Consider the following 57,671-nt stretch of genomic DNA (forward strand, 5'->3'; position numbering starts at 1 on the left):
GCCGGAGTTTTGTTCGGGATAGGTTTTATTGGAATGGGTTTTTCACTTTTGGGGTCTCTTCCCAGTTCTAAGTTAGAATTGGATGCTTGAGTAACTGGAAGCAGTTAAGATTTTTTGGATGTTTCTTTATAGTTATATCGCTTGAACGAAAGTAGTCGTTTCGCTCCGAGAAATATTCCCGGAGTGAAACCATTTTCCGAACCTCAATAGAAACCGAATCCTAATTCATTTGAATTGGATGCAGCTCCTCCGATTCCCCCGAGTAAGCCGGATCCAAAAATCACTGTCGATGGAGCCAAAGGATTGTTTGTAAAGGGGGTAGCTCCCCCAACGGAATGATAGATACGCACTTGATCGATGGCGCCGCCTACGAGTAGATCCGGAAGACCGTCTCCGTTCACGTCGCTTGTTCCAAAGGGGATTCCTGGACCGTTGATTGTGGAATTGATTCCGTAGGCCGAACCTGCAACCATATTGATATCAGCTAACGTTGTATCCCGAGTCGCAGCCGCGGCCGCTGGCATCATAAATACGTGAACGGTATTCGGCCCTGCATTCGACGAAGCCATGATGACATCGGATCTTCCGTCCAAATCCAAGTCTTTTACTGAGAGCGAGCCTCCTAAGAACTGTCCATTGATTGCATTCCCACCCAGAAATGCGCGGTGTGCCGCACCTACGGTCAATGGTGTTCCGATTCCACCGCCCCCGGCAGAAAAGAAGACAACCACTCGACCCTGCTGGTTGACGTTTGGATTTCCTACTTGGATAAAGAAAGGAGCTCCACCTGTCACGTCGGCAAAACCATCTCCGTTTACATCACTCGCCGCGACTGTGTATCCGAGTTGCGCCGCGCCTCCGGGAACTCCTACTGCTACAGGCGCGTTTCCGGTATTGTTCGTGATGGTGTGCACGGTCGCTGTTAAACCTGCTGCGCCGCCGTAATACGTATAAATTCTTCCCCAGTTGAGTCCCCCGCCGGCATAACCTGCATTGAAAATATAACCAGGGGCCCCGACGACGAGGTCATCCTCGTTGCCCCCGTTGATATTTCCTGTCGCAAGGGAGAATCCAAATTTTTCATTCGCAGCGCTTCCTGTTTTGAAAGAAGAAGCTCCGCCTCCGCCTGCAGTAACGGTCGCAGTCGCAATTCCTGTGGCTCCCGCAGAATGGAAGACGTAAGCTCTTCCCATGGATCCGTTATAACTCGGGGCTCCGACAATTAAGTCCGTAAACCCGTCTCCATTGATATCGCCTGTTGCCAAAGCGTCTCCAAAACGATCGGCTGTCGCGTTCGTCCCGGTAAGAGTGTTGTTAGCAAAAGCCGCAAAAGATGTGACTACCCCCGCAGTTCCAGAAGAATAGAATATATAAACTCGGCCATTGTTGGTTCCCGCGCTCTGAAATTGAGGAGAGCCGATTGCAACGTCGGCAAATCCGTCCCCATTAAAATCTCCCATCGTGGCGGTCTTACCAAATTGAGACGCTGCTGTTCCGATGATGATTCTACTCGCAAATTGCGCGTTGGTAATCGTAATTCCTGCAGCCCCAGAAGAATGAAAAATATACGCCAATCCTTGACCATATTCGGGAGCAACTAAATCCACATAACCATCTCCGTTGATGTCTTTGTTCGTTCCTTTTCTAAAGGTGACCGTAGGTGATACCGTTGTATTGTTCGCCGAGTCCGTGGCCCTAACCTGAACCGTATGTTGGGAATTTGGTTTCCAAGTGAGAGCGCCCGTCGGGATAGCGAATTTCCAGTTATTTGTTCCTGTGGCCAGTGCGTAGGCACCTCCATCCAGAGAAACTTCCACAGTTGCAATGGTTCCTGCATCGGTGACGGTTCCATTGATAAACCCGCTTTCCAAAATGCTTTTATTTTTTACGTTTTGAATCACGACACCCGGTGGAGTTACATCCAATGCTGCCCCTGTTTGGAAAGTCCAACTATAGGGCGCTCCGATTGGATTTCCTGCAAGATCTTTGGCGCCGACCGTGATCGTTGCAGTATGCCAGGTTCCGAATGCAAGGAATGCGCTTGGAGTAAACGAAGCCGTTGTTCCCGTGCAATTTACAGTTCCCGCCACCGGGCCTCCGTCATTGAGAGTAAACGTCGCCGTTGTTAAGGATGGGCAATCGATAGCCTCACTGAACGCAACGGAAACGACCGTGTTTGTCGCGACTCCGGTAGTTCCGTTTGCCGGCGCTGCAATAGAAATGGAAGGTGCGGTTGTATCCGGCGCTGCTCCCGTTGTGAAACTCCAAGTGAATGGAGCCGTAAGAGAATTTCCGGCAAGATCTTTAACCGCAACGGAAATTGTTGCTGTGTATGTTGTTCCAAACGCTAAAGTTGCGGTCGGGGTAAACGTCGCCGTCGTTCCCGAACACCCAACGGTTCCCGCGACAGGCGCTCCGTCGTTTAAGGTAACGCTTGCAGTAGTGATCGTCGCGCAATTCAACGATTCACTGAATGCAATACTAAGAATGCTATTTACCAAGACGTTGGTTGTCGCGACGGTCGGACTTACAAAAGAGACGGTCGGCGGAGTCGAGTCCGGGGCTGCACCTGTTGTAAAATTCCAGGAATACAAAGCGGTGATTGAATTCCCAGCGAGATCTTTTGCTGCAACAGTAATGTTTGCTGTATAGAGAGTGTTGTATCCTAAGGCTGCGGTCGGAGTGAACGTAGCAGAGGTTCCAGCGCAGGTTACCGTTCCGGGAACAGCAGCACCTCCGGTTAACGTAAAACTTGCTGTCGTAATCGTTGCGCAGTTCATTGCTTCGCTAAAAACCGCGCTTACGCTCGTATTGATTCCAACTCCGGTAAGGGTGTTCGCAGGAGTTACCAAGGAAACTGTCGGAGCCGTTGTATCCGGGGCCGCGTTCGTTGTAAAACTCCAAGAGTATGGAGCCGCAAGAGAATTTCCTGCAAGGTCTTTGACCGCCGTTGAAATGGTCGCAGTATAAGTGGTCCCATAGGCCAAGGCGGCGGCCGGGGTAAATGTTGCGGATGTGCCCGAACAACCAACGGTTCCTGCGATCCCGCTTCCATCACTTAAAGTAACGTTAGCCGTCGTGACCGTCGCACAATTCAAGGCCTCGCTAAATGAAATACTCAGAGATCCGTTGATTGAAAATCCGACAAAGGTATTTGCCGGACTTACAAAAGAAACCGTTGGAGCCGTTGTATCCGGAGCCGCGCCTGTTGTAAAACTCCAAGAATACAAAGCAGGGACAGAATTGCCCGCGAGATCTTTTGCCGTCGTGGTGACGTTTGCAGTATAGGTAGTATTGTATCCTAAGACTGCGGTCGGAGTGAACGTAGCAGAGGTTCCAGCGCAAGTTACCGTTCCTGGAACGGCTGCTCCTCCAGTTAACGTAAAACTTGCAGTAGTAATCGTTGCGCAGTTCATTGCTTCGCTGAAAACCGCGCTTACGCTCGTATTGATTCCAACTCCGGTAAGAGTATTTGCAGGACTGACTAAGGATATGCTTGGTGCAGTTACGTCTGGACCCGCTCCCGTTGTAAAACTCCAAATAAAAGCTGCTGCAAGAGAATTTCCTGCAAGGTCTTTGACTGCCGTTGAAATGGTCGCAGTGTAAGTCGTTGCATAAGCGAGTGGGACAATCGGTGTGAATGTAGCAGCAGATCCAGAGCATCCGACGGTTCCTGCAATTGCAGTTCCATCGCTTAGAGATACGCTCGCGGGAGTGATCGTAGCACAATCGACGGCTTCACTGAAAGCAATACTCAAAGATCCATTGACTGAAAATCCGATAGAACCGTTTACGGGGTTGATAAAAGAAACCGTAGGCGGTGTAACGTCCGGCGCAGAACTCGTGGTAAAATTCCAGGCATACAATGCTGGAATCGCGTTTCCCGCTAAATCTTTAGCACCCGTTGTAATTCTTGCTGTATAAGCAGTATTGGGCGCAAGAGTCGCAGCCGGTGTGAATGTGGCTGCGGTTCCACCGCAAGTTACGGTTCCTGGGATTGCCGCTCCATTATCCAACTGGAATGTAGTATTGTCGATAGTAGTGCAATTTACGTTTTCACTGAATGCAACACTTACCGAAGTGTTATTGGGAACGGCTGGATTACCATTGCTCGGAGTCGTCAAAGAAACCGCCGGAGCCACTGTATCCAATATGGCCGCAGTCGTGAAGCTCCAAATCAGATCTTCCTTGAGAGCAATTCCGCTCGTAGATTTAATTTCTTTCGCAATTGTAACGGTGTAGGTTGTGGAAGCGGACAAGGGAGAATTCGGAGTGAATACAACAGAAGTTTCATTCATCGTAAAACTTCCCGGAATGATAGTTCCTCCTTGTTTTAGAAAGAATGTGGAAGCTGTTACAGATAAAGAATCTAAGGGAGCGCTAAAAGTAATTTGGACAGACGTATTCAAAGAAATTCCAGTTACACCGGATCCCGGTGTGATTTGTGAAACTGAAAAAAGATCCGATTTATTGGTCAGATCGAAATAAGCGAGAAAAGGTAAATTATTCTTATTTCCGTATGCGCAACTTACACTTACGAATACGACCAGAAAGGAAAGAATTGTTTTCATCAATGTTTTCATACCAACTTCTCCAACAAAACCGGTTTTCCGTATCTGGTATTCCCGGCATTTCATCGGTTGAGAATATCATAAAATAGGATTCATCGTCCCTTTGAGTTATAACATGAATAAGTTTCGAAAGCCTATGCATCTCCCCCTCAAAAACTTTTCAAAATCAATAATAGGAACGGTTTATTATGAAATGATGATATTACTCCCATCGGTTTAGTTGCGTTTAAAAAGAATCTCCGAACAATCGGGTCGCGAGAAGAAAGAAATGTTATTCAGTTTATAATTTGAAAATATCGAAAGCGGAGAGTAAGGTGCGTGATGGCTCTCGGGTAAAATGAATTGTTTTGAGAAAAAATGATTAGGTTCTAAGGATCAAAATGAGGGACGAAATATTTGAATGGCCAATTTCGTTTTGTTAAGACAAAGAACGCGACTAACGTTATTTTGAAGAAGAATTTTCAATTCGAGGACAACTCAAATAAGAGCCTGTCCTAAAACGGTAGACTGTGGGAACTCCTTCGCTTCGATCCACGGAACAATCTCTCGAAAATCGAAGGATCGCAAAACGTAAGGCTTTTGTAGGAACTATTACAAAATTTCTTTCCAGTTCTGGGACAAGCTCTAAAAAATAAGTCTGAGAATAACAATAAAGCGTCTTTAGATTCTATAGAATTTTTTATACTTTTTTAAGGTAACGGCTTACGTTTGGAAATTTTCTCTGAGCGAAATTGAAGAATCTTCTAAATTGGATTTCAGGTTTTCTTCGGTTTTGATTCCAATGAGGAAGGTTTAAAATGAGATTCTTCTAATTATATTTTTTCCATTGCTCGAAATCAAAAAAGCTTAGAACACGCAAATGCCCTTTTGCGTGTTCTAACATATTCAAAATTCTTAATAAACGCTCGACCCAAACATGTTGGAACCGGCGCCACCGGTCAACCCGGAGCCGTCGATGATTCCGGAAGCGGACGCGGGTGCATTCGTGCTCAATCCGGTTCCGGAGGAATGAAAGATATACGCTCTTCCCTGAAAGGAGTTGTACCCCGGAGAACCGACCAGTAGATCCGGAAAACCGTCTCCGTTCACGTCTCCCGTTGCAAGTCCCCAGCCGTAGAGATCCCCCAAAGGTCCGGTCATCGTAAGCGTGGCCGTTCCTGCGTTGGTAAATCCGAGAAGAGGGGTCATGAAGATCGAAACAAGTCCTTGGGCTGGAGCGTTTGGAGTTGAGTTTGCGATTACGTCAGCTTTTCCGTCATTGTCCAAATCTCTCGCTGCCAAAGAAAAGCCGAAGTGATTGTCTATCGTGGTTCCTTGGATGATAAAAATCGCACCGCCTAAACCGGCGCTGGTAGAAATTCCAGCGCTCGTAGAAGAAGAAGTATAGACGACGACGTGTCCTCTTCCTCCGTTTAGAAACGGAGCGCCTCCGATAAGATCGGCATAACCGTCTCCACTCACGTCCGCTACGGCGATGGAGAATCCGAATTGATCCCCTACGGTTCCGGATCCATTTGTAAGAGTGCTCGATACGGCCCCGAGTCCGGTTCCACTTCCGTGGAAGATCGAAACTCTTCCTCTTTGGCCGTTGTAACCGTAAGAACCAATCGCGATGTCCGCGTAGATGTCTCCGTTGATATTTCCCGACGCCAAAGAATTTCCAAAAAGATCATTGGACGCAGAGCCTGTTAGAGTACAACTCGCGGTGGCTACGCTTGAATCCGTGATGCCGGCGGCTCCGGTAGAATGAAAGATATAGACCTTTCCCCGAGAAGTCGTAGCGTTGGGAGCTCCTACGATGAGATCCGCGTACCCGTTTCCATCCACGTCTCCCGCTTCTATAGCGCTTCCGAATCGCTCTCCGGCCGCGCCTCCGTCGATTCTTACCGAAGCAAAGGCGACAAAGGAAATACTCACTCCCGCGCTTCCCGAAGAATAAAACGCATAGACTCTTCCCGCGGAAGCGCTGGCTCCGGGAGCTCCTACGATCACGTCCGCGTATCCGTCTCCGTTGAGATCTTCTAAGGCCACGCTCCTTCCAAATTCTTCGGCTACCGTTCCTACAATATAACGATTTGCTAAATTTGCATTCGTAGTAGTAATCCCTCCGGTTCCGGAAGAATGAAAGATGTAAACGAGACCTTGTCCGTATTCTCCACTTACAAGATCTACGTATCCGTCACCGTTCACGTCCTTGTTGGTTCCTTTTCTTACTTGTGCGGAAGCGACGGAAGAAAAATTTCCGGACGTATCCTTGCTTCGAGCGGTAATTGTATGTTGGGAACCGATCGACCAAGTCGCAGCGCCCGAAGGAAGTTTGAAATTCCAAGTCGTAGTACCGGAGGCGGTGGTATAAGCCCCGCCGTCGATGGAGACTTCTACGAGAGAGACTCCGCCCGCGTCCGAAGCGGTTCCGATCACAAAACCGGTTTCAACAAGACTCTTATTTACAAAATTCTGAATTACAACTCCGGGATTCGTTGTGTCCGGAAGAGCTCCCGTAGTAAAACTCCAACTATAATTGGATGCGATCGAATTGTTCGCTAAATCTTTGGCTCCGATAAGAATCGTCGCAGTGTAGGAACTCCCCGGAAGAAGGCTTGCACTTGGAGTAAACACCGCATTGGTTCCGGAACAAGAGACGGTTCCCGGGACGCCGGCTCCGTTACTCAGAGTAAAGGTAGCCGTCGTAAGAGTTGTACAATCCATTCCTTCGCTAAACGCGGCCGTGATAGTCGTGCTCGTCGCAACTCCCGTGGAAGAATTGATCGGATTGACTATGGACACGGTCGGAGCCGTAACGTCCGGCGCGGAACCGGTAGTAAAGGACCAGACAAAAGAAGACACGATAGAATTTCCCGCGAGGTCTTTTACCGCGGTTGTGATCGTAGCCGTATAAGACGTGTTAAACGATAGAGCCGAAGTCGGAGTGAAGGTCGCGGTGGTGGAAGAACAGCCTACGGTCCCGGCCGCGGCGGATCCGTTGTTCAGAGTAAAACTCGCGCTCGTAACCGAACCGCAGTTTAAGGTTTCGCTGAATGCGACGCTGATCACTCCGTTCACGCTAAATCCTGTAGAAGAATTCAGTGGATTTGTAACGGAAACGGTCGGAGGTGTAGAATCCGGAGCCGATCCCGTCGTAAAACTCCAGTTATAATTGGAAACGATCGAATTTCCGGCGAGATCCTTTGCGGCAGTAGTAATCGTCGCCGTATAAGAAGTGTTATACGATAAAGTCGCGCTCGGAGTAAAAGTTGCGGAAGTCCCGAGACAACTTACGGAACCCGCCACGGCAGAACCTCCGTTGAGAACAAAGCTTGCGGTCGTAAGAGTTGTACAATCAACAAATTCGCTAAAAACCGCGCTCACACTCGTGTTCACACCGACTCCCGATAAAGAATTGGAAGGTGACACTAAAGAAACAGTCGGCGGAGTTATATCCGGAGCCGATCCGGTTGTAAAGCTCCAAGAGAAAGGCGCTGCGAGAGAGTTTCCCGCAAGGTCCTTTGCCGCGGTCGTGATCGTTGCCGTATAACTTGTGTTATACGATAAATTTGCAGTTGGATTAAAAGAGGCGGTCGTTCCAAGACAAGAAACCGTACCAGCAACCGCCGATCCGTCGCTTAGGACAAAGCTCGCCGTCGTCAAAGTTGTACAATTGAGAGTTTCACTAAACGCAACCGCGAGAGAACCGTTGACCGCAAAACCGACGGAGGCGTTCGAGGGACTCGCGAAAGAAACAGTCGGAGGTGTAGAATCCGGAGCCGATCCCGTCGTAAAATTCCAACTAAAAGCGGAAGTGATCGGATTGCCTGCGAGATCTTGGGCGCCGACCGAAATTGTAGCCGTATAACCCGTGTTAAACAAAAGACTGGAAGAGGGCGTAAACGTAGCTGTGGAGCCTGTGCAGGTAACCGTACCGGGAACGGCGGCGCCATTGTTTAATTGAAACGATGCGGAGTTTAAGGAGGCGCAGTTCATCGTCTCGCTAAACGCAACGCTGACGGACGAGTTTACCGGAACCGAAATTGCCGAACTCAAAGGAGTTGTGAGAGAAACGATCGGAGCTAACGTGTCCGCACTCGATGCGGTCGTAAAACTCCATAAAAAATCTTCCGCAAGAGAAGACCCATCCGCGGCTTTGAGATTTTTAGAAAGAATCACCGTATAACTTGTGTTAGAAGCGAGCGCCGAAGCGGGGGTAAGGACAACTCCCGCGTTTGTAGTGTTGAAACTTCCCGGAATCGGAGTGGCTCCTTGGAGTAAACGAAAGGCGGACGAGTTGATCGAGGAAGAATCCAGATTATGATTGAAGCCGACTTGAATCGAAGTATTCAGGGGAACGCCGTTTACGCTGGAGCCCGGACTGATTTGAGAAACTCCGAAGGGAACTGTGGGAGATCCTCCTTTGAAATCAAGATAAGAGAAAATAGGAGGGAGGCTGTTCGAACCCCGATCCAAGCAATTCAACAAACCGGAAAAAGATAAAACGAAAATGAAGGATAAGGATAAAATTTGTTTCATAAAAAAGCTCCCCATTGGTCTGCAACGACTCTTGAGACTGAATATAGTAGCACATTTATAACGAAGCTCCGTGATTGCATTATAACTCGATAAAATGAGAAAATACAAAGTGAAGATACGATCTATTTAAGAATGGGCTAAGGATGCATTTCGTATGGGAGAAACGCCGATTTGAAAATAAAAGATCGAAAACGTAATAAAAAGGGAGTTATAAAAAAAGAAGATATTTTTTTCCATTGCGTTGTTAAGCGAAATCAAAACTTTCTAAACCCGCTTTTGATGTATCGTTCGAGCGCTTCTAAAAAAGTTCTGCCGGAGTCGGGTCCGGCCTGAAATCCTTCCTCAAAAATCGAAACCGAGGTTTTTGAAACAGAAGAAGGAAAGAAAAATGGAACCCGGAATCTAAGAACAAAGCGGGAATAAGCCTATACAAACGAGGATCTTTCCGCCATTTGGTGAAAGGGAATCCCGTTCGCTCATGCCTCAAAAATATAGAATTTTTGTTTTCACGAGTCTTTTAGCGCTTTTAGGAAATACTTTTTCTCTTGCAGCGCAAGGACTTCAGAACACACCGAGCGTAAGAATTCCCCTGGATGAAGGTAAGAGACTCGATCCGGGACAACTAGCGGAAAAGAAGGAAGGGTTGTATGTAACCGCGCTTCCACTTTTTAGTTCCGATCCGGTTCGCGGACAAGGGGGAGGAATTAGGGCAAGTTTCTTTTTCAACGGGAAGAAGGAGGATCCGTATTTCGAATACGAACCCTATCGAAGTAAACTTACCGTTCAACTCTTTCAGACAAACCAAGGAGTGAAGAATCATTTTATTCAATTTGATTCTCCTTATATCTTCAACACTGCGTTTCGTTGGAAAAGTAGCCTTGGGTTGGATTACAATCCCAATTCTCAATACTTTGGAATTGGGGAATCCTCTCTACATTCACTTTCTTATCGTCCGAGAAATCAACCTGGGATGCCTCTGGTAAACAACGCAAACTTCGACGACTATGAAAATTCTCAAAGCTACATACGTCCGTCCAGAGCCGGTTCCGAGATCACTCCGACTGTGAGCGATCAGGGGTACAATCAGTATTTATTCAATTCGACGACTTTGTTTAATAGTATCGACTTTACGTTTTGGAAAGCGTTCAAATGGGTCGTAGCCAATGAGATTTCAAAGAATATCATTCGCCATTCCGACGGACAATGGAATCCGTCAAAGGATCCTTATCTCGCGGGAAGTATTTGGGAGACATCCGTTCCCAATGGAGAATCTAAACTTACCGAAGACTATCACGCCGGCAAGATCAAGGGATATAACGGCGGAGAGATTATTTATATGAGAGCGGGAATCGCATACGATACGAGAGACTTTGAACCCGATCCGGATCGAGGAATCTTAATCGAGATGAACGTGGCTAACGTGTCCAAAAGAACGGGTTCCGATTTTAACTATAACAAACTTTTCTTTCAAACAAAGTATTTCTATAAATTATTTCCAAGTGTATTCGAAGAATTGGTTTTCGCAACGAGAGGAGCGTTAGGCTACACATCCTCGGGAGCTCCATTTTCTGAAGTCCGATATATGTGGAGTTTGGACGGTCCAATGACCGGGATCGGAGGTCTTCAGACGATGCGGGGATACAGACAGGATCGATTTGTCGCGCCGATGGTCGGTTTTGGAAGCGCGGAGCTTCGATGGAGATTTGTCACCTTTCGGATCGGAGAACAACTCTTTACGATGAGCTTGGTTCCTTTTTTCGACGTGGGAAGGGTTTGGAATTCCGAAAAACATCTGAACCTGGTCGGTTATAAACATTCTTACGGAGGTGGTCTGAGAATTATTTGGAATCAAGCCACTGTGATCTTACTCGATTTTGCAAAGTCAAAAGAAGACACACAAATGTTTTTAGATTTTAGTCACGCATTTTAGAATATTCTAATATAGATTTTAAAGACCCGCTTTGTCAAGAGCTGATCTTTCTTTGTTAAAAAGATTATTTTTTCTTCTTCTTTTATAACAGTCCCGATTTTCACTTCCTTGTTGTCCAAAACCTTCTACGCTAACTGGAGACGATTGTTATCGATTACTTTTGAAGAGTCGACTTGGATTGGCTTCCGAAGTAAGCGACGAATAGACACGATGTATTTGAGAGTCGAGCGATAGAAAGGAAGAATGATACTTTTGCAATGCCACCGGAATTCTTTTTCAGCTTAAAAATTCCCGAAAGAATTTTTGAAATATTAAGAATTCTTAATTTTCCTTCCACTCCCCGCAAATTCACAAAATAGAGTTTTGCCGCCAGTGAATTACCTCTCACAAAGAAATCTGCTTTTTCTAAGATCCAGTGAGGAGTTTTGAATCTGAGAATGGCAGATTATAAACTTCTACAGCGTTGGGACGGCTCTTGGAGATAGAAACTTCTCTCCCTTCTTCGTGGATTTGAGATCAAAACGTGTCGAATCTTAAGGAAAAAAGAATACAAAATCTAAATTTTGCTTAAAATATAAGCTCTTACAAATTTATGTATTAAATTTTAAACAACAATTTTAAAAACTGCTTGCATAATGGGCTTAATTTAGGAAATTCTAATTGAGGGTACGACCATGCTTCTGACCAATTACCAGACAGAATCTTTCTATGATGAAATGTTTTCCCCGGAAGGCGGGATTCGCCAGAGTTATCATTTTCTAAAATCGAGAATCGAAACCATGGATGATCGGGAATTGGTCCGAAGAAAGACGAGCGCCGAAAAGGCTCTTCTTTCCCTCGGAATCACTTTTAATGTTTATGGGGACGAGGAGGAAGAGGAAAGGATTATGCCTTTCGATATCATTCCTCGAATCATCACCGCACACGAGTGGAGAAAGTTGGAAGAGGGTCTGAAACAAAGAACAAGAGCTCTCAACCTTTTTATCAACGATATCTACCACGATGAAAAGATCATCAAGGACGGGATCGTTCCTGCGGAATACGTCTATTCTTCTCCCGGTTATCTTAAAGAATGCAAAGGAATCAATCCTCCTCAAGGAACTTGGATTCATATTTCGGGAACCGACTTGGTCCGCAACGGAGATGGTACCGTTCACGTTCTCGAAGACAATCTCAGATGTCCTTCCGGAGTTTCTTATGTATTAGAAAATCGTGAAGTGATGAAAAAAACTTTTCCGGAACTTTTCGCAAGTCTTTCCGTACGTCCTACTTATGATTACCCGATTCGTCTTCGTGGGATGCTCGAATACATGAGCGGTAAATCCAATCCTTCGATCGCGGTTTTAACTCCCGGGATCTATAACTCCGCCTATTACGAACATTCTTTCTTAGCGCAAAAGATGGGAGTTCCTCTTGTGGAAGGAAGCGATCTTGTAGTCAAAGACGAAAAAGTTTACATGAGGACCACTCGCGGACTCAAGATCGTTGACGTGATCTACAGAAGGATCGACGATTCTTTCTTAGACCCTCTCGTCTTTAACAAGGATTCTCTCTTAGGAGTTCCCGGAATTTTTGAGGCGTATAAAAAAGGAAACGTAGCGATCGCAAATGCTCCCGGAGCCGGCGTTGCGGACGATAAGGTTTTATATACTTTTGTTCCCGCGATGATCAAATACTATCTGGGTGAAGAAGCGATCATTCCTAACGTTCCTACCTATCTTTGTTCGAACGAAAAAGATAGAACATACGTAAAAGAGAATATAGAAAATCTCGTAGTAAAGGCGGCGAACGGAGCCGGGGGTTACGGGATGTTGATCGGTCCTCGTTCCAGCAAAAAGGAACAGGAAGAATTCCGCGGACTCATCGATCAGAATCCGAGAAATTATATCGCGCAACCGGTCCTCAGTCTTTCCAGAGTTCCCACTCTGATTGAGGACAAATTGGAAGGAAGACACGTGGATCTTAGGCCGTTTATTCTCTACGGAGAAGACATCTATGTGATGCCGGGCGGTTTGACTCGTGTTGCCCTTAGAAAGGGATCTCTTGTGGTCAACTCCTCTCAAGGCGGCGGATCCAAAGATACCTGGGTGATGGGCGAAGGCTAAAACGATACACATAAATCAGAACGAGAGAGGTTGCTATGCTGAGCAGAGTAGCTGAGTCCGTATATTGGATGAACCGATATATGGAGAGGGCGGAGAATTATTCCCGCTTCATTGACGTAAATTTCCAATTGTCCCTGGATCTAAACGAAGACGTAAACAGACAGTGGATGCCTCTCGTGTTTACAACGGGTGACAACGAGCTCTTTCAAAAAAAGTTCGCGGACGCCGCCTCGAAAGAAAACGTGATTCATTTTATGACCTTCGATACTGATAATCCGAATTCGATTATCAATTGTCTGGTGCGCGCGAGGGAAAACGCGAGAACGATCCGTGAAAATATTTCCACTCCGATGTGGGAAGTGATCAACGAATTCTATCTCAACTTTAAATCGAAAAAACATTTTTCCGATACGGATCTTTCCGCGTTAGGCGAGTTCTTTAAGACAATCCGAAATCAATGTCTTTTGTTTTACGGGTGTCAAGAAGCTACGATCTCTCAAGACGAGGTCTGGTATTTTGCTCAGCTCGGAAGATTTTTGGAAAGGGCCGATAAAACCGCGCGTATCTTGGATATGAAGTATTTTATTCTTCTTCCTTCGCACGACGTGGGTTCGAATTTGGATCTTCTTCAGTGGCTTTCTCTTTTAAAATCCACGAGCGCTCACGAGATGTTCAATCGGATCTATCAAAAGATCACTCCTAAAAACATCGCTGAATTTTTGATTCTTGATAGACAGTTTCCGAGGGCGGTTCGTTTTTCCCTCAGAAAAATTTTTGAAAGTTTAAAACTTCTAAGCGGAACCGATATGGACGAGTATTCTTGCGAAGCCGAGAAGAGGGTCGGAGTTTTGTTATCCGAACTCAGTTATACTTCCGTCGATGAAATTTTCAGTTCCGGAATGCACGAATATCTGGATCGTCTTCAGCTTCAGATCAACGGGATTCACGATCGTATCGACGAACGTTATTTTCGATTGTAATCGATAGTTTTTTTGGAATCGAAATTTAGGCGGAAAACATTCTATGTCCATTCGAGTCGCTCTTACGCACGAAACGATCTATCAATATGATAGAAAGATTACGCTTTCTCCTCATGTGATTCGTCTTCGTCCGGCGCCGCATTGTAAAACAAATATCGTTTCCTATTCCTTAAAAGTGGAACCTGAGAAACAATTTTTAAATTGGCAACAGGATCCTTTTGGAAATTTTCAGGCGAGGCTTGTGTTTCCGGAAAAGACGGACAAACTGAGCGTGCTCGTCGACCTCGTAGTCGATATGAAGGTGATCAATCCCTTCGACTTCTTTGTGGAAGCTTATGCCGAGGATTATCCTTTTGAATATGAGGAAATTCTAAAGTTAGAATTGGCTCCGTATTTGACTCCTTCCGAAAACGGAACACTCTTGCAATCATATCTCAAGGCATTAAGAGCGGACGGGATCACCGAGAAAAAAAGAATCATCGACTTTATCGTGGAACTAAATCGAAGAATTTCGTCTGACATCGGTTATATCATTCGTTTGGAGCCGGGGGTTCAGACCTGCGAGGATTCTCTTCAAAAAAGAACGGGTTCTTGCAGGGATTCTTCTTTTTTACTCGTTCAGATTTTGAGACATTTCGGTTTAGCGGCTCGTTTTGTTTCCGGTTATCTCATTCAGTTGAAAGCGGATCAAACTCCTTTGGAAGGTCCTAAGGGACCGGAAAAAGATTTTACCGATTTACATGCTTGGGCCGAAGTTTTTCTTCCCGGCGCGGGTTGGGTGGGAATGGATCCTACTTCCGGACTTCTTACAGGAGAAGGGCACATTCCGTTAGCCGCCACACCGGAGCCTATGAGCGCGGCGCCTATTTTTGGTTATGCGGACCCCGCAGAGACTACGTTCGGTTTTAGAATGGAAGTCGAGAGAATTTTAGAAAGTCCTCGTGTCACTCTTCCTTATGCGGAATCCAAATGGACCGATATTCTGAGAAGAGGAAAGGCCCTCGATCATAAGATTCGAGATCTTGGATTAGAAATTTCGATCGGCGGTGAACCTACGTTTATTTCCGATAAGGATCGAGAAGGAGCTGAATGGAATCACGAAGCCTTAGGAGAAGAAAAATTTAAACTCTCCAAAGAACTCATGTATCGTCTCAAGAAGGATTTTACTTCCGGTTCTCTTTTGCAATTTTCTCAGGGTAAATGGTATCCTGGAGAACCTCTTCCTCGCTGGAGTATGAATTGTTTTTGGAGAAAAGACGAAGTCGCGCTCTGGAACGAGGATTCTCTTTTGATCGACACTCCGGATTCTCCAAAAAAGAAAAAGGAAGAGATCGACGCTCACAAAGCCTCGGAAACTCTCGCGTGCGCGATTTGTAGAACACTCGGAATCGATCTTTCTTATATGATTCCGATGTATGAGGATAATCTTTATTATCTTTGGAAAGAGGCCAATCTTCCGTTTGAACTCGAAAAAAAACTCGCGACCGCATTCGATACTCTCGAAAGACAGAGGTTGTTGAAGGTCTTGGATAAGGGTTTTAAAAAAGAAGTGGCCTTTGCTATTCCAGTATATTATAATTATTTAAAAAATGAATGGGAAAGTTCCGTTTGGAATTTTAGAAGAGAAAAACTTTTTTTAATTCCTGGAGATTCCCCGGCGGGTCTTCGAATCCCGTTTTCTTCCATCAGTGATCGTTTTCGAGAGATTCCGGAATTTACTTCGATTGAAAAAAAACCGAATCTTCCTTCTCGGAAAGTTTTGGAGGATAAGATTCGAAAGAGGGTGGATACGCCGCCAAAGATGTTTAGCGAAAAGGAATTGCCGATTCAGTCCACGCTCGTCGTGGAAGTGAGGGACGGAGTTCTTCACGTATTCTTACCTCCGGTTCCATCTTCGGATGTTTGGGTGGATCTTATCGCCAGCGTAGAACAAGCGACTCTTGCTTCCGGTTTTCAAGTGCGTCTCGAAGGTTACGAACCCGCGAGAGACGAAAGAATCGGATTTTTTAGAATCACTCCGGATCCGGGTGTGATCGAAGTGAATCTACATCCTTCGACTTCGTTTGCAGAACTCGAAAACAAAACTAAAATTCTTTATGAAAGAGCCCTCGAAACAAAACTCAGCACTGAAAAATTTCAAGTGGATGGAAGAGCCTCCGGAACCGGAGGAGGAAATCATATCACAGTAGGAGCTTTGACTCCGGAAGAAAGTCCGTTTCTAAAAAGACCGGATCTCTTGAGAAGTCTTGCGACCTATTGGCAACACCATCCGTCTCTTTCTTATTTGTTTTCCGGTTTGTTTATCGGAACTACTTCTCAGTCTCCAAGGATGGACGAAGGAAGAGAAGAAATTCTTTATGAGTTCGAGGTTGCTTGTAGACAAGTCGACAACTTAGAGAGCGTTCCTCCGTGGCTTATCGATCGTCTTTTTAGAAATCTTCTCGTGGATATCACGGGCAACACACATCGTTCGGAGATTTCCATCGATAAACTTTATTCTCCAACCGGATCGACGGGCCGTTTGGGTCTTGTGGAATTTCGTGCGTTTGAAATGCCGCCTCACTACAAGATGAGCGTAGTCCAACAGATGTTTGTTCTATCATTGTTGTGCCGCTTTTGGGAAAAACCTTACAAACATCCGCCGATTCGAAGAGGAACCGAACTTCACGACAAATATCTTCTACCTTTTTATGTTTGGGAGGATTTTAAGGATGTTCTCAAGGATCTAAAGGAACACGGTTATCCTTTTTACGAAGACGACTTTATTCCGTTTTTTGAATTTAGATTTCCTGAATATGGTCATATTCAAAAAGATACGATCAAGATCGAAGTAAGGATGGCCTTGGAACCCTGGGATGTTTTAGGAGAAGAGGCTAATTCTTTCGGAACTTCCAGAGCCGTTGACGCCGCCTTGGAAAGAATTCAGGTAAAAGTGGAAGGCTGGATTCCGGAACGTTATATTCTTTCCTGCAACGGCTACGAGGTTCCTCTTCGAGCTACGGGAAAAAACGGAGAAGCGGTCGCCGGAGTTCGTTTTAAAGCCTGGGCTCCCGTTTTTACTCTACACCCGAATCTTCCGATCACCAATCCTTTAGTCTTTGATCTCTGGGACACTTGGAGCGAACGGTCCATCGGAGGTTGTAAATATTTTATTTCCCATCCGGGTGGTAGGTCTTACGATACGTTTCCGGTAAATTCTTTCGAGGCTGAGAGCAGAAGAATCAGTCGCTTTTTGGATCAAGGACATACGGCCGGTGCGACAAGTCGTCCGAAAAATCTTGCTCATCCACATTCTCCCTATACCTTGGATTTGCGTTTGGCGCCGGGTCCGGGTTGGAAAAAAAAGACTTCGTAAAGAATCGCCAAAATGTACGGACTTTGAAAAATGGTTCAGAATTTTATGGTCAACCCAGCCAACGCGAGATTGAACCTTCGAGAAGGATATAACCCGAATCCGTCTATTTATGACGAATTGTATGACGGAGAAGGCAAGCTCAGGTCTAAATACGAATTTTTAATCAACTCTTTAGAATCCTTATCTCAAGAAGAAATGGTTCGAAGAAAGAGAGATTCGCTTCGAATACTTCAAGAAAACGGTGTGACGTATAACGTCTACGAAGAGCCGGGGGCCGTTGAAAGACTCTGGTCCTTGGATCTTTTTCCCGTTCTTATGGAAAGTAAAGAATGGGAAGGAGTCGAAAGGGGGCTCATCCAAAGAACCGAACTTTTGGATGCTCTTTTTAAGGATGTCTATGGTCCTCGTAAGCTGCTCTATGATAAAAAAATTCCACCCGAGATTCTTTTTAGTTCTCCGGATTTTTTAAGACAGTGTAACGGATTCGGTCATTCGACTTCTAACGAACTTTGTTTTATGGCTTCCGATTTAGCGAGACAAGAGAACGGAAGTTTTGTCGTAATCGGAGATCGTATTCAAGCTCCGAGCGGGTCCGGTTATTCTCTGGAGAATCGAATCGTTCTTTCCAGAATTTTTCCTTCGATCTATAGAGACTCTCAAGTTCACAGAGTCGCGCTCTACTTTCGTTCTTTGAGAAAGGCCTTGCAATCCTTATCCAAGGTTCAAGAAAGAGAACCCGTCATCGTCTTATTAACTCCGGGCGCCGGGAATGAAACTTATTTTGAACACGCTTATCTCGCGGGTTACCTCGGCTTTACCCTCGCTCAAGCGGAAGACTTAACAGTAAGAAATAATTTTGTCTTTATCAAAACCGTCGAAGGTCTTCAACAAGTAGACGTGATCTTTCGAAGAGTCGTGGACTTATATATGGATCCGTTGGAACTCAAGGGGGACTCCCTTTTAGGTGTACCAGGAATTTTGAATGTGATTCGGGAAGGAAACGTCCGAGTCGCGAACCCGATCGGCTCCGGCTTTTTGGAGAACAGAGCGGTCCACCCGTTCTTATCCTCTCTTTGCAGATATTACCTTTCGGAAGATTTGATTTTGCCTAACGTAAGAACTCTCTGGATGGGAAATCACGAATCCAGACAAGAAGTGTTAGATTATCCGGATCGATTTGTATTCAAACGTGCGGTTCGAGATCCGATGGAACCTGGTGTTTTTCTTTCTTCTCTTCCTAACAGTGAAAAAGAGCAAATCTGGAAAAAACTCTTTGCTCATCCTGAGAAATACGTAGCTCAAGAAATCGTAAACGGTTCTACTTGTCCGGTTCTTTCGGGTGAGAATTTTATCCAAGGAAGATCTGTATTTCGAGCGTTTACGACTCTATCAGAAAACGGTTATATGACGATGTCCGGCGGTCTCGTAAGAGTGACCGAAAATCTAAACGATCTTGTTGTTACCAATCAAACCGGTGCGATTTCAAAAGACCTCTGGATTTTAGCTTCTGAAGAAAAAAAAGACGTCAGCTTACTTCCGGGGAAAACGGAAAGAATGCAGATCAAACGGAGCGGGGCCGGTATCCCGAGCCGCGTCGCCGACAATATGTTCTGGATGGGACGTTATGCGGAACGTTCGGAAAACCAAGCGAGATTGTTACGCGAAGTCATATTGAATATGATTCACATGGACGAGCCTTACGAGAAAGATCACGTTCAACTTCTTCTACAAACGGCCACTCACGTTATGGCGACCTATCCGGGATTCTTACAACTCAATTTGGAGGATCCTCTGAATGGTGCAAGAGAACAGATGTTCTCTCAAGTATTTTCCCAGCAACAGAGCGGAAGCATTCGTTCCGATTTGAACGCGTATGTAAGAGCTTCCAAGTCGGTAAGGGATCGACTTTCCGAAGACAGCAGATATATTCTTTCGATGATCGAAACTGACGATTCCTTTAAATACGGTTCTTACGATGAGATCTTAGAATATTTGATTCTTCTGATCACAAGACTCGCTTCTATGTCCGGTCTAGGAATCGAAAGCATGTCCCGGGAAACCGGTTGGTATTTTATGAACATCGGAAAAAGAATCGAAAGGGCGTCTTATACGATTCGACTCGTGAATACGGTTTTAAATCAATCCACTCTCTACAATAAGAGCATGTTTGAAGCCTTATTGAATATCAATGATATCAAGATCACTTATAGAAGACGATATCGTTATCGAATCGAGGCCGAGTCCGTTTTGGATATTCTTCTTTTTGACGAGACGAATCCGAGATCCTTGGCGTATCAGTTACGGAAACTAGGAGAATACGTTTCTTATCTGCCTCATTCCGAAAAAGAAGAGGCGACCGCGGAGGAAAGAATCGTTTCCGAGGTTCGAAACCGTTTTATCCAAGAAGACGCAAAACGTCTTTTTGAATATGTAAATCCTTCTTTGAGCATCGTAAGATGGTTAAACGATATAAACTATCAGATTGCGTCCTTGTCCGATTCGATCAGCGGGAGATATTTCCGTTACTTGGAAGAGCAGATCCAGCTTGGAGATTACAACGATGGCTGATTATACAGTTAAACACGTTACCCGATATAGCTACCAAGAGGAAGTTTCCCATTGTCACAATCTAGCGCATATGTGTCCCGGAACAAATCGTCATCAGGATTGTAAAGATCTAAAACTGAGAGTTCATCCGGGCCCGTCCGTTTCCGGTTATCGAAAAGACTACTTTGGAAATTTAGTATATTCGTTTTCCGTGGAGGACTCTCATCAATCTCTAGAGATCGTTTCCGAGAGTCGTGTCGCTACACATCCCGTGGATTACGGAAATCTAAATCATTCTCCGAGAGTTTCCGAAATTCCTACGCTGCTTGCCTCCTCACATCTAAGAGAAGATCTGGAAGCCTTGGAATATATTGCCGATTCCGCCTTCGCAATTCGAGATCCTCTCTTTGCAAAGTTTGCGATGGAGATGATGGATTTTGAAAAGCCGCTTTTACAGGCAGTTATGGATTATACGGTAAGGTTCTATCAATCGTTCGAGTTTAAGGCGGGCGCTACGACGATACAAACTCCGCCGGCCCAAGTTTTAAAAAATCGAAAGGGTGTCTGTCAGGATTTTACTCATCTATCGATTGCGACTTTGCGAAGTGTTGGAATTCCTTGTAGATACGTTTCCGGTTATATTGAAACCTTTCCTCCTCCGGGACAGGCTAAGCTTCAGGGATCAGACGCGTCTCACGCTTGGTTCTCCATTTATTCTCCGGGAATCGGTTGGGTGGATTACGATCCAACGAACGGAAAAATGTTAAGCGAAGAATACATTTTTACTTCTATCGGTCGAGATTTTGCCGATGTTTCCCCCTTAAAAGGAATTTTATTCGGCGGAGGAAAGCACAAGTTAAAAGTCGAAGTGGACGTGATCCGAGAGTAAGCAACACGAGATGACCTAAGACGTTTGAGTTAAGATTTCAAAGGTTGGCGTTTTGAGAGGAATTGAATTGTTGGAGTGTTTGTAGGAGGATTAGATACTTGCGAGATTTGCGTTCTTCTGTGTGAAGTCCTTGCGTTTATACGAACTTCGGATAGCTGCAAACGCGGAAGTTTTTTTCTTAAAATCCTCGCGTTTATACGAACTTCGACTAATTGCGAACACGGAAGTGTTTTCTTAAAATCCTCGCGTTTATACGAACTTCGACTAACTGCGAACGCGGAAGTGTTTCTCTTAAAATCCTCGCGTTTATACGAACTTCGACTAATTGCGAACACGGAAGTCTTTTTCTTAAAATCGCTGCGTTTATACGAACTTCGGCTAATTGCGAACGCGGATATCTTTTTCTTAAAATCGCTGCGTTTATACGAACTTCGAATAGCCCTTCTGCGCTAATGAAAGGAAATCGACCGCCCTTGCTTTTTTAAACAAGTTGCCGATAGGGAAAAAAGTCACAAGGTTGTAAGATTCCTTTTTCATGATATGGATCGGTTATCCTCATTATCTATAAAAAATCTATGGCTATGAGAATCCTTTTCCATTAAGAGTGGAATCGTTCTAATTTGAGATTTATGTTTTTTTGTGAGTTGATTGATTTCTAATATTTAAAAATGAAGCAGGCATATTAAAATATTATATTTATATAATTTTACTAAAATGACAATTGTATATCATTTGATGATCTAAAATAAAAATTGATTCTATCTGAATGAAATCGACTGGAATATTCTAAAAATCTAAATTAACTTTCTGAAACGAACATAGAACGGATCGTAGCCCATGTTTTTCCAAAAAGAGACGGCATTCTCATTCTCTGCGATTGCTCTCAACTCCACACTTTGAAAACCTTGTTCTTTTGCCCAGGACTCGCAGGAAAGGACGAGAGGTTTCATAAAACCGGATTTTTGTTTTCCCCGTTTGGTAACGGCTAAATCGATAAAGAGAGTTTTATTTTCTTCCAAATAGGGCTTGTCTTCGGTTCGAGCAATGAGGAGAGAAACCAATTCTTCCCCTAAGAATCCCCCGAGAAGAAGCACCTTCCCGGTTCCGCGGAGTTTTAAGTAGACATCCACCATTTTGGTTCCGGCCCTCGGACGGATTTTAAAAACACCGTCTAACGTGAGTGAGTTTACCATGCGAAAGAATTGATTTACGAGTTCGATTGCGCTTTCTCTGTGTTCGGGGAGTAAGTTGCGGATTTGAAACGGTTCGGAATGTTTTTTGGTTTTAGCCATTTGATAAAAATTTCTCTTTGTCCAATTTGAAAGAGAGACTTGATTCGAAAGATATTGAATTCCTACCTGGTTTCTCTTTCAAGAAGAAGTTGAAGATGCGAAAATATTTTTTTTATAAATTATAGTTTAACTTGATATAGATTCCTGCTTTGCTCGGAATTCTGAAGAAGACTTATTATCGTCTGCTTTCGCTATATGGCTATTTTATTCTGACGTTTAAACGATATTTGGATGAAACGGCGATGGAATTATGGAGTAAAAATCGAGAAATGCGAATGGCGAACAAAATTTTTCCTTGGTGCTTACTTTATCGGAAGCGTCAGCTATTTTCGTTATGAATCTCCAGTCGAAATTGAGTAAGATGCAGGCATTCAGATTAAGCGAATAGATCCTAATATAAGAATGAATTGAAAAATAAGAATAAGATATAAATGTGGAAAAATCAAGTTAGGAGATTTTGTGAAAAAAATTATTATAACAATTTGTATATTGGGCTTTTTTTGGCTCTGCAATCCAATTAGAGTTAAAAGGGATTCATTTAAAAATTTAGTGAGCGTAACTATGGATCTGGATCATAGTGCATATGTTGAGGGATTTACTCGGTCAGCTTCTTCGCGGGGAACCCAATATTCTCGTGAAATAAAAAATGATAAAAATACTCCAACAGCGATTTATTTTAAACTTTTCGTTTCAAATAATCTCAACGCGCTTACCAATGAAGCGTACATAAAGATTGATGATAAAATAACTAAGCTGGAATTAATTGAAACTTCCGTTGGTAGTCAAGTCGTGACAGAAAAAACAAATGATTTGAATATTAAAACTGGAAAAATCGAAGAAAAAAGTTCGACTTCTTCTATGAGAGTGCTTACTGGTAAAATGATTTTGAATTCTGAATTGGAAAAAGCAATTTTGAATTCTCAAAAGCTCCAGTATCGTCTCTATGCACAGAGCGAGCCAATAGAATTGACTGTCTCATCTTCCCAACTAAATACAGTAAAAGAGTTTCTTTCAAAATCTGGGCAAGAAGCAGATTAAAATTTATTTACGATCAGAAGGCGGAATTTAATTTAACAAATCTTGTCTTCTGATATTCAAGGTTGTTGGGTTTCTAATTCTTTGTTAGTGTTTCTAACTTTATTTGGACGTATCGTCTATCGTTCGTTGTCGAATCTCATTTTTTTTTGCAATAGAATTCGAGTTCGCTTTGTTTTCATAACGTTCGGCTGAATTTTGCAGAATTGTTAGCGCGATTCGCGGAAATTGAAATTACTTTTTAATTCTAAATAGGAAAACCTCTTCGCAATCGTATGAAATTCCTTATTAGGAATTTATAGAGCGATACTCTGATTGAAGATGTAATAGGGCTGCGATTTTACCTCCCACTTGCGATCGGATCTAACGAGGGTATGGTAGACTATAGCGAGCAATCGTATGAATTTTTGGGAAAGGATAGGTTAGGATTGTAAGAGAATTTCCGTTCAACAAGGCTTGAGATTAGATATCTCATTGTTTCATGGATATGAATCCAATATTTAGAATTAGCGGAAAATTCTTAGTCCTTATTCACTGGTCTTGGTAGGTAAACCTGTATCATTTCTCACCAGTCAAATTATCTCCTTCCTTTTTCAGCAAAGTTTTGTATACGGATATTAGGTCGCGAACTCTTAATCGCTTTCATTTTTCGTGAGCTGTAATTGATCTTGGAAAAATAGTATGATAAGTGTTGTCAAGAGGTAGGTCAATCTATGGGCGTTCCGGAATCTTCGCAACGAGCCTTCAGAATGATCCTAATCTTATTGAATGTGGAGTGTGATGTAAAACGAATCTATACTCTCTCGCTTGCCCCGATTACATTAAACTTTGAAATTAATCGGTCATTTTCTTATTCATTGTAACATGTATTCGTTGAGGTAAATTGGTTCATCTTAACATAAATCAAAGAATACTTCGGACAATATGCGAAGTTCGTCTAAACACATCCGCAGTTCTCGCACAAAAGCCTAACTCACCAATATACGAAGTTCGCCTAAGCGCAGTCGTAGGGTGAATAAAAAAAACAGTTTCGTCAATATGGGAAGTTCGTATAAATGTGGCTTAAGCTTGAGCGACTAAAATTGGCCCTTCCCCGAATTAGTGGACATAGCTTTAGGCAGTAAATTCTTCTTCAAACTGAATTGGAGTTTTATATCCTATAGCAGAATGAATTCTCTTTCTATTATAAAAAATTTCTATATATTCAAATATAGCAGTTTTCGCGTCTTTAAGATTTTTAAATTTTCTATGATTTCTAAATTCTCTTTTTATTGTCGAAAAGAAACTTTCAGCCGGAGCGTTATCATAGCAGTTTCCTTTCCGACTCATACTTTGTTTCATTCGAAAAGAACTTAAAGCATCTCTAAAATACTTGCTGGCACAGTGACTTCCTCGGTCTGAATGAAAGATTAAATCCTCGGGTGGCCTTTGAGTCTTTACGGCGTTGTTTAGCGCTAAGAGAACCATCTCCGTTTTCATATTTGAATCCATCGACCAACCTACAATTTTCTTTGTACAAATATCCTTAATCTGGCAGAGATAGAGATACCCCGAGGAGGAAGGAGGATACGTGATATCAAAGACCCAGATTTGTTAGGTTTCTCGGGATCAAATTGATGTCCCTTTGTTCTTTCAAATGAGAGACCTCTTTTACTAAAGCTTGAATCCTTTTGTCTACCGCACTTTTGAGGTCTTCGTTGCCAGGGCTTTCCAGATCAAATTCTTTCTTCCAGCGACCAATCGAAACGTTGGCTATTCCCAATTCTAAACAAAGCGGACTCTGGCTTTTCCCGCTAGTCAGGAGCAATCTGACTGCTTCCTTTTAAAACTCAACACCGTAGTGTTTTCTTTCTCTCATCACGATCTCGCTTATTTTAGAGTTGCCTATTAATCTGTCCATTGATTGGGGGAAGGCTCATATATCTTTTCGTTTTTATCATTTTATTCAAAAGTTATTCAAATACTTGCAATTGGGGTAGTTACTATTGAGAAATGAATTATAAATTTATCAACTTTGAAAAAAAAATGCTTGTATAGTATTCACTATATTTATATTCTAAAAGTATAGTATTTGCAATACTTGAGGCTTTTATGAAAAATAAAATTCAATTTCGACAGAACGTCGTAAATTCAATATTCACTATAATTACCATTGTCTTCACTATTAGTCTTTTACAGAATTGTGTGGCCTTGGATAGAAGATTCAATAAATTCGTTCCAGTAAAATCCAAAGAATATTCTTCACTCAATGGAATTAAAAATTATTTTCTAAATCGTTATCATGATTTTGGCGATATCCTAAAGGTCGGTATAAATTATAATGCTTATGGCGCTAAAGTAATATTAAGCACAAATGGAGTTGGTTTATTTTTAGCCCAAGGTAAAGAGATCTGTCTCCCAAGTAATTTGTTTGCGAACATAGATAAAAATAAATTTGAAGACTTAACTTTATTATTAACGATTGCCGAGACATATCCCTGCACAAGTAGACCTAACGAATCTTATACCACTATGTCCAGAGGAAACTTCGTATCTGTAAAAGGACCATTTGAGATAATGCTCTTATCTTTTCATACATCCGATTATTTTAGGATTGGGGCAAGTGTAGGTTTTTTTTTAGGAGTTCGAATCGAATTCAACCCGGCTGAATTACTCGATTTCTTACTCGGTGTAGTTGGGATAGACCTTTTCCAAGATGATATTTATGTTACCGAACCTAATATGGATTTTTTGCATAGGGCAATAATTCGAAATGACTTTGATAATTTCAACTCGATCGTATCCGATTTGAATAATGAGAATGATGGCCATTATAAGAAAATATATTCAAATCATAATGAATACGAATCGGATTGTAAGGACGCTGTCTTACTTAGTTCTGCACTTGGTCGCATTGATATGCTTAAAATTATATTTAAAAATTGCGGTCATCTTGAAAATTTCAAAAAACATAAAGAGGAGATTTTTAAGGATGCTTTCTTTTGGGCCTCAGATCGTCCTACGATAAAGACATTAATATCGCTTGGAGGAAATTTTGAAGATTTAAAAGCCGATGAAGAATTCCTAAATATGCTTTTAATAAGTTCAGTTTATTCTGAGAATAGGGATGGATTCTATCCGTGTTTTGACGCTGATTATGTAAGAGCTTTACAATTTTTTCTATCTCAGGGTTTTAAAATTAAATGGCCTTCCGAGAATCAATATAGTATTACCATTCGACATTCTCCTCACACAAGCAAGAGAACTTATTCAAGAACCGGTGTCCCATTTTATTATTTCTTCGAGAATCTAAAAGAACACCACCAACCATTAATTCAAACACTTCTTGATCACGGTGTCGATTTTTCCCTTAAAGATAAAAGAGGAAAATTACCTTACGAATTAACTAAGGATCCTAAGATTAGAGAATTTTTAAAATGTGTGGCAGAAAAGAGATGTAAATAATTTTTTTCTACATTTAGATTTCTTATTATAGTAAAGAACAAGCAACCTGCAAATATAATTTTATCCGGTAATTTCCAATTGCTTGCGTTGCAAATGAATAAGTGATTGATTCAACTTCTCCATCTTTACTTACATTCTCATTTACATCAATGTCGTAATCACGAGGACCATTCTTAAATCGAGCAATCTTCTTTAGAGTCGATAGATCATAATCTGAAACGGCCTGTAAGTGAAATTCCCGTTTGCATTTGAAGCTATCGAAAAAGGACTTTGATTCAATTCTTTGTTTATATCTATGGCGTTGATTGCAAAAACGACACCTTCCCATGGCCTTATTTCGTCTAACGATGTAAACCTTATCGACCTTGTCCGTAGCTGAGCCTCTGGTGGAGGAGTTAGCGTCGGCACATCTCCTTGCTAAGCAAGACGAGTGACAAAGCGGAATTTGGCGAAGCCCAAGCAAGGGTGAGCGGACGATCCCGAAGCGCCGCGACAATTTTTAGTTATGCGCCACAATCACGTTATTCCCGTGGAATTGAACATATAAGTTCTACGGAGCTAAAAAACCATCCGTAATGGTGCAAAGCGTAAGAGGGGAATTCATCATATGCAGATACATAATACCACTTCCCTTTTTCACCTTTTTGGGTATATTCTTCGGTAGACACTGCAACACATCCTAAATCATAACCTTCCGGAAGAAAAGCAGTCACCGAAGTAGTCCCGTCGTTCATATTAAATCTTTCCATCGGAGATTTAGATGCCGATTCAGACGGACGGGTAAAGAGGACGCCCGAGACTGGAATCTTAGCTCGCCCTTTAAGAATTCTCACAGAAACACCATACGCTTTGCGAATAGAACCTGCGGGGACAACTCTCGAAATACTTGGATAACGCTTATGACCATGGCATACTAAATACGCTAAGGCCATTAGGTCCTTCGAAGTTTCCTGAACGAAACAGTTCATAATGATTTCTGAAGAAGGCTTAGAAAAGTTACCTGACATTGGATATTCTTCACATTGATTTCTAAATAGTTTAAAACGGTATTTTTCTTTTCGAACTTGCCCGCGGCATGCGCCACCACCTGCAATATTTGGTTCAATATAGTAAGTTTCATCTTCGTAGATATGTAAGACACTACCACCAAGCAACCAGGATCCTATTTCTGGCCTTGCTTGGATATCTACGGAAAAGATTAAAACTAAAGTTAATGAAAAAAGAAATACTTTCATTTTGTGAATATGGCGAACGCAGAGAGAAGCCGAAGTTAGACGAAGTGCGGCTACTAATTTCCGCAATATTCCATTTAGAATGTTTCCGAACAATCTATAGTTAAACAAAACTATAATTTTCTAAACCCAAATTCTAATATTGCCGAATTAAATAGAGCATTGTCCTTCGTATTTAGTCTGCGACGCTTTTCACTTAATATCGAAATAAAACAATCAATGTATTGATTTCGATAAGCTGTTCCATTTTTAATGGAAAAATTAATTTCTAAAAATATTCTTCCGTCTTTAACAATACTTTTATATTCAATCTCTTTATGATATTCACCATTTAACTTAATGGAAATCAGCGATGCAAATGTAGATGAAAGATAGTCATTTGAACCAATAACGATCTGATAATCTCCCGTGTCTTTTGTTTCCAAACGAGTCGTAATACGTAAATTATCAGTAACATTAAAATTTATGTAAAAAGGATAGTCTGAAACTGCTTTATACCCTTGTTTTCCTTCCTCACTCGATATTTGTTTTAGCGAGAATAAATAAACGAAGATAAAACTAAGCAAAATATAATTGTATTTCATAAATCTTTTAATTGTAAATATTTTCTTTTCACATCAATTTACAAGCCGCATTTCGTCTAACGAAAGAGGCTTCTCGACGTTGCGGCCGCAAGCGCTTGTGCGCGCCGCGGTTGGCACGAGGTTCGAGGCGCCTTAAGCGCCGGCTCGCGAACCGAAGTGACAAAGCAATGTGGCGGAGCCCGTAGTGAGTCCGAGCGGGAACCGTGAGTGACGAACGGAGCGAGAAGCCGGAGTTATGCGAAGCTCGCCGCGCCCGCAAGCATTGCCCTCTGGCGACTCAAGTTGGTTCTACGATTCTCTTGATCGTAGTCAGAACCTCCCGCCAAAACTCACCCGAGCGAAGTTTCTGGGGCTCCGTGGGGATGTTTTCCTCGGACACAGAGAGGCGGACAGAATCTCCTTGGCCATGCAATTGAAAGGTCCAGGTGCGATAGTTCTCGGGCACATCCGGTATGCCTTCCAGATCGCTCCAGTGTGTGTAGCGCAGGGTTCTTTCCGGAGTGAACTCAAGGATTGTCCCTTTCTCGAGATAGCGGGTTCCCTTAAACTCGCCTTGGAAAGTAATTGGCGAACCTTCTTCCCAGGTTGTTGCAACTTGAGCTCCCCAAAAGTATTCCCTGGCCAAGTCAGGGTTTGTGAGAGCTTCCCAGACAGCAGCTGCGCTTCCGGCAATAGTGCTGGATGATTCTGAAGTATATCCGTGTGGCACGTCGACGTTCCTTGAGCCAGAGTGACATGTGTGTCCGATTTCAAGCAACTGTTTTTGTTACTGCCAGTTCCGCGCGGCGAGTTTCGCATAACTCATCAATATGCGAAGTTCGTCTAAACACAACCGCAGTTTTCGCACAAAAGCCAACTCCTTCAATATACGAAGTTCGTCTAAACACAGCCGCAGTTTTCACTCAAAACCAAACTCCTCAATATACGAAGTTCGTATAAACGCGGCCTGAGCTCTCACACAAAACCAACTCCTTCAATATACGAAGTTCGTATAAACGCAGTCGCGGCCCAAGCCGCCTTTCTTCCGAGAAGTCCCGAATTTTTTACAAAAGAATTCTTACAATCTCTCAAACAACCAGGTTGCAAGTTTGTCGACGGGAACCCTTTCTTGGGACATACTATCTCTTTCTCTCACGGTCACGGTATTGTCTTTTAGAGTATCATAATCTACTGTTATACAAAAAGGAGTTCCTATCTCGTCTTGTCTTCTGTATCTCTTTCCGATGGCCCCGCCGTCGTCGTATTCAATGTTGCCGAGTTTTGCGAGATCCGCAAAGATTTCTCTGGATTTTTCGGGAAGACCGTCCTTTTTCATCAGAGGAAATACGGCTGCTTTTACGGGAGCGATCTTGGGAGAAAAACGAAGGACGGTTCGGACTTCTCCGTCGGGAAGTTTTTCCTCTTCATAAGCGTCGGTTACTACCGCGAGAAAAAGGCGATTCACACCTAACGCGGGTTCAACGACAAAAGGAATAAACTTTTTATTCTGAACCTGGTCCTGATACTTCAGGTCTTCCCCTGAAAATTTCTGGTGTTGGTTTAGATCGTAGTCGGTTCTGGAAGCGATTCCCCAGAGCTCACCCCAGCCGAAGTTGTATTTGAATTCTATATCCGAGGTTCCTTCGCTGTAAAAAGACAATTCTTCTTTTTCGTGTTCTCTCACTCTTAAGTTTTCTTTTTTGATTCCTACTTGTTCGGTGAGCCATTTCATACAATAGTCCACCCAGTGTGTGAACCATTCTTTCTGAGTTCCGGGTTCGCAGAAGAATTCCATTTCCATCTGTTCGAATTCTCTCGTTCTAAAGACGAACTGACGGGCCATGATTTCGTTTCGGAAAGACTTTCCGATCTGAGCGATTCCAAAAGGAATCTTTCTTCTCGTAGTGGAGACCACATTCTTAAAATTTAAAAAGATACCTTGGGCGGTTTCCGGACGAAGATAAATGTCGAGTGCGTCTTCCGCGCTCGCTCCGTGAGAAGTCTTGAACATAAGATTGAAGTCTCTCGCCTCGGTGAATGTTCCCCTTTGTCCGCAGTTCGGGCAGGCGAAATTGTTTTCCTTGATCACCTCGTTCATCTTTTCCAGAGTGAGGCCGGTCGCAAAACCTTCTCCCTTTTGGTCTTCGAGGAACTTGTCAGCGCGGATTCGGGTCTTACAATTCTTACAATCGATCAACGGATCGGTGAAGTTGGAAACGTGTCCGGATGCTTCCCAAACCTTAGGGTTCAGAAGAATGGAAGAATCCAGTCCGACTACGTCTTCTCTTAAATGAACAAAATACTTCCACCAGAGTTGTTTTAAGTTTTGGAGAAGTTCGACTCCGTAAGGACCGTAATCGAAGGTGTTTGAGAGTCCTCCGTAAATTTCAGAACCGGGATAAACAAACCCTCTACGTTTACAGACGGATACAATTTCCTTCAAAGAGGAATCGAGACTTTCTTTCTTTTCCATGTGCCCAGGATTTTGCTCTGGATTCGGGAATAAAGTATTTTAATTCTCTCTTTGGAAGGATTTCTTGTTTGCCTAAGCTCCTTCCCCGGGTCGAATGGTTGATAGAAATCCGTTTTGCAGCGTCCAAGGAGACCTTGCCTGAAAAAGAAACTAGTCATCTTCGGTGTCAATTTCTTGTCCTGGAGTTCCCCCTTTCTAGGTCTAGGAATCTTTTTTCCATTGGGGGTTCTCTTTGCCTTTCCAAAGGGAAAAGAAATTCGATCCTCCGCCTTTGGATCTCTCTTCTTCCAGATCTTCTGTTGGAGTATTCTCTATCCTCTTGAAATCTCCTCGATCCTCTTTCCGGTCGTAGAAGCCTTTATCCGTTCTCTCGTGATGGAACTAAAGGAATGGTTGATCGGATTTTATGTCTTCGCAGGAATCATTCTTCTTTTTTCTCATTCGTTTTCTCTTAGAAAAGAAAGGCGACGTCAGGCGAAATCGAACCGTGGGCCGGTCGTGGAAGAAGAAAAGATCGAAAGATTCCACTATAAGGTTTTGGTTCTTCTCGTCGCGGGTTATCTCACTTCCAGACTTGTCTTTCAAGATCCGTATCGTCTGGAATACGGTCAGTTAGGAATCATAGAAGACAGCTTTTTGTATTTTTTCTCGGTCCTCATCGCGGGGGATACGCTCTTAAGTCGAGGCAAACCCTTCTTTCTTTTCCGAAGACCTTGGAGAATGTTTGAAAAACAGGCGCGCGTCGCGCGCTTCTCCGGATTTCAGGGAGAATGGGGTCTTAAAAAACAAAAGTATGCGAAGTACAGAGATCTGATCTTCCCGGGATGGGGGCATATCTATCTCGGAAATCTCTGGAAAGGATTTTCGATTCTCTTTTTGTTTCTTCTCTTTCTTTTGTTTTTTGCGACTGCCTTTTTCTCTTGGCTTGAACCCGCGGACGGAATTCGTTTTCTCATGTCCATGGGTTTGAAACCCGGGATTCGAGATCAGAAGTTTTTCGCGATCACATCGAGTATCGTTCCGGCACTTGTGGTTCTTACGGCGATCGTAGGAATCCATCTTCTTTCCCGATTTCTTCTCAATCGAACGATCAAAGCGAAGGCGGAATCGGAAGATACAAGTCCGAAAAACGTATTCATTAGCAATCTCTCATACAGTATTCTTCTTCACATGATTTTGATTTCTCTGGTTCTGATCATTCCCGTAACCCTTCAGAGAAAGAAGGAGCAAAAAGAGCAGGAAAGACAGAGAACTCATTTTACTCCGGAGAATCTGGAATTCTACTTTATCGATCCGAATCTTCCAAACCAAGTCGAAGGTTTGAACGGAGGAGTCGTTTCCGGAACCGAAACTCCGACTCAAAAAGAAGGGGATAAGATTCCTGATGACAAACCCGCGGACGAGGGAAGAGTCAAAGGAGAAGTCCGTCAGGTTCGAGGAAAAAAATTACCTTCCACGTATTCGAATTATATTTCCGCGAAGATGAGAGGTCCCGAATCCTTTATGGAATATTGGAGAAGGGCTCCTAAAAACTATTCTTCCGTCGTAGCTTATACGGTAACCCCGGATGGAGAAGTCGTGGACGTGGACCTTGTGGAAGCATCCGGTTATCCGGAACAAGATCAGATGACATTGGAACTCATAGAAAGTCTTTCTCCTCTTATGCCGCCACCGGGTACGAAAGGATATGTAAGAGTCACCGAACTTTTTTGGAACGGAAGCATCGATCCGGAAGCGATGCCGACCCCGCTTCAGAAGGAACTCGTAATGATGTATGACGGACGTTATATGGAGGAACTATGAGCGTAGACGTCGCACTTCTCGGGTTTCTTTCCATTCTTCCTTGGGGATTTTTTCTGATCCTTCTTTTTCCGGGAAAGAATACTCCACAGAGAATTTTCTTAATTCTTCTCGCGCTTTTTTTGGGTTATCTTTCCACAGAGATCGTATTAAAATTACATCCTATCTTTTGGCCGGACGTGAAGATGGCCGCTCCCAAAAGAGCAGGACATATTCTTACGCAGACGGCTCACATCGCATTCATCCAAGCGGGGATGATGGAAGAATTCTGCAAAGGAATTTTGATTCTTTTTGCGGGACTTCTTCTCGCCTTCGATTGGAAGACCTACACGTTTCGTAAAGAAATGGTTTTGATCGGAGGATTTGTAGCTCTTGGGTTTGCGGGAATCGAAAACGCAAACTATATCTTCAACGCAAAGGAAGAGGATAGAATTGCGATGTTTGTGGGAAGGACGATTCGATCTTCCAACGCTCACTTTCTTATCAATCTTTGTTTTGCCCTTGCCTTTGTGAAATCGAATCTAAAAGAACCGAAGGACAGGCCCGTATATCTTTTTTTAGCGTTTCTTCTCGCGGTCTCTCAACACGGGCTCTTCAACTTTTTTGTACTTCCTCAGGCTCGTTTTGGAGGATGGCTTTCCACTGCGCTCTTTATAGGAATCTGGGTTTGGATCGTAAAAGACTTTCGGACTTTCATCACTGAGGATGAAATCCTAGATGACAGTCCGGTCGAAGCGGAAATTTTGGATACGACCCGAGAAACAAGTTGAGATACAGAGAAATCATTCTAACCATACCGAAAGAAATCGCAGACGATTTTACAAACTTCTTAGACGAGGCAGGAGTCGCAGGATATTACGAGATCCTCTTTGATCGAGAAGTTCCCCGCGCTCCCAACGAAGAAATCATTTCGGACGATACCAAGTTCCGAGTTTATTTGGCGGAAGAGGACAAGGAGAATGAGACCAAAATTCTTATCTTCTTAAAAGTCACCGCCGGAGAATCCTACTTTTTAGAATCTCGTTGGATCGAGACAAAAGAATACGAAGAAGCTTATAAAGAATTTTATAAACCCTTTGTGATCGGGTCTTATCGTGTGATTCCAACTTGGGAAAAAGACATCGCCGTAAGCACAACTCCTCCGGGAATTCTTCCCTTACTCATCAATCCGGGACTTGCGTTTGGAACCGGACATCACGAAACTACGCGCCTCGTTTTGGGAAGAATGGGAAATCTCGGGCTTTCCGGAAAACGCGTGTTAGACGTGGGAACCGGCTCTGGAATCTTGAGCGTGGCGGCCGCAAAGTCGGGAGCGTCTCATATCCTCGCGGTCGACATCGATCCGAACGGAGTGAGATCCGCGACCTTTAATCGGGACGACAACGATATTTCTCCGGAACTCCTCGTGGTGGAAGAGGGGGGCTTTGATTTGGATCCGATTCAAAAAGAAGAATGGGATCTGCTCATAGCAAACATCACCTTTGCAGTATTAAAAGCGAATATTCAAAAAATTGCATCTGTAAAAACAAATCATTTTCTCTTTAGCGGCGTGATCACGGAAAGAAAGGAAGAATTCTTAAAACTCCTAACTGAAGTTGTGGGAGGAGAAGGCGTTTTCTTTCAGGAAGACACGGGCTGGGAATTGATCGAATGGAAAAGGAAAGTATAAACCGATGAAACACTACGACGTATTCGGAGTCGGAAACGCACTCGTGGATATTTTAGTTCCTACGGAAGACGTATTTATCAAACGTCTTGGCTTTGATAAGGGAATTATGACCTTGGTAGACGCGGAAAAACAAGCCGGCGTTTTGACCGCACTCGAAGGGAGCAAGAGAGAACTTCGTTCCGGGGGAAGCGCTGCGAATACGATGATCGCGATCGCAAACTCGGGCGGGACTGGAACTTATACCGGAAAGGTTTCGAAAGACACCTACGGAGAATTTTATAAAAAAGATATGGAAGAGGCCGGGATCTTTTTCGAAGTCGCGCCCGAAGACAAGGGACATACCGGAACCTGCGTCGTCCTCACGACCCCGGACGCAGAGAGAACGATGTTGACTCACTTAGGAATCTCCATCACTCTCCAAAAGTCCGACGTGGACGTGGAGAAATTAAAGACATCAAAGATTTCTTATATAGAAGGATATCTCTGGGACGGACCCGGAACAAAAGAAGCTTCGCTTCTTACGATGGAAGAATCCAAGAAGAACGGAGTCAAGGTCGCATATACATACAGCGATCCGTTCTGCGTGAATCGTTCCAGAGAAGACTTTGTTCGCTTAACAAAAGACTACTTTGATATCGTCTTCTGCAACGCGGAAGAGGCGAAAGCCCTTTCTCAAAAAGAAGACAAACAAGAAGCCCTTAAATTTATCGCGGGACTTGCTCCACTCGTATTCATGACCGATTCCGCAAACGGAGCGTTCTTTGCGGAGAACGGAACAATTTCCCACGTGGAAGGATTTCCTGTAAAACCGATCGACACAACCGGAGCTGGGGATTGTTTTGCGGCCGGTGTTCTCTTCGGACTGACACACGGATACAGTTTGGAAAGAGCGACACGCTGGGGAAACTACGTGGCTTCGAGGATCGTTCAAGAGATCGGACCAAGGCTCGGAATCAAACTCATGGGAAGACAAGACGAGATTCTAAAGTAAGGTGGCTGGGTCGCATTGATTCACTCAGCGCAAAGCTTTCCTATGGGTCGCATTGATTCACTCAACGCAATGCTCTCTAAGGATCGCATTGCGGGGGGAAAGGCTTCCCCCTCGCTTCAGCCGCGATCGCGGCTTTCGCTCCCCCCCTTCGCCGGGAAATTTTTTTCTGTTATAAGCCCGGACCCCATCTTTTCTAATTTCGGGGAAATTCCATAGGGACTTAATAAAAATCAATTTTTTGAATATAATCAATGTTGAATGTTTTGCACTCGTTTCGGATTTTGTCTCTGATTTGTTTGGAAAGTGAGTTGTATCGTTGGAAGCCCAAGCAAGATAGCGTCGACCGTTCTTTAGAGTGAATTTGTCGGAGTTCCGACAATGCAGTGGAGGAGAAAATTTTCTTGAAAGAATTAGGATTTTGAGATATAGGAAAGTTTCCGGATTTTTCCCACCGACCCACCACCTCCACCCAATCAGGGTGGGGCGCGCGTCTTTCACGGTAAAGCTGTCGGAACTACGACAAAGCCAATTCTAAAGCTAAAAATTTTTCTGATGAAAGTCGGAGCTTTGCTTTAAGGACAAGTCAGTGAAACTTGAACTTCAGATCGAGGAGCGTTTTCGGGAACCGTGAACGTCGTTTCTCTTACGATCGTTTCCGGATAACCGTCCACTCGCGCGAGATCTCCTAAACAACGAATTCTATATTCTCCCGAGTGAATGTATTTCATTCTTGTCAGAGCGCCTTGCACGGGAGAGGATATCAGAGGTAATTTCGTCTCTATATTCGTTTCGCTCGTCCGATAGATTCCGTAGTAATGAGTCGTGGACGCGGTCCCGCCTAACACCACTAAGTTGGAAGCGATCTCGGGACGAATGATTCTCGAGCGAAGAAGAAGACCTCCACCCATATTGGACTGGCCGTTGTGATCGGCGTCGCCTTTCCAATCGCTTACCGCGACTAACGTTCTCACGCCCCCCAAACCGGAAACATAAGAATGGACCATAAGATTTTCCTTCAGGTTCATTCTCACTTCCAGAATGTAAGGATCAAATCCGGGATACACGAGCATATCCCGATCGCCGTCTTCCACGGTGTAGAGAAGAGGGAACACAAGAGGAGGAAAAAGAGTCTGAGTCGTCGAATCCGCAGTAGGTTGATAACTCAAACGAGGAACGATATTCACTCCGGGAACTCTATAGTTATCAAATAAAGTCAGGTTGGAAAAAGTAAGCCCGGGTTCGGTCGCCCATGCAGTTACAAGAGAACGAAGATACATCCCCGTATAATAGTATTGAACGGGTCCGTTTCCAAAAGCTCCCCAATCGGTGGCTGAAGTCGGATCGTTGGAAGGATAAGCCACTCCCTCGCCGTTGAAAAATTGAATCGCTTTGAGTTCTCCGTCGTTTAAACGACAAGAATTCGAATTTGTCGTATAAGGAATCGTACAAAACACCTGACGATTCGGAGCGATCTCGTCCCAGAATTTTTTTGTGTCCTTTACGTTCTTGATCAAACTCAAATTGAAAAGACCTTCTTGGTATTTCGAAGACATCCGAATCTCGCCGATATCGATAAAGATAGGAAGACCACTCGCCAAAGGAATTCCGGAAGTATCAAAAACGGGGTCCAGTCCGGCTCCGGTCGCGTCCCGATAGATCTGTCCGGTTCCGTTTGAATACGATTCAAAACCAATCGGATTATCCGTAGCGTACGTTCCCTTTGCTAAAAGAAGCATTCTCTGATTGAAGAGAGTGCTGATTACAGGGTCGCTCGAACCCTTTCCGTTCCAATTTCCCACCCTACAAAAAAATAAAAGAGAACTGGAAAGAAGCAGAACAAATAAGAAAGAAGATCGGTTCATAAGAATATACTCACCATCAATCCAAATTGAAAGAATTCAGCGTCCACCACTCTGTAGTAGTTAGGGTTTGTCAGTCTCGAATCGCTGTAAGGACTTGCGTAGTAGTATTTCGACTCCGCAGGAGCGTCCAACTGAGATTCGTAGATTTTATTGTAATCGATCCGAATTCCAATTCGAATTTTTTTACCGGCGACAAAACTTGTCTCCAAACCGATGAGCATCATCGGATCCCAGCGAGAAGTATTGGAAGGTCTCGCGACGACAAACGCTTCTCCGCCGCCGGCTCGAATGATAAAAGAGATCGGAAGATCGAGAGGAATCTTATAACCTAACGCGAGATAAACGGGGATCGTAGTCAAAGCTCTTTCCGTAGCCGAAAGGTAGTTGGCGTAAAAAGCTCCCATCTCCAGGTAAAAAATCCAGGGCCAAGGAATTCTAAAAAAGAAACCTCCGCCGAGGGTCGTATCCAAATATTTCTGAGTTTCGGTTCCGGGCCAAGGATTGGAAGCTCCCATCCAAACTCCAATCTCCGGTTTTCGATTATCGTAGAACGAACCCGCGTTCTTTTCCTGTTCTTCTTCCTCGGCTTCCGCTTCTTCGTCTTCTTTGGAAACGATTCCACTCGAAGGAAGACTTCCCGATTGAGCCACCGGTCTCGGAATAAAATCGGTAAAGAATTTATTTTTTATAAAGTCCGGTTGATAACCGCCTAAAAGTTCAAAAACCCCCGGCTTCTTAGGAGACGCGGAAAGAATTCCCGGAACGAGGGTCAAAAAAAGTAGAAGGGAACGTTTGGTCGAAGTTCGAGAACAAGATAACATGATTATTTATACAAGTCCCGAAGAGAATACATCGAATCGATTGCAGGATGAGAATCGTAATAGGCCCTGATAAAATAAAGACCGTGAGGAGGAAGAGTGATACCGGCAATCGTTCTGTCTTTGGAAGAAAGAATCTGGAGAATGTTTGTATCTTTTCGTTTGCCGTTTGCGATTTCCAGAAGGGTACCCGTAAGAATCCGAATCATATTGTGAAGAAAGCCGTTCGCCCGGATCCTTACTTTGAAGAGACCGTCAAATTCCGCGCTTCGTTCCAGTCTCGCCTCTAAAATCGTCCGAACCGTGGATCGATTTTTCATGGAGATCGCCTTCGCTAAACTACGAAAATCGTGTTCTCCCTTTAATAATTCCAGTTCAGCTTCCAAGCGTGGAACGTCAATCTTATGTTGATACCAGAAGGCTCGATTTTTCCAAGTAGGTCTGGGGAACTTCGAATTGAGAATGAGATATTCGTATTCTCTTGAATTGCAGGAGAATCTGGAATCGAAATTCTCATCTACTTCCGTCATGGAAACAATGGAAACGCCCGGATCGGTGAGTGCGTTCATGCTCAGAAGAAACTTGCTGAAATTCCGTACAGTTTTTTGAGTTTTGAAATTAACAGTCATCCCACGAGCGTGAACCCCCGTGTCAGTTCTTCCCGCTCCGGATATATCGATTGGTTCCTTGAGAAGAATGGAGGCCGCTTTTTCCAGATTTTCTTGGACGCTTGGCTGTTCTTTTTGAATTTGAAAGCCGTTAAAACAAAGACCGTCGTATTCGACGAGGAGGGCGTAGTTTATTTTTCTCCTCCCATTTCTTCGATGATCTTGTTGTATTCGTCGTAGAGTTCTTTTGCCATGTCGATGATGACGGAAGGTTTGGATTTGGATCCCTTTCCCGAACCATAAAGTCTGGAAAGAGTTCTTTTCGCTCTTACCAAAAGATTGAGCTTTGCCGCCGGGTCTTGCGCGAGCTCGTCTTTGAATTTCATCGTGAGATACGCGGAAAGATAAATCACTCCGTCAAAGGCCCAGTTCTTATCCGTATCCGGTCCTAAAAGATAAGAAGCCTGATCCACGGGTTCGGATCCGCTCTGCATGATTTCCATCGTATCCGTATACCAGCTCGCGGACTTTTGGTAGAGTAGGTCTCGAACCTTCTCAAAACCCATTCCCGGAAAATCATTGTTGAGGTCGTCGAAATACCAGGCGCCTCGAACCGCACAGACCGCCTTTTTGGGAGTCGGAGCGATCGTAACCTTACGATTTTGATAACATTCGATGGCGAGGAGATAAGAAGCCGCGCCGAGAACTAAATTTCTTTCCTGATAAAAATCCAGAGGTCCTAAGATCTTTTCGAGATTGGATCTGCGCGTATCGGATTGAGAACGAATCTTTTCGTTCTCTTCGGCGTCTAACGTAGACCAGTCCTTGGAAAATGCGGAATAAAGACAACGAGGACATACGCTTACGACATAATCATTCGGGCTGACACGACCGAACTTTCGATTTTTTTCGTAGAGTCTTCTGAGTTCGATCGTAAGTTTGCCCGCGATCAAACGACCTCCACCCTGGAACATGTTTTCCTTTTGGTGTACTTCGTGGCAGATCGGACAGACCGTATCTTCCTTTGCGCGGAATGAGATCTTTTTTCCTTGTGCGATTGCGGTGGCTGTCATATTCTTATCTTTGAAAAACCCGAAAAAAACAAGCGTAAGCTGTCAATTCGGACACCATTCTAACCGATAGAGTAGGAAGAAAAGCACTAATTTCTGTGTTGCCCCGGGCCTTGAATCCGGAGAAACTTTGGAAAAGGTTAACCGATGAAACGACTGATTCTCATACTAATAGCAATCTCCATTCTTCCTGTTTCCGTATTTGGAGAGGCGGTCTCAAGCAAAGCCTACAAAAAAAGGGTGGAGTTACTGACTTATCTCCGCGCGATCGAACCGATTGTACGCAACTACAAGGGCGAGGTTCCTGGAGGACAGAATCAGCAGAACGCGGGAACGCAGCCTGCAGCCGGAAGTCAAACAGGGACAACTCCTGAGCCCGACGGTGACAGAGTCAAAAAATACAAGGAACTAAAAAGACTCTACCAAGAAGGGCTTCAATACTACTTTGAAAACAATCACGTAAACGCCTATCGTAGATTCTTAGAAGCTCAACTCGGAACCGAAATGCTTCTGGAAGAGCTTTCCCAATACTATGTGGAAAGAAGTGATGAAATTTTAAAAGCGGCGATCGAGAAGAAAAATCAAAACAATCCCGAGGACAGAAACCTCGTGGACATCGCGATCGAGTTGAGTAAAAATTCTTTTATCGTAAGAGATATGACTGCGGATCGGGAATCTCCTCTCACAAGAAGAATGTACAACCCGAGAGACTTTCACTACGTAACCAACAAATACGCGATTGAGAAGAATATGGAAACCGGTTACAAGTTTCTTGGCCTTGCAAAAGAAACTCGGAACAACGCTCTCAAGATCGAAAAACATCTCGAGAAACACCAAAAATTGCAACCGAGCCATAGAAAGCATAGAATCGAGCACTATCTCGCGGCGATTCAACTCTGTAGAGATGCGAGAGCGAATGCGATCAATATCTTCAAATTAAAATATCCTTACGACAACTACTTCCTCTTTAAGAGCGACGCGAAGACAGAAGCGATTCGCGACGACGAAGGAAAGGCCGGTCCTTCCGACGTAGTAACGTTGCAAGGCGCGACCTATGATTTTTCACAGAACCCGACTCTCGAATATGATCACAGGATGAGTCCCGTTTTTGACAGAAGAATTCCGGAAGAATACCGCAGAGACGCTGTGGACGTTTTGGAAAGAATTTTCGACGACGAAGTCAAAAACAGAATTTATCTAAAATGGGATCCTGAAAAAAGGAAACAGTTGATGGGTGAGAAGAAGTAACCCGGAAACCAACGTTCATTTTGGAACTTCGATTCTAAAAAGCCGAATCCTGTTCGGTAAACGAAAGCCCGCCTTCAAAAGCGGGCTTTTTCTTTTTGAAAACTAGCTTTTCTAAAAATGGAATCCTTCAAAAAATTGCTTTCGATGAACCCATTGAAATTTATGGAGAGCCGCTTAGGTCGCTTTCCAAAATCCTATCGCAGGATTGTATTAAAAACGTATTTGATTACGCTTCCGCTCGTATTCAGTTGGGCGTTCCCAAGTCTCATTGCAGGCTTATTCTTCGCGCTGATTCGCAACCAAGAGAAAAAAAATCAGGCCTTCCTTCGAGGTTCCGCGACCTGGGGAAGAACGGTTCAATGGATGACCGGAACCAAATTTTTAAGGCTTGGTGAAATCAATGTTCCTCAAAAGGGATATATGGTTTTTCTCAATCACGTAAACGAACTCGATTTCCCCTACGATTGTCTCGTAGTAAACAAACCGTTTTTAGCAAATCAAGTGATCAAAAAAACTTTGATCGCGTATTGGTGGATGAAGGCGATGGGATCACAGGTTTTCGAATCTTCCAAGGCGACGACGATCGCGGTTTCGGTTCGAAGTCTTTTGAAAGGATTACACAAGACTTCGTTTATCGTTTATCCGGAAGGTCATAACTCTTATACCGAAGAGATCCAACCGATGCAAAAGGGAATGATCAAACTCGCGTTTGAGAATAAGATTCCGGTAGTAGTCGTTTTGAAATCCGGAATCACGGGATATCAAATGATGGAAAAAGGATTTGTTGTAGCTTACAAACAGATCGGAAGTTACGATCCTACCAAGTTCGGAACCTGGGAAGAATTCAGAGACTTTCTTTTTGAAACGATGAGCAAAGAAAAGAAAATTCTCGACGCTTCTCTTTCTTCGGAAGCAGGGAAAGAAACGGTGTTGGCCTCTTGATCTCTAAACTTTTGATAGCGAATCGCGGAGAGATCGCGGTTCGTGTTATACGCACTTGTAAAAAACTCGGTATCAAAACCGTAGCCGTCTATTCGGACGCGGACAAGGATTCTCCTCACGTAAAACTCGCCGACGAATCCGTGTATGTGGGAGAGCCGACTCCTTCTTCTTCTTATTTGAATATTCCGAATATACTCGAAGCCATTCGTAAGACCAAGGCGGAAGCCGTTCATCCGGGATACGGGTTCTTATCCGAAAAACAGGAGTTCGCAAAGGCTTTGGAAAAAGAGGGAATTCTTTTTTTGGGACCGACTCCGGAATCCATGGAACTGATGGGAGATAAGATCAATTCTAGAATCAAGATGGAAGCCGCGGGAGTTCCGGTCGTTCCCGGATACAACGGACAAAATCAGGATCCCAAAAATCTGGAAAAGGAAGCCCAAAGAATCGGATATCCTTTGATGATCAAGGCCACCGCGGGCGGGGGTGGAAAGGGAATGAAACGGGTTTATAAACCGGAAGAATTTCTTTCCTCACTCGAGTCCGCCCAGAGAGAAGCACAGAAAGCGTTCGGAGACGGAACCGTCTTTATAGAAAAATACATAGAAACTCCGAGACATATCGAAGTACAGGTGTTTGGCGATAAACACGGAAACGTTATGCACCTCTTTGAAAGAGAATGTTCGATTCAGAGAAGACACCAAAAGGTGATCGAAGAATCTCCGGCTCCGAATCTTCCCACCGCCTTGCGAGACGAGATCTGTCAGGTCGCGGTCAAAGCCGCTCAGTCGATTCAATACGTCGGCGCCGGAACCGTGGAATTCATTCTTGGTAAAGACGGAAAGTTTTACTTTTTAGAGATGAACACTCGACTTCAGGTAGAACATCCGGTCACCGAATATATCACGGGACAAGATCTTGTGGAATGGCAGATCCGAGTCGCTGAAGGAAAAAAACTTTCCGACCTCACACAAGGAAAGTCGATCACTCAAAACGGACACGCGATCGAAGCAAGAATCTACGCGGAAGATCCGGAGAACAACTTTCTTCCTTCCACCGGTATATTAGAATATGTTGAATTTCCGGATCGAGAATTTCTCAGGGTCGACACGGGCGTGGAAACTGGATCGGAGATCACCGTATTTTACGATCCGATGATCGCGAAGATGATCTCTTGGGGAAAGACGAGAGAAGAGGCGACGACACGTTTGCGAGAATCCATCGACTCCACGGTGATCTTCGGACCCGTGACTAACACATTCTATCTTTCCGGTATTCTTTCTCACGAAGAATTTAAGAAAGGACTGACTCATACACATTTTTTGGAAGAGCAGACGATCGCATTTACGCCGGATCGTGAAATTCAAGCCGACGCGTTTTCATTTGCGGCCGCGGCGCTTTCCGAAAAGAAAAAGTCTTCCGGAATTTGGGAAGCGGTAGGACCGGGAGGTCTTTGGTGATCGAAGAAAATTTTCGTTTTAGACATAGGGAAGAAGAAATTCCCGTAAGAGTTCGTTCCAGTTCTCCCGGAGTCACTTCCGTATCGATCTTGTTAGACGGAGTTACTCACGACTTTCAGATCTCCAGAAACTTTCAGAGCGAAGGGAACGGTCTTTTTTCAGGTCCCGGTAATCACTGGAGAATTCTTCGAAGAGGAAATCAGATCTTCATTCACTACAGAGGATGGAATACAAAAATTCTTCTTTCCAATCGAGAGATCCATCTCGAAGAGGGAAGCGGCGGTTTTATCAAAAGTCCGATGCCGGGAAAGGTGATTCGAGTTTTGGTTTCCTCCGGTTCTTCCGTTAAAAAGGGAGCGATTCTTGCGATCGTGGAAGCGATGAAGATGGAAAACAATATCCTCGCTCCCGGAGACGGAATCGTAGAAGAAGTTTCCGTTGTGGAAGGAAGTATGGTTTCTCAGGACGATCTGATTTTGAAGTTGAATCTGGGTTCAAAATCATAAGAATTTTAGAATGTTCTAAATTGATTCTTTCCAAGGGCAACCACCGGAATCGGGGTTGCCTTTCTTTTGTTTTCTCAAAAAAGAAGGTTTGCGGGATTTCAAGTTTTCTCTTAGATAAAATCTTCACAAAACGTCTTCTCGAAAATCAAACAAAAAATAAACACATTTATTTCCTGCTATCGTAGGATCCGGTTTACTTGATTTCTTTGCAGAATGTTTTCCAGGTCAAAACACCGGTTCTTTCTTCGATAATAGCGGCTTGACATTCTTTGTCGGTTTCAAATTGGCCAAGAACGATATTTCCCCGTACGGAGTTCAGGCAAAGTACCCAAACACTTACAAACATCAGAAATTTTTTCATCGCAAAATCCTCCGGAATAGTGGTCGTTTTATCTGCTGATTCTTAATGCATAGACGGGTATTTTTTTCATAAATCCCTCGGAGGTTTTGGAAAGATCTTCCGTTTTTAGTATATAAAGTTTTTCGTATGGAGGTATATTTCGTTTAATACAAAAAGGCTATCTATTTCATTCAAAAATTTGAATCTATCGTGCTCCATCGTTCTTTCGACAGGAACTTCTTGAGACTTTCGTTTTTAATGAAATTGTTCGATCTAAGGGAACCTGTTAAAACAAGAATTCAATGAACGCTTTTGCGTGCAGGTATTTCGTTTTTCTGATAATTTTAAGGTCATTTTATGGAAATTTTTTCGATCATTCTATACTTTGTTACGGTTTTGTTTTTTACAGCGGATCTTTTCTCGGAACAGGAACTTTCGATGGAAGAAACCGAAGCGTTTTTTTCCAAACATCCAGAGTTCATTTCCAACGGCTTTGATTTTCCTGTGGGATTTCCGAATGCAAAGGGTTATATCGATAAACAGCCGTTTGGCGCCAGTTTTCATTTAGGTGAAGATTGAACGCGATCGGAAGAAATGACTACGGAGATCCAGTGTATGCGGTCTCTCATAGAATTGTAAAACTTGCAAGAGCTGAAGGGCCGGGTTGGGGCAATGTTGTGTCTCTATTTTGGTGTATTGAAACGGCGACCTGAATGAAGTCGCCGTTTCTCCGTTACGGGTCGACTGATTTTTTTCGTATTAGAGTCTAAAAGTATATTCTACTATTTGAATATAACATTGGTAAATCAAGTTGACCTTTCACGGCTTACGGAGTCGAATAGATCCGTATTTCTGGATTTGCTTTGAGCAGGGGTTTGAGAGCGCTCACCACGTCTTTTGCGAAGAGGTCGCTCGTGAGATAGGCTTCCGCTTGTTTTCGTGTTGCAAATACGTGAAGAACCTGAACGTCCTCGTCTCGTATCATCAGTTCTTTTGATTTGGCGCCCGCGATTGTTTTAAGAAACGGCTTCTTGAACTTCTCATATACTCCGGCCGCTGCGGGACGATCGTTTGTATCGACCTTGAGGGTGATTTCAAGATATGCCTTTTCGGCAAAAATCATTGTTGGCAACGAGAGCAGAAATGCAACGAGCAAGCCAAAAATTGATTTTCTCATTGTAAAGGCTACTATTCTATTCATTCGTAATTCTCCTTAAAGATACGTGATTATACTTTTCTATTTGGAAGTGAGCTTGTATAATACTGCAGAGTTGAGAAAAAACTTTACAAGCTGACGCTAAGGAAATTGATTTGAGCATGCCTGATCGAGACGAGATGATTTGTATTTGGGGAAGTCGTTGTCTGTTTGCCGGCCACCTTCCGGATTTAACGTTACGCCGCAGGGCGGCCGCAACGGTTTGTATCAGCTTGGATGAAGAATTCCAGGTTTCTTTGAACGATACGGATTGGATGAGTTTTCGAACCGCGCTGATCCCTCCAATGGTGGATCATTCCATTCGATTTTCGGGCGGATTTTGTGTATTACTTTTTATGGATTTGAGCAGTCCCAATTACGAATCTTTAAAAACCTCGAACGCGGAAAGGGAGAATGAGGAAGGTATCTTTCTAACCTTAAGAGAAGAAAGACAACTGTTTGATAAGATCGACCAAATCTTATCGGCGGATGGGGACGCGTCTCTGATCGAATTGTTAAATCAGATTCCTCCGATATCGGGTAATGAATCTCGGATGATTGACGACCGAATTCAGAAGATTGTTGAAATGATTACGGCGATGCCGCAAGAAGATCATTCTGCAAAAGATTTGGCGGATCTCGCCGGTATGTCCGTTTCAAACTTGGAACATCAATTCAAAAGGGAAGTTGGCATTCCATTTCATTCTTTTCGTACTTGGTTTAGACTCAAGTTGACGGTCTATTCGCTTCTACATGGAATGAGTCATACGGATGCTGCGCATCGGGCTGGATTTTTCGACTCCGCTCATTTTACGCGAACCTTTCGCGCGACGTTCGGGTTACCTCCTTCTGAAATTTTCAGAAACACAAGAAGATTGAAATCGTTTATCGAAGTCCCGGCGAGCTACGCAGAATCTTGGTAGTTAGGAATAAAACGTTTCTTTCTTCCTAACTTTTCTTTTTATTCGAAACTGAGATACGTTGTCATCGGGCCTTTGCCTTTCACATCCACGAGTCTGCGCATTTCGATCCGCGATTTATCGTTCAGTAGATTGAAAGTTGTTTCTGAAATCTGGATTCTTCCGGACACTCCGTGTGATTCCAGGCGACTCGCCGTGTTTACGGCGTCACCCCAAAGATCATAAGCAAATTTCTTTCGACCGATGACTCCGGCAACTACCGGTCCCGAATGAATACCGATCCGCATTTTCAAGGGATTGCCAGTCGGATCTTTTAAAGTTTTCGTAAACTTTTGCATTTCAACCGCCATCTGCATTGCATGTTCCGCGTGACTTTCACTCCAGATCGGAATTCCCGCAACGGCCATATACGCGTCTCCTATCGTTTTTATTTTTTCCATTCGATATTTCTCGGCGAGTACGTCGAAATGCGAAAACACGTCGTTCAGGAAATGTACCAATGCCTCCGGAGATACTTTCTGAGAAATTACCGTGAAATTTTCTATATCGGCAAATAGAATCGATACCATCGGATATCCATCCGCAATGGTCGACGGATTTCGCTTTAATCTTTCGGCAATGGGCGCGGGAAGGATATTCAGCAACAGGGTCTCCGCACGATCGTGTTCTTGTTTGTTCTTGGAAATAAAATAGTATAAGCTGAAGAAAGTCAAAGTTCCGGCGCCTACAATGTTGATTACAAAAAACAGGATTCGTAGTTTAGGTTCTACTGTTGGCGTCGGCAAGAGCGGATGTAATTCTGCAAATCCCGCTAATACCAAAACGATAAGAAATAACCCGAACCATAACAGACCGTGACGGATCGGACCAAAGGAAAGAGCCCCGAGCGGACACAGGATCGCCCAAATGATGACGGCTCCCGAGTTTTCAAAACCGCCTAAGCTGAGTTGTAAAAATACCGGAAGTATTAGAATAAAAAGAAACTGAAGAAATCGAAAGGCCAAATATTTTCCGGTACCGAAGACAAAGAGCAGACTGAGTAAACTCAAAATCGCATAACCTCCCGGAATCATTGCCGATTGCGGAAAACCTAATGCGTAATAGAGGGCTCCCCATAAAAAGCCCGCGGCTGTAAAAGCTATCGAGAAAATAATCAGCGCGTTTTTGTGAAGTTTATCGCGCTCTGTTATTTGGATGTTTGGAGACATGGTATCCTTAGTAGACGATTGGAAAGAAATTTACGGTACGGTTTCTCCGTATCATAACCTTCATAGAGTATTCTTCGCTTGTATAATACTGCAGACCCTTTTAAAAAAAAATAAAGATCCCGATAAAACTTTTCGAGGCATTGCAGGATTATACAAGGCGCTTCGATTGCGTCGCGCTATACTACGGTCCATGAACATTTCGATTTGTGAACGGACCGAGATAAGAAAAAAATCGAGTTTAGAAATCTTACGTTGGAATCATTTTCAAAAGAGAATGAACGACTCCAAAGGGTTTGTATGAAAGGGATTCTCTTTTATCAACTTTTTGAAACTCAGTCTTCGACCTATACATATTTGATCGCCGATCGAGAGACAAAGGAAGCGGCAATCATCGATCCGGTGTGGGAGACCGTGGATCGGGATCTAAAACTAATCCGCGAACTCAATGTGCACCTAACGTATATTTTAGAAACTCATATTCACGCGGACCATATAAGCGGAGCCGACGAGATTCGTAAGAACACGCTGGCGCAAACCGCTGTAAGCGCGTTAGCCGGAATCGAATGCGCGGATATACCGCTCGAAGACGGTCAGGAACTGACGCTTGGAAACAAAATCATAAAGGCAATTGCAACTCCAGGACATACGAACGCGTGTATGAGTTTTTTCTTTGAAGGAATGGTGTTTACGGGAGATTCCCTCCTCATTGGTGGAACCGGAAGAACCGATTTTCAGGAAGGTTCCGCGACCACGTTGTATGAAAGTATCACACAGAAGCTCTTCTCTCTTCCGGAAGATACCAGGGTCTATCCGGGGCATGACTATCACGGTCGAACCACCACCACGATCGCTCTGGAAAAAAAATCAAATCCCCGCATCGGGGGCGATCGTTCGAAAGAAGAATTTAGAAAAATCATGAGAGAACTAAAACTCGAGACTCCTAAAAAAATGCACCTTGCAGTCCCTGCAAATTTAGCCTGCGGCAAATTGGAACCGGTAAGAGTTATGAATCCGCAGACAATATCCGGAATTCCTACGGTGTCGAACGGGGAAGTATTCGAGAAGATCGGAAAAGTAAAAATTATCGATGTACGTTTTCCCGGAGAATTCTACGGAGTGCTCGGACATATTCCCACGGCTCGACTCGTGACGTTGGGTTCGGAGTTCACTAGATTCTTAGAAGCCGGTGATCGTTTTGAAGAGATCGTTTTTGTCTGTAGAAGCGGAAAACGTTCCAACCAAGCTACGGAAGAAAGCATTCGTTTAGGTTATAAATTCACAGCTAGCATGGCAGGCGGTATGTTGAATTGGAATGAGAGATTGCTGCCGAAGGAGTCAGAGGAATGACGACAGAATGGATTATGGGATTGATCGGAGGAGCGGTGATCGGTATCGCCGTTTCTTTGATGCTTTTATGGAATGGAAGAGTTACCGGAGTCAGCGGTATCTTGTACGGAGTTCTGATTCCGGTGAAAGGTGATACGGAATGGAGATGGTACTTTCTAGTAGGGTTGTTACTCGGCGGACTTTCTTTGAAGGTCACGGCTCCCGATCTTTTAGCGGTTCAGATTCAAACGAATGCATGGATCGGATCGATCGCAGGCGTGTTAGTCGGTTTCGGAGCGATGTTGGGTGGAGGTTGTACGAGCGGACATGGGGTTTGCGGAGTCAGCAGATTTTCCATCCGATCGATCGTAGCCACGATTCTTTTTATGGGCGCCGGCATGACGGCTGTAATGTTACTTCGAAAAATCGGGTTGATCGTATGAAGTATAACGTAGGCGCGTTGATCGTAGGTTTGTTATTCGCAATCGGCTTGGGGGTCTCCGGCATTTTGCAACCGGCGAACATAGTAGGCTTTCTGGATGTTTTTGGAAAGTGGAATCCAACGCTTCTTTTTACGATGGCGGGCGCGGTCGGCATTCACTTCATCACTTACAGATTGATACGAAAGAGAAAAACTCCGATGTTTTCAAAGGATTGGTTTGTCCCAACTCGACAGGAAATCACTCCGGCTCTGGTCATTGGAAGTACAGTTTTTGGAATCGGTTGGGGCTTGGGCGGTTATTGCCCGACGGTTTCCGTTACTTCTCTCGCGAGCTTTGAACTGCGACCGCTCATAGTTTTTCTTAGCGTGATCTTGGGAATGCTTCTGTTTAAATTCATGGATAAAAAAATGAATTTGAAAACGAAGCTGGAATAAAATACAAACCACGATGCCCATCCTCGGTTATATCGCATCGTTTCTAATGGGAACTTCGTTTGGGCTCATCGGCGCCGGTGGGTCCATTCTCATGGTTCCCATTCTTTTTTATTTTTTTGGACAGGATGCGATGCGTGCCACGACAAACTCGCTCTTTGTAGTCGGGGTTACTGCGTTTATCGGAGCTCTTCTAAAAGCAAGAAGCGGCAATATCAATGTGAGAATAGGGATTCTTTTCGCGCTCCCGAGTTTTGTCGGCATCTATGTCACAAGACATTTTATTCTTACCTCGATTCCGGACATCTTGATCGCGGGCTTTGGCGTCACCATCACCAAATCGCTGTTAGTGATGAGCGTCTTTGCGATTATAATGGGGTTTAGTTCTTGGGCTATGATTCGTTCGTCCAGTTCCTCTTCCATAGAATCGTCTCCATTTGAGTTGAATCCAATGAACTTTCTAAGAATTGGATTCAAAGGACTGATCGTCGGCGCGATTACCGGCTTTGTCGGAGCCGGCGGAGGTTTTCTGATCATCCCTGCGCTCGTTCTTCTCCTCAAGTTTCCGATCAAACTCGCCGTAGGAACTTCACTTGCGATCATCGCGGGGAATTCTCTTTTCGGATTTGCAATCAGTTTTCCATCGGTGCAGACGGAAGACTACCCCTTGCTTCTGACAATCTGTATCTTAGGAATTGGAGGAATGTTCTTGGGACAGATTCTTTCCTCAAAAACGAATGAACGATATCTGAAAAGAGGCTTTGGCTACTTTGTGTTTCTGATTGCCTCTTTCATTTTGTGGGATCAGGGCTTACGTTTATAAGATCTATCCGTAAAATTTTCCATTCTTTGATTCTCATTTTTGAAAGTTAAGAAATACGTTCTTAAGGAGCTTGGACCTCATTTCAATAAGAGCTATGTCTGTAAATATTACGCGAAGGAAGGAATGACAAAGAATTGTACGATTTCGGATCTCATATATACTTTCGATTAGATGGGAAGTTGTGTCGTCGAAAATGGTCCCGTTCCCTTCGGTTCCAATCGAAATTCTAACCGATTCCGAGGCGTCATAAGGGCAGTTTCCTCTGTTGAACATATTATACCGAATGTTATAAAAAAGTTGCTTGAGACCCGAGATTTCCTAACGTATTTCCAAATTCCTGGAAAAATCCTATTGACAGTATGCGCCTGAACAGTTTCCGTTTTGATCTGAAATATATAAACAGGAACTCCATGAAGAATTTTCTGAAAATCGTAAGTATTACAGTATGCCTACTCATTCTACCCATAATCACGGGGACTGTGTACGGACAAGAGAAAGAGGACTGTTCAAAGCTCGCCTTTGTTGATTATAGTTCCAGAACTCCGAGAAAGGACTTACCCTTTCCAATCTCGGAGATGAGACGTCTGAGACCCGAAGACATCTGTAAAAAAAAGGAAGGCTGGTTTCCAACGGGTCTTCCTCTTTTGAATTCGGATCCGAACGTGGGAGTTGGTTATGGGATTCGAGTGTTTTTGATCAACAATGGAAAAAAATCGGATCCGTTTTTCGAGTATACCCCGTATCGATTTCGGATGTTTGCACAGTATTTTAATACGACCAAAAACAGACAATATCAAGACGTAAGCTTTGACGCTCCCTATGTTTTTGATACCCAATGGAGAATGCGAGGGGATTTGATCTACGATACAAATCCGAATACTCTTTATTACGGGATTGGTGAGAAATCTCTGCAACCGCTTTCTTATCAGGAAAGAAATCAACCCGGCGGAGAAATCGTAAGAAATTCTACTTATCACAATCGGGAACAAAATATCTTTTTCACGAGACCGGGCGGCCCCGGGGATCCGGTAGATTTTCAGGGAACAAACTATTCCGGTTTTCCAGCGAACGATGCGTTTCGTGTGACTGATAGAATGTACAACCGTTATGACATCCGTTCTCCGCAGGCGAACCTGAGTGGTGAGAGAAACTTTTTTGGCGGGTTAGTCCGTATGGTTGCCGGCGTGAGAGTTTCGCAAAACATCATTAAGACGTTTGACGGCCAGTTTTTAAAGAGCACGGATCCTCTTACGGAAGGAACTCCTTTTAGTAATTCCGGCACGGCACCAAACGCAAAAACGAAGGTAACCGAAGACTCGGAAGCTGGAAAAATTATCGGGGCGAACGGTGGAAATGTAAACTCGGTGCGTTTCGGTCTCGTTTTGGATACGAGGGACTTAGAACCGGATCCAAACCGAGGAATCTTCTTGGAAGCAACTTATGAAAAAGTTGCAAAGTCCTTGGGATCCGATTTTCAATATTCCAAATATTTTACGCAGATGAAATTTTTCTACAGTCCTTTTCCGAAAGTTTTTGATAAACTGGTCATTGCGGGTCGTGGAGCCTTCGGTATGACGGACGGAGATGCGCCTTTCTTCGAATACAGAAACCTTTGGTCCACAGAAGGTGGTATCACGGGACTCGGTGGTCTTAGAACTCTTCGCGGTTATAAGCAGGATCGTTTTTCCGGTAAGGCGATGGGATGGGGAAACTTAGAACTTCGTTGGAAGTTTTTTGATTTTAACGTTTTCGGTCAGCACTTTGCGTTGAACCTGGTTCCTTTTGTGGACTTTGGTCGCGTCTGGGATGACGAACACAATGTCGGATTAAAGGATTATAAATATTCCCGAGGTTTGGGATTTAGAATCGCTTGGAACCAAAGTACGATCCTGATGTTGGACTACGCTGTTTCCAAAGAAGACAAACAAATATTTATGAACTTTAACCATATATTCTGAGGGAATCATGAACAAATATAAGAATATTATAATACTCAGTATCGCACTTTCTTTCTTCGCCAATTGCGAGGAAAAACCTGACGATACGACTCTGGGCTTTATCAACGAGGACTCGAAGGTGCTTCTCGCTGGGATGCTATTTTTTACTCCCTACGTCGCGGATCCGGCTTCCGGAACCGTTACGAACACAACGACCGGTCTCATGTGGAAGATCTGTTCTCAAGGACAGGTTCTGCGGGTCGGCGCAAACGGAACTTACGATTGTGAAGGGATCAATAACAGTTCCACCGTCATCGGAAGGTTCGGAGCCACGCTACTTCAATACTGTTCTCTCAATCTGAACGACTGTAATACGATCTCTCTCCCTTCGGTTCTTGTCGGTCAAACTCCGGGATTTACCGGAACGAGCGAAGCCTTTACTTCGTGTAATCAGGATCGCACGGGCGGATATTCCAACTGGAGAGTTCCTTCTTTTCTGGAGTTGAAAGCTCTCACCGTTTCCGGAAGTTTGAACGCACTTCTCATTAAATTTCCGAATACAGTAGAGGACAACTATTGGAGTTCTTGGGCAAAAGAAGACACAGTAGATACGGCGCGGGCCGTTAATTTTACTGCGACTCACTTCGGAGAAGAGACCAGCTTTTCTAAGACAAGCAGATACTTTGTTCGTTGTGTAAGGAATCTTCCTTAAAATTTTCTGAGACTTTTTTCTCCCGAGTAAAAATAGACACTCGGGAGAAGTTTTCCTTCGGTCTTACCTTTAAATGTGAGTATAACCTCATATTCGGTTTGACAACCAAAAAGGGTTGGTTAGAAATTCGTAATCTTCTTGGTGTTATATGATGAAAATGAAAACCCTTCTTTCCATTTCGATTCTTTCTTCCATGATCTTTTTTGTTTCCGAGGTTTTTTCTCAGGAAAATTTTACCGGTTGTGATAAGCCTGAAGAAAGAAAGGATCTTCCTTTTCGGATTGATCGTGTCAAACAGATGTGTAAGAAGGATCTGGACAACAAGAAAGAAGGTTGGTATCCCACCGGACTTCCACTCATCAACTCGGATCCAAACGAAGGAATCGGATACGGAGTTAGGGTCTACGGTTATAACAACGGTAAGAAGACCGATCCTTTTTTTGAATATACTCCGTATAGACTTCGCTTTTTTGCACAATATTTTAATACGACAAAGAATGCGCAGTATCACCAGTTAAGTTTAGACATGCCTTATATTGCCAACACGCAGTGGAGATTGCGTGCGGACGCACTTCTTACGATCACTCCTACGACCTTGTATTTCGGAGTGGGGGAATCTACTCTCAAACCTCTGAGTTATCAGGAAAGAAATCAACCCGGAGCTCCGCAGACAAATAACGCACAATATAGCGCGCAAGAATCCGCGTTCTTATACCAGAGACCGGGCGGTCCTGGGGATCCGATCGAACTCGGCGGAAGGACGTATTCGGGAGTTCCCGCGGGTCCGGCGTTTAACGTTACGGATCGTATGTACAACCGTTATACGATTCAAACTCCTCAGTTGAATTTTAGTTCGGAACGTTCTTATTTTCACGGAACCGTAAGACTTGTGGCGGGCTTTCGTTTTTCGAATAACATCGTCCAGGCGAACGACGGAAAGTTTGTGAAGGCAGTGGATCCGATTTTTGACGGAACCCCTCTGAGCACTTCCGGTGAAGTTCCAAATGCGAAGACAAGATTGACCCAGGACGCGGAAGCCGGGAAAATTTTGGGGTATAACGGCGGTTATGTGAACACCGCAAAGGTCGGTTTGGTTTACGATACGAGGGACTACGAACCCGATCCAAACTCCGGAGTTTTTTTAGAAGCCACATACGAGAAGGCGACGAAGACGATCGGTTCTAATTTTGATTTTCAGAAATATTTCGGACACGCAAAATTCTTCTATAGTCCCTTTCCAAAGACGTTTGAAAAGTTAGTTTTGGCCTCCCGTTTCGGTTTCGGAGTTTCGGACGGGGACGTTCCGTTTTTTGAATATAGAAATTTATGGGGAACCGAGAACACAGTCTCCGGTTTAGGCGGTCTCAGAACTCTTCGCGGTTACAAACAGGATCGATTCGTAGGACGAGCGATGGGTTTTGGAACCGTGGAAGTTCGTTGGAAGTTCTACGATTTCTCCGTGGGTGGGGAATACTTCGCGCTCAACTTGGTTCCTTTTTGGGATTTCGGTCGAGTTTGGAACGACGAACACAAAGCCGGTCTACAAGATTATAAATATTCTCAGGGGATGGGTTTACGGATCGCCTGGAATCAGGCGACGATCATCATGATCGACTACGCGGTCTCGAGAGAAGATAAACAGTTATTCGTAAACTTCAGCCACGTATTCTAATATTAGAATATTCTTAAATTATCGTTTGTTTGACGTTTTGCATCGGGTCGTTCTATTTCCGCGGATGGAGTTGTTTTAGCTCCGAAAAATTGGCTTTTTCGTAAAGTTTGTTTTCTCGGTTTGAAGCGCGGCGGATTGTTTTCATTCTTAAATCGTTTTTTTTTGCAAGGCAGAGGTATATTCTCGATTTTGCGTCGTTTATCTCGAAGGAAGAATGAGATATATTCTTACATTCGAATATTGATTTTTCCGACGAAGGATGTGAGTTGTAAAATTCGCTTGAAAACGGACTTGAAGTCCGATTCTGATAAAATGAGGGTTTGTGAAAGACCGAAAAGACTCACCTTGCAACACGGAGTCCATTGGTAGAAAATGCTGGAGTTCCCACATTTCCATCTTTAGCTTTTTCGAACCGACTGATTGTCGCTCCATCCGATGTGAGTTACTACATTTGGGAGAATACTATAAAGGGTAAAATTTCCTTTTGAACCTAAGAAATCAACTTCACAAAGTCCGATCCAGTTTCGGATTACAAAGGCACCTTATCGTTACGAATTTCAGTATCCACTCGAGACGGATTTCGATTTTCCGGATAATCCGTCGAAAAGTGCAAACCTCGACTTTCCTTTCTCGAAAGCGCAGAACGGATGATGAGTTCCGCCACGATCACCAAGTTTCTAAGTTCGATCAAAGGATTTGTGATCACGGTTCGGTTGTAGTAGTCTTTTACTTCTTCGTAGATCAAGTCCATTCTTCTCTTGGCTCTTTCCAGTCGCAGATTGGAACGAACGATTCCCACGTAGTTACTCATCGTACTTTTGATTTCGTTTAAGTCGTGTGAGATTAAAACCCATTCTTCCGTGTTGACCATTCCTTCTTTGTTCCAAGAAGGAATTTGATCGTGAGCGGATGTGAACTCCGGTTTTTGTTTTCGGATTCTTTCGGCGATTCGATTGGAGAATACGAGACATTCTAAAAGGCTGTTGGAAGCGAGGCGGTTTCCTCCGTGAACTCCCGTACAAGCGGTCTCTCCCGCAGTGGAAAGATTGGAGATCGTTGTTCTTCCTTCCAAATCCGAAGCGACTCCTCCACAAAGAAAGTGAGCCACGGGGACGACTGGGATCAGATCGGTGGTGATATCGATTCCGAGTTCCTTACACTTTTCATAAATCGAAGGAAAGGATTCTCGGATCTGCGTAGAGGGAAGATGAGTGATGTCCAACCAGACGTGTTCTTCTCCTCGTTTTTTCATCTCAGAGTCGATCGCGCGCGCGACTACGTCTCTTGGCGCCAGATCCGCCATCGGATGATAACGTTTCATAAACGGTTCTTTATCCAACGAAAGTAGAATTCCGCCCTTTCCTCGAACGGCTTCCGAAATCAAAAAAGAATCTCCGTCTTCGTGATAGAGGGCCGTTGGATGGAACTGATAGAATTCCATATTCTTAATGAGCGCTCCGGCTCTGTAAGCGGAAGCGACCCCGTCTCCGGTTGCGATTTTGGGATTGGTCGTATGCGAGTAGACCTGCCCGGCGCCTCCGGTTGCAAGAATCGTTTCTTTCGCCAGGATCGGAAATACTTCCCCGCTTTGGTTGGAAAGAACATACGCGCCGTAACACACGAGTCCCTTTTGTTTTAAATGGTGGGGAGTGATGAGATCTACGAGAGTATGATATTCTAAAATTTGAATATTCGGATTTGATTTAACTACTTTCAGAAGGGTTTTTTCGATTTCCCTGCCCGTTCTATCGTGTGCGTGTACGATTCGATTTTTACCGTGACCACCTTCTCGGGAAAGGTCGAACTTTCCGGAAGCTTCCAGGTTGAATGGGACCCCGTAGTTTAAGAGTTCTTTGACGAGAGGAGGGCCTTCTTCTACGAGGACTTGAACCGCCGCCGGATCGCAGAGCCAGGCTCCCGCTTCCAGAGTGTCCGCAACGTGGTCTGAAAGTTTATCACCTTCCGCAAAGACGGAAGCGATTCCGCCCTGCGCGTAGTTTGTGTTGGATTCGTAGTCCGATTTTTTGGTTACGATGATGACGGAGCCGAAGGGAGCGAGTTTCAAGGCCGAAAAAAGGCCCGTGATTCCGCTCCCTAAGACTAAAAAGTCCGTTTTGATACGGGGCATACTATTTCTTTTTTTGTGTGTTGATCAGCGCTTCAATATAATCCAAAGAACGAATGAGTTGATAGTCCGGTTTGATCGGGTCGTTTTTATGTTCTGCGATAAACGACGCCGCCTTTCCATTCTTCTGAACCCAAGAATCCAACTTTTTCACGTCAAACGCGCTTCTTTCTTCGGTCGAGGCCGGAAGTTCGGAAAGGTGATTCCACATATTTTCTTCTCTAAATCGGAACGGGAACGATCCGTCTTCTTCGGAAGAAATGTCGATATCCGGTTTTACACCCACTACTTGGATCGTGTTTCCGGATGGAGAATAGTAACGCGCCTGAGTAAGTTTGATCAGATAGTCGTTTCCGAGAGGCATCAGTTTTTGAACGGTAGCCTTACCGAAAGTTCTTTCTCCTAAGATCAATCCTCTTCCGTGGTGTTTGATCGCGCTCGCAACGATCTCCGAAGCGGAAGCCGACTTCGCGTTGATCAGAACGGCTAACGGTAAATTGGTGATGTCCTTATTCTTTGCATACGCGTCTTCGGGACTTCTGTTCGGGCTTTTTGTGGAAACGATCAAACCCTTTTCGATAAACATATCGGCGATGTCGATCGCGAGATCCAAATAACCGCCGGC

At 43.9% G+C, this 57,671-nt stretch carries 42 protein-coding genes and 2 pseudogenes (2 of these 44 running past the window's edge); 26 read left to right on the forward strand and 18 right to left on the reverse strand.

The window, feature by feature from the left end:
- Positions 1-90, forward strand: partial view of a hypothetical protein gene (locus A0128_RS06895; RefSeq protein WP_069606836.1) — the 3' portion only. Its footprint begins 441 nt before the window's first position; the window shows 90 of its 531 coding nt (coding positions 442-531); its start codon lies beyond the left edge, outside the window; it ends in the stop codon at positions 88-90.
- Between the two features lie 113 nt (positions 91-203).
- Here the strand turns inward: A0128_RS06895 and A0128_RS06900 are convergent, their stop codons facing one another.
- The gene (locus A0128_RS06900) at positions 204-4,583 is read right to left on the reverse strand and encodes an Ig-like domain-containing protein (protein WP_162274098.1); all 4,380 of its coding nucleotides are present in this window, start codon (positions 4,581-4,583) and stop codon (positions 204-206) included.
- Positions 4,584-5,465: 882 nt separating this feature from the next.
- Positions 5,466-9,095, reverse strand: coding sequence for an Ig-like domain-containing protein (locus A0128_RS06905; protein WP_245667207.1), 3,630 nt, complete (start codon positions 9,093-9,095; stop codon positions 5,466-5,468).
- Between the two features lie 478 nt (positions 9,096-9,573).
- Here A0128_RS06905 and omp85 (A0128_RS06910) point away from each other — a divergent pair, with 478 nt between their 5' ends.
- The 6 genes from omp85 (A0128_RS06910) (at position 9,574) to A0128_RS06940 (ending at position 20,901) form a co-directional block, all read left to right on the forward strand.
- A complete protein-coding gene (gene omp85 / locus A0128_RS06910) occupies positions 9,574-11,025 on the forward strand; it encodes an Omp85 family outer membrane protein (protein ID WP_069606838.1) in 1,452 nt (483 codons plus the stop codon).
- 674 nt (positions 11,026-11,699) lie between these two features.
- Entirely contained in the window at positions 11,700-13,130 is a 1,431-nt protein-coding gene (locus A0128_RS06920) for a circularly permuted type 2 ATP-grasp protein (RefSeq protein WP_069606840.1), read from the forward strand.
- A 35-nt stretch (positions 13,131-13,165) separates the two neighbouring features.
- Entirely contained in the window at positions 13,166-14,110 is a 945-nt protein-coding gene (locus tag A0128_RS06925; protein ID WP_069606841.1) for an alpha-E domain-containing protein, read from the forward strand.
- Between the two features lie 43 nt (positions 14,111-14,153).
- Positions 14,154-17,465: a transglutaminase family protein gene (locus A0128_RS06930; RefSeq protein ID WP_069606842.1), complete on the forward strand. Its 3,312-nt coding sequence runs from the start codon at positions 14,154-14,156 to the stop codon at positions 17,463-17,465.
- A 30-nt stretch (positions 17,466-17,495) separates the two neighbouring features.
- The gene (locus A0128_RS06935; protein WP_156781786.1) at positions 17,496-20,033 is read left to right on the forward strand and encodes a circularly permuted type 2 ATP-grasp protein; all 2,538 of its coding nucleotides are present in this window, start codon (positions 17,496-17,498) and stop codon (positions 20,031-20,033) included.
- The gene (locus A0128_RS06940) at positions 20,026-20,901 is read left to right on the forward strand and encodes a transglutaminase family protein (protein WP_069606843.1); all 876 of its coding nucleotides are present in this window, start codon (positions 20,026-20,028) and stop codon (positions 20,899-20,901) included. Before A0128_RS06935 ends, A0128_RS06940 begins: the two co-directional genes overlap by 8 nt.
- A gap of 794 nt (positions 20,902-21,695) precedes the next feature.
- Here the strand turns inward: A0128_RS06940 and A0128_RS06950 are convergent.
- The gene (locus A0128_RS06950) at positions 21,696-22,193 is read right to left on the reverse strand and encodes a GNAT family N-acetyltransferase (RefSeq protein WP_069606845.1); all 498 of its coding nucleotides are present in this window, start codon (positions 22,191-22,193) and stop codon (positions 21,696-21,698) included.
- Positions 22,194-22,652: 459 nt separating this feature from the next.
- On the opposite strand from A0128_RS06950, the gene A0128_RS06955 reads away from it, so the two are divergent.
- The gene (locus tag A0128_RS06955) at positions 22,653-23,231 is read left to right on the forward strand and encodes a hypothetical protein (RefSeq protein WP_069606846.1); all 579 of its coding nucleotides are present in this window, start codon (positions 22,653-22,655) and stop codon (positions 23,229-23,231) included.
- A 1,110-nt stretch (positions 23,232-24,341) separates the two neighbouring features.
- Here the strand turns inward: A0128_RS06955 and A0128_RS06960 are convergent.
- Together A0128_RS06960 and A0128_RS06965 are read right to left on the reverse strand one after the other, a co-directional pair.
- On the reverse strand, positions 24,342-24,818 hold the full coding sequence (locus A0128_RS06960) for an IS3 family transposase (RefSeq protein ID WP_083244078.1): 477 nt from the start codon (positions 24,816-24,818) through the stop codon (positions 24,342-24,344).
- Entirely contained in the window at positions 24,805-25,035 is a 231-nt protein-coding gene (locus tag A0128_RS06965) for a hypothetical protein (protein WP_245667208.1), read from the reverse strand. The genes A0128_RS06960 and A0128_RS06965 overlap by 14 nt, the downstream gene beginning before the upstream one ends.
- A gap of 809 nt (positions 25,036-25,844) precedes the next feature.
- On the opposite strand from A0128_RS06965, the pseudogene A0128_RS22520 reads away from it, so the two are divergent.
- A pseudogene (locus A0128_RS22520) lies at positions 25,845-25,931 on the forward strand (LIC13411 family adhesin); the annotation flags it as partial.
- Between the two features lie 1,262 nt (positions 25,932-27,193).
- Here the strand turns inward: A0128_RS22520 and A0128_RS06980 are convergent.
- The 4 genes from A0128_RS06980 to A0128_RS06995 form a co-directional block, all read right to left on the reverse strand.
- Positions 27,194-28,015: a hypothetical protein gene (locus A0128_RS06980; protein ID WP_069606850.1), complete on the reverse strand. Its 822-nt coding sequence runs from the start codon at positions 28,013-28,015 to the stop codon at positions 27,194-27,196.
- A 2-nt stretch (positions 28,016-28,017) separates the two neighbouring features.
- Positions 28,018-28,488 (reverse strand): hypothetical protein, encoded by a 471-nt coding sequence (locus tag A0128_RS06985; RefSeq protein WP_083244079.1) that lies wholly within the window; start codon positions 28,486-28,488, stop codon positions 28,018-28,020.
- Between the two features lie 277 nt (positions 28,489-28,765).
- Positions 28,766-29,197 (reverse strand): SRPBCC domain-containing protein, encoded by a 432-nt coding sequence (locus A0128_RS22525; protein WP_069606852.1) that lies wholly within the window; start codon positions 29,195-29,197, stop codon positions 28,766-28,768.
- Positions 29,198-29,545: 348 nt separating this feature from the next.
- The gene (locus tag A0128_RS06995; RefSeq protein WP_069606853.1) at positions 29,546-30,940 is read right to left on the reverse strand and encodes a glycine--tRNA ligase; all 1,395 of its coding nucleotides are present in this window, start codon (positions 30,938-30,940) and stop codon (positions 29,546-29,548) included.
- 174 nt (positions 30,941-31,114) lie between these two features.
- On the opposite strand from A0128_RS06995, the gene A0128_RS07000 reads away from it, so the two are divergent.
- From A0128_RS07000 to A0128_RS07015, 4 genes are read left to right on the forward strand one after another with little or no spacing between them, the layout of a single operon-like run.
- Positions 31,115-32,743: an energy transducer TonB family protein gene (locus A0128_RS07000; RefSeq protein WP_156781788.1), complete on the forward strand. Its 1,629-nt coding sequence runs from the start codon at positions 31,115-31,117 to the stop codon at positions 32,741-32,743.
- Complete coding sequence (locus A0128_RS07005; RefSeq protein WP_069606855.1) at positions 32,740-33,510, forward strand: PrsW family glutamic-type intramembrane protease; 771 nt, start codon at positions 32,740-32,742, stop codon at positions 33,508-33,510. Before A0128_RS07000 ends, A0128_RS07005 begins: the two co-directional genes overlap by 4 nt.
- On the forward strand, positions 33,507-34,409 hold the full coding sequence (locus tag A0128_RS07010; protein WP_069606856.1) for a 50S ribosomal protein L11 methyltransferase: 903 nt from the start codon (positions 33,507-33,509) through the stop codon (positions 34,407-34,409). The genes A0128_RS07005 and A0128_RS07010 overlap by 4 nt, the downstream gene beginning before the upstream one ends.
- Positions 34,410-34,413: 4 nt before the next feature.
- On the forward strand, positions 34,414-35,400 hold the full coding sequence (locus tag A0128_RS07015; RefSeq protein ID WP_069606857.1) for an adenosine kinase: 987 nt from the start codon (positions 34,414-34,416) through the stop codon (positions 35,398-35,400).
- Between the two features lie 572 nt (positions 35,401-35,972).
- Here A0128_RS07015 and A0128_RS07025 read toward each other — a convergent pair.
- Genes A0128_RS07025 through A0128_RS07045 form a run of 4 tightly spaced genes read right to left on the reverse strand, consistent with a single transcriptional unit; the run spans position 35,973 to position 39,761 of the window.
- The gene (locus tag A0128_RS07025) at positions 35,973-37,262 is read right to left on the reverse strand and encodes an LIC11270 family surface protein (RefSeq protein WP_069606859.1); all 1,290 of its coding nucleotides are present in this window, start codon (positions 37,260-37,262) and stop codon (positions 35,973-35,975) included.
- Entirely contained in the window at positions 37,259-38,083 is an 825-nt protein-coding gene (locus tag A0128_RS07030) for a hypothetical protein (RefSeq protein ID WP_069606860.1), read from the reverse strand. Before A0128_RS07030 ends, A0128_RS07025 begins: the two co-directional genes overlap by 4 nt.
- 2 nt (positions 38,084-38,085) lie before the next feature.
- Entirely contained in the window at positions 38,086-38,973 is an 888-nt protein-coding gene (truA, locus tag A0128_RS07035; RefSeq protein WP_345788274.1) for a tRNA pseudouridine(38-40) synthase TruA, read from the reverse strand.
- On the reverse strand, positions 38,880-39,761 hold the full coding sequence (locus A0128_RS07045; RefSeq protein WP_069606863.1) for a DUF2225 domain-containing protein: 882 nt from the start codon (positions 39,759-39,761) through the stop codon (positions 38,880-38,882). The genes truA and A0128_RS07045 overlap by 94 nt, the downstream gene beginning before the upstream one ends.
- Before the next feature lie 144 nt (positions 39,762-39,905).
- On the opposite strand from A0128_RS07045, the gene A0128_RS07050 reads away from it, so the two are divergent.
- From A0128_RS07050 to A0128_RS07065, 4 genes are all read left to right on the forward strand, one after another.
- On the forward strand, positions 39,906-41,006 hold the full coding sequence (locus tag A0128_RS07050) for an LIC11274 family protein (RefSeq protein WP_069606864.1): 1,101 nt from the start codon (positions 39,906-39,908) through the stop codon (positions 41,004-41,006).
- Positions 41,007-41,150: 144 nt separating this feature from the next.
- Positions 41,151-41,948 (forward strand): lysophospholipid acyltransferase family protein, encoded by a 798-nt coding sequence (locus tag A0128_RS07055; RefSeq protein WP_069609174.1) that lies wholly within the window; start codon positions 41,151-41,153, stop codon positions 41,946-41,948.
- Positions 41,945-43,408, forward strand: a complete 1,464-nt coding sequence (locus tag A0128_RS07060) for an acetyl-CoA carboxylase biotin carboxylase subunit (RefSeq protein ID WP_069606865.1) — start codon at positions 41,945-41,947, stop codon at positions 43,406-43,408. The genes A0128_RS07055 and A0128_RS07060 overlap by 4 nt, the downstream gene beginning before the upstream one ends.
- Positions 43,405-43,914: an acyl-CoA carboxylase biotin carboxyl carrier protein subunit gene (locus A0128_RS07065; RefSeq protein ID WP_069609175.1), complete on the forward strand. Its 510-nt coding sequence runs from the start codon at positions 43,405-43,407 to the stop codon at positions 43,912-43,914. The genes A0128_RS07060 and A0128_RS07065 overlap by 4 nt, the downstream gene beginning before the upstream one ends.
- A 193-nt stretch (positions 43,915-44,107) precedes the next feature.
- On the opposite strand, the gene A0128_RS22045 is transcribed toward A0128_RS07065, so the two are convergent.
- Positions 44,108-44,275, reverse strand: a complete 168-nt coding sequence (locus A0128_RS22045) for a hypothetical protein (protein WP_156781789.1) — start codon at positions 44,273-44,275, stop codon at positions 44,108-44,110.
- 336 nt (positions 44,276-44,611) lie between these two features.
- Here A0128_RS22045 and A0128_RS07070 point away from each other — a divergent pair.
- Positions 44,612-44,940: pseudogene (locus A0128_RS07070) on the forward strand (M23 family peptidase); the annotation flags it as partial.
- A 140-nt stretch (positions 44,941-45,080) separates the two neighbouring features.
- On the opposite strand, the gene A0128_RS07075 reads toward A0128_RS07070, so the two are convergent.
- Positions 45,081-45,455 carry a hypothetical protein gene (locus tag A0128_RS07075; protein WP_218918952.1) on the reverse strand — a complete coding sequence of 125 codons (375 nt, stop codon included), beginning with the start codon at positions 45,453-45,455 and terminating at the stop codon, positions 45,081-45,083.
- 116 nt (positions 45,456-45,571) lie between these two features.
- Between A0128_RS07075 and A0128_RS07080 the strand changes: the two genes are divergently transcribed.
- The gene (locus A0128_RS07080) at positions 45,572-46,372 is read left to right on the forward strand and encodes a helix-turn-helix domain-containing protein (protein WP_245667209.1); all 801 of its coding nucleotides are present in this window, start codon (positions 45,572-45,574) and stop codon (positions 46,370-46,372) included.
- A gap of 38 nt (positions 46,373-46,410) precedes the next feature.
- Here A0128_RS07080 and A0128_RS07085 read toward each other — a convergent pair whose 3' ends face one another.
- Positions 46,411-47,577, reverse strand: coding sequence for an adenylate/guanylate cyclase domain-containing protein (locus A0128_RS07085; RefSeq protein WP_245667210.1), 1,167 nt, complete (start codon positions 47,575-47,577; stop codon positions 46,411-46,413).
- Positions 47,578-47,874: 297 nt separating this feature from the next.
- Here A0128_RS07085 and A0128_RS07095 point away from each other — a divergent pair, with 297 nt between their 5' ends.
- The 7 genes from A0128_RS07095 (at position 47,875) to omp85 (A0128_RS07125) (ending at position 54,921) form a co-directional block, all read left to right on the forward strand.
- Positions 47,875-48,924, forward strand: coding sequence for an MBL fold metallo-hydrolase (locus tag A0128_RS07095; RefSeq protein ID WP_069606867.1), 1,050 nt, complete (start codon positions 47,875-47,877; stop codon positions 48,922-48,924).
- Positions 48,921-49,346, forward strand: a complete 426-nt coding sequence (locus A0128_RS07100; protein ID WP_069606868.1) for a YeeE/YedE family protein — start codon at positions 48,921-48,923, stop codon at positions 49,344-49,346. Before A0128_RS07095 ends, A0128_RS07100 begins: the two co-directional genes overlap by 4 nt.
- Positions 49,343-49,780, forward strand: coding sequence for a DUF6691 family protein (locus A0128_RS07105; protein ID WP_069606869.1), 438 nt, complete (start codon positions 49,343-49,345; stop codon positions 49,778-49,780). Before A0128_RS07100 ends, A0128_RS07105 begins: the two co-directional genes overlap by 4 nt.
- A gap of 13 nt (positions 49,781-49,793) precedes the next feature.
- Positions 49,794-50,600 carry a sulfite exporter TauE/SafE family protein gene (locus A0128_RS07110; protein WP_069606870.1) on the forward strand — a complete coding sequence of 269 codons (807 nt, stop codon included), beginning with the start codon at positions 49,794-49,796 and terminating at the stop codon, positions 50,598-50,600.
- 410 nt (positions 50,601-51,010) lie between these two features.
- Complete coding sequence (gene omp85 / locus A0128_RS07115) at positions 51,011-52,558, forward strand: Omp85 family outer membrane protein (protein WP_069606871.1); 1,548 nt, start codon at positions 51,011-51,013, stop codon at positions 52,556-52,558.
- 7 nt (positions 52,559-52,565) lie between these two features.
- Complete coding sequence (gene lsa25, locus A0128_RS07120; protein WP_069606872.1) at positions 52,566-53,249, forward strand: surface adhesin Lsa25; 684 nt, start codon at positions 52,566-52,568, stop codon at positions 53,247-53,249.
- Positions 53,250-53,442: 193 nt separating this feature from the next.
- A complete protein-coding gene (omp85, locus tag A0128_RS07125; RefSeq protein ID WP_427854345.1) occupies positions 53,443-54,921 on the forward strand; it encodes an Omp85 family outer membrane protein in 1,479 nt (492 codons plus the stop codon).
- 529 nt (positions 54,922-55,450) lie between these two features.
- Here omp85 (A0128_RS07125) and nadB read toward each other — a convergent pair.
- The gene (nadB, locus tag A0128_RS07130) at positions 55,451-57,049 is read right to left on the reverse strand and encodes an L-aspartate oxidase (protein ID WP_069606874.1); all 1,599 of its coding nucleotides are present in this window, start codon (positions 57,047-57,049) and stop codon (positions 55,451-55,453) included.
- 1 nt (position 57,050) lies between these two features.
- On the reverse strand, positions 57,051-57,671 hold the final stretch of the coding sequence (locus A0128_RS07135) for a S41 family peptidase (protein ID WP_069606875.1). 1,197 nt of this gene lie beyond the right edge of the window; the window shows 621 of its 1,818 coding nt (coding positions 1,198-1,818); its start codon lies off the right edge, out of view; the stop codon is at positions 57,051-57,053.

Origin of the sequence: Leptospira tipperaryensis (assembly GCF_001729245.1) — a bacterium.
GTDB classification, from domain to species: Bacteria; Spirochaetota; Leptospiria; order Leptospirales; family Leptospiraceae; genus Leptospira; species Leptospira tipperaryensis.

Excerpts from the sequence above, each read along its gene's own strand:
- A0128_RS06900 (WP_162274098.1), bottom strand. The coding sequence starts at position 4,583 with ATGAAAACATTGATGAAAACAATTCTTTCCTTTCTGGTCGTATTCGTA.
- A0128_RS06950 (WP_069606845.1), bottom strand. The coding sequence starts at position 22,193 with ATGGCTAAAACCAAAAAACATTCCGAACCGTTTCAAATCCGCAACTTA.
- A0128_RS07030 (WP_069606860.1), bottom strand. The coding sequence starts at position 38,083 with ATGTTATCTTGTTCTCGAACTTCGACCAAACGTTCCCTTCTACTTTTT.
- A0128_RS06920 (WP_069606840.1), top strand. The coding sequence starts at position 11,700 with ATGCTTCTGACCAATTACCAGACAGAATCTTTCTATGATGAAATGTTT.
- lsa25 (WP_069606872.1), top strand. The coding sequence starts at position 52,566 with ATGAACAAATATAAGAATATTATAATACTCAGTATCGCACTTTCTTTC.
- A0128_RS06985 (WP_083244079.1), bottom strand. The coding sequence starts at position 28,488 with ATGAAATACAATTATATTTTGCTTAGTTTTATCTTCGTTTATTTATTC.
- A0128_RS07080 (WP_245667209.1), top strand. The coding sequence starts at position 45,572 with ATGCCTGATCGAGACGAGATGATTTGTATTTGGGGAAGTCGTTGTCTG.
- A0128_RS07110 (WP_069606870.1), top strand. The coding sequence starts at position 49,794 with ATGCCCATCCTCGGTTATATCGCATCGTTTCTAATGGGAACTTCGTTT.
- A0128_RS06940 (WP_069606843.1), top strand. The coding sequence starts at position 20,026 with ATGGCTGATTATACAGTTAAACACGTTACCCGATATAGCTACCAAGAG.
- A0128_RS07105 (WP_069606869.1), top strand. The coding sequence starts at position 49,343 with ATGAAGTATAACGTAGGCGCGTTGATCGTAGGTTTGTTATTCGCAATC.
- nadB (WP_069606874.1), bottom strand. The coding sequence starts at position 57,049 with ATGCCCCGTATCAAAACGGACTTTTTAGTCTTAGGGAGCGGAATCACG.
- A0128_RS07025 (WP_069606859.1), bottom strand. The coding sequence starts at position 37,262 with ATGAACCGATCTTCTTTCTTATTTGTTCTGCTTCTTTCCAGTTCTCTT.
- A0128_RS07050 (WP_069606864.1), top strand. The coding sequence starts at position 39,906 with ATGAAACGACTGATTCTCATACTAATAGCAATCTCCATTCTTCCTGTT.
- A0128_RS07085 (WP_245667210.1), bottom strand. The coding sequence starts at position 47,577 with ATGTCTCCAAACATCCAAATAACAGAGCGCGATAAACTTCACAAAAAC.
- A0128_RS06995 (WP_069606853.1), bottom strand. The coding sequence starts at position 30,940 with ATGGAAAAGAAAGAAAGTCTCGATTCCTCTTTGAAGGAAATTGTATCC.
- A0128_RS07055 (WP_069609174.1), top strand. The coding sequence starts at position 41,151 with ATGAACCCATTGAAATTTATGGAGAGCCGCTTAGGTCGCTTTCCAAAA.
- A0128_RS06935 (WP_156781786.1), top strand. The coding sequence starts at position 17,496 with ATGGTTCAGAATTTTATGGTCAACCCAGCCAACGCGAGATTGAACCTT.
- A0128_RS07045 (WP_069606863.1), bottom strand. The coding sequence starts at position 39,761 with ATGACAGCCACCGCAATCGCACAAGGAAAAAAGATCTCATTCCGCGCA.
- A0128_RS06905 (WP_245667207.1), bottom strand. The coding sequence starts at position 9,095 with ATGAAACAAATTTTATCCTTATCCTTCATTTTCGTTTTATCTTTTTCC.
- A0128_RS07100 (WP_069606868.1), top strand. The coding sequence starts at position 48,921 with ATGACGACAGAATGGATTATGGGATTGATCGGAGGAGCGGTGATCGGT.
- A0128_RS22045 (WP_156781789.1), bottom strand. The coding sequence starts at position 44,275 with ATGAAAAAATTTCTGATGTTTGTAAGTGTTTGGGTACTTTGCCTGAAC.
- A0128_RS06930 (WP_069606842.1), top strand. The coding sequence starts at position 14,154 with ATGTCCATTCGAGTCGCTCTTACGCACGAAACGATCTATCAATATGAT.
- omp85 (WP_427854345.1), top strand. The coding sequence starts at position 53,443 with ATGATCTTTTTTGTTTCCGAGGTTTTTTCTCAGGAAAATTTTACCGGT.
- A0128_RS07095 (WP_069606867.1), top strand. The coding sequence starts at position 47,875 with ATGAAAGGGATTCTCTTTTATCAACTTTTTGAAACTCAGTCTTCGACC.
- omp85 (WP_069606838.1), top strand. The coding sequence starts at position 9,574 with ATGCCTCAAAAATATAGAATTTTTGTTTTCACGAGTCTTTTAGCGCTT.
- A0128_RS07075 (WP_218918952.1), bottom strand. The coding sequence starts at position 45,455 with ATGAATAGAATAGTAGCCTTTACAATGAGAAAATCAATTTTTGGCTTG.
- A0128_RS07015 (WP_069606857.1), top strand. The coding sequence starts at position 34,414 with ATGAAACACTACGACGTATTCGGAGTCGGAAACGCACTCGTGGATATT.
- omp85 (WP_069606871.1), top strand. The coding sequence starts at position 51,011 with ATGAAGAATTTTCTGAAAATCGTAAGTATTACAGTATGCCTACTCATT.
- A0128_RS06925 (WP_069606841.1), top strand. The coding sequence starts at position 13,166 with ATGCTGAGCAGAGTAGCTGAGTCCGTATATTGGATGAACCGATATATG.
- A0128_RS07005 (WP_069606855.1), top strand. The coding sequence starts at position 32,740 with ATGAGCGTAGACGTCGCACTTCTCGGGTTTCTTTCCATTCTTCCTTGG.